The organism is Anabaena sp. PCC 7938, assembly GCF_049315035.1.
Taxonomy (GTDB): Bacteria; Cyanobacteriota; Cyanobacteriia; order Cyanobacteriales; family Nostocaceae; genus Anabaena; species Anabaena cylindrica.
Genome location: NZ_CP186034.1, coordinates 2,022,647 through 2,080,317, shown reverse-complemented (window position 1 = coordinate 2,080,317; position 57,671 = coordinate 2,022,647). Strand labels below are relative to the sequence as shown.

49 protein-coding genes and 5 pseudogenes (2 of these 54 running past the window's edge) are annotated in these 57,671 nt (G+C 37.5%); 24 read left to right on the top strand and 30 right to left on the bottom strand.

Features of this window, described 5'->3' with window-relative positions:
* A pseudogene (locus ACOWPH_RS09640) lies at positions 1–698 on the bottom strand (SDR family oxidoreductase) (it extends 19 nt beyond the left edge of the window).
* Positions 699–1,113: 415 nt separating this feature from the next.
* A complete protein-coding gene (locus ACOWPH_RS09635) occupies positions 1,114–1,905 on the bottom strand; it encodes an SDR family oxidoreductase (RefSeq protein WP_042465063.1) in 792 nt (263 codons plus the stop codon).
* Positions 1,906–2,040: 135 nt separating this feature from the next.
* On the opposite strand from ACOWPH_RS09635, the gene msrA reads away from it, so the two are divergent.
* Positions 2,041–2,706 (top strand): peptide-methionine (S)-S-oxide reductase MsrA, encoded by a 666-nt coding sequence (gene msrA / locus ACOWPH_RS09630; RefSeq protein WP_015215168.1) that lies wholly within the window; start codon positions 2,041–2,043, stop codon positions 2,704–2,706.
* Between the two features lie 233 nt (positions 2,707–2,939).
* Here msrA and ACOWPH_RS09625 read toward each other — a convergent pair whose 3' ends face one another.
* The 3 genes from ACOWPH_RS09625 to ACOWPH_RS09615 all read right to left on the bottom strand — a co-directional run bounded on the left by ACOWPH_RS09625 (position 2,940) and on the right by ACOWPH_RS09615 (position 8,911).
* Positions 2,940–4,139: a serine/threonine protein kinase gene (locus ACOWPH_RS09625; protein ID WP_015215167.1), complete on the bottom strand. Its 1,200-nt coding sequence runs from the start codon at positions 4,137–4,139 to the stop codon at positions 2,940–2,942.
* Between the two features lie 146 nt (positions 4,140–4,285).
* The gene (locus tag ACOWPH_RS09620) at positions 4,286–6,970 is read right to left on the bottom strand and encodes a hybrid sensor histidine kinase/response regulator (RefSeq protein WP_015215166.1); all 2,685 of its coding nucleotides are present in this window, start codon (positions 6,968–6,970) and stop codon (positions 4,286–4,288) included.
* 633 nt (positions 6,971–7,603) lie between these two features.
* On the bottom strand, positions 7,604–8,911 hold the full coding sequence (locus ACOWPH_RS09615) for an adenylate/guanylate cyclase domain-containing protein (protein WP_015215165.1): 1,308 nt from the start codon (positions 8,909–8,911) through the stop codon (positions 7,604–7,606).
* 53 nt (positions 8,912–8,964) lie between these two features.
* Between ACOWPH_RS09615 and ACOWPH_RS09610 the strand changes: the two genes are divergently transcribed.
* The 3 genes from ACOWPH_RS09610 to ACOWPH_RS09600 all read left to right on the top strand — a co-directional run bounded on the left by ACOWPH_RS09610 (position 8,965) and on the right by ACOWPH_RS09600 (position 12,395).
* Positions 8,965–10,551, top strand: a complete 1,587-nt coding sequence (locus ACOWPH_RS09610; protein ID WP_015215164.1) for a DEAD/DEAH box helicase — start codon at positions 8,965–8,967, stop codon at positions 10,549–10,551.
* Positions 10,481–11,692 carry a DUF790 family protein gene (locus ACOWPH_RS09605; RefSeq protein ID WP_015215163.1) on the top strand — a complete coding sequence of 404 codons (1,212 nt, stop codon included), beginning with the start codon at positions 10,481–10,483 and terminating at the stop codon, positions 11,690–11,692. The genes ACOWPH_RS09610 and ACOWPH_RS09605 overlap by 71 nt, the downstream gene beginning before the upstream one ends.
* Positions 11,693–11,816: 124 nt before the next feature.
* Complete coding sequence (locus ACOWPH_RS09600; protein ID WP_015215162.1) at positions 11,817–12,395, top strand: Uma2 family endonuclease; 579 nt, start codon at positions 11,817–11,819, stop codon at positions 12,393–12,395.
* Positions 12,396–12,422: 27 nt separating this feature from the next.
* Here ACOWPH_RS09600 and ACOWPH_RS09595 read toward each other — a convergent pair whose 3' ends face one another.
* Genes ACOWPH_RS09595 through ACOWPH_RS09585 form a run of 3 tightly spaced genes read right to left on the bottom strand, consistent with a single transcriptional unit; the run spans position 12,423 to position 13,638 of the window.
* Positions 12,423–13,181 carry a hypothetical protein gene (locus tag ACOWPH_RS09595; RefSeq protein ID WP_015215161.1) on the bottom strand — a complete coding sequence of 253 codons (759 nt, stop codon included), beginning with the start codon at positions 13,179–13,181 and terminating at the stop codon, positions 12,423–12,425.
* Positions 13,182–13,183: 2 nt separating this feature from the next.
* Positions 13,184–13,312, bottom strand: coding sequence for a deaminase domain-containing protein (locus ACOWPH_RS09590; protein ID WP_242043044.1), 129 nt, complete (start codon positions 13,310–13,312; stop codon positions 13,184–13,186).
* Positions 13,261–13,638, bottom strand: coding sequence for a hypothetical protein (locus tag ACOWPH_RS09585; RefSeq protein ID WP_015215160.1), 378 nt, complete (start codon positions 13,636–13,638; stop codon positions 13,261–13,263). The genes ACOWPH_RS09590 and ACOWPH_RS09585 overlap by 52 nt, the downstream gene beginning before the upstream one ends.
* Before the next feature lie 30 nt (positions 13,639–13,668).
* Here ACOWPH_RS09585 and ACOWPH_RS09580 point away from each other — a divergent pair.
* Positions 13,669–13,845, top strand: a pseudogene (locus tag ACOWPH_RS09580) (Uma2 family endonuclease); the annotation flags it as partial.
* A 22-nt stretch (positions 13,846–13,867) separates the two neighbouring features.
* Here ACOWPH_RS09580 and ACOWPH_RS09575 read toward each other — a convergent pair.
* On the bottom strand, positions 13,868–15,817 hold the full coding sequence (locus tag ACOWPH_RS09575) for a DUF3137 domain-containing protein (protein WP_015215159.1): 1,950 nt from the start codon (positions 15,815–15,817) through the stop codon (positions 13,868–13,870).
* An 18-nt stretch (positions 15,818–15,835) separates the two neighbouring features.
* A complete protein-coding gene (locus tag ACOWPH_RS09570; protein WP_015215158.1) occupies positions 15,836–16,402 on the bottom strand; it encodes a LemA family protein in 567 nt (188 codons plus the stop codon).
* A 702-nt stretch (positions 16,403–17,104) separates the two neighbouring features.
* Between ACOWPH_RS09570 and ACOWPH_RS09565 the strand changes: the two genes are divergently transcribed.
* Positions 17,105–17,920 (top strand): hypothetical protein, encoded by an 816-nt coding sequence (locus ACOWPH_RS09565; RefSeq protein WP_015215157.1) that lies wholly within the window; start codon positions 17,105–17,107, stop codon positions 17,918–17,920.
* A gap of 248 nt (positions 17,921–18,168) precedes the next feature.
* A complete protein-coding gene (locus ACOWPH_RS09560; RefSeq protein ID WP_042466020.1) occupies positions 18,169–18,510 on the top strand; it encodes a hypothetical protein in 342 nt (113 codons plus the stop codon).
* Positions 18,511–18,694: 184 nt separating this feature from the next.
* On the opposite strand, the gene ACOWPH_RS09555 is transcribed toward ACOWPH_RS09560, so the two are convergent.
* The 3 genes from ACOWPH_RS09555 to ACOWPH_RS09545 form a co-directional block, all read right to left on the bottom strand.
* Positions 18,695–19,318, bottom strand: a complete 624-nt coding sequence (locus ACOWPH_RS09555) for a PIN domain-containing protein (RefSeq protein ID WP_015215155.1) — start codon at positions 19,316–19,318, stop codon at positions 18,695–18,697.
* Positions 19,318–19,662 carry an STAS-like domain-containing protein gene (locus ACOWPH_RS09550; protein WP_015215154.1) on the bottom strand — a complete coding sequence of 115 codons (345 nt, stop codon included), beginning with the start codon at positions 19,660–19,662 and terminating at the stop codon, positions 19,318–19,320. Before ACOWPH_RS09550 ends, ACOWPH_RS09555 begins: the two co-directional genes overlap by 1 nt.
* 65 nt (positions 19,663–19,727) lie before the next feature.
* Positions 19,728–20,351, bottom strand: coding sequence for a hypothetical protein (locus ACOWPH_RS09545; RefSeq protein WP_250855175.1), 624 nt, complete (start codon positions 20,349–20,351; stop codon positions 19,728–19,730).
* 40 nt (positions 20,352–20,391) lie between these two features.
* On the opposite strand from ACOWPH_RS09545, the gene ACOWPH_RS09540 reads away from it, so the two are divergent.
* The 3 genes from ACOWPH_RS09540 to ACOWPH_RS09530 all read left to right on the top strand — a co-directional run bounded on the left by ACOWPH_RS09540 (position 20,392) and on the right by ACOWPH_RS09530 (position 23,660).
* A complete protein-coding gene (locus ACOWPH_RS09540; RefSeq protein ID WP_052334527.1) occupies positions 20,392–20,571 on the top strand; it encodes a hypothetical protein in 180 nt (59 codons plus the stop codon).
* Positions 20,572–20,852: 281 nt separating this feature from the next.
* Positions 20,853–22,196 (top strand): histidine phosphatase family protein, encoded by a 1,344-nt coding sequence (locus ACOWPH_RS09535; protein ID WP_015215153.1) that lies wholly within the window; start codon positions 20,853–20,855, stop codon positions 22,194–22,196.
* Between the two features lie 168 nt (positions 22,197–22,364).
* On the top strand, positions 22,365–23,660 hold the full coding sequence (locus tag ACOWPH_RS09530; protein WP_015215152.1) for a dihydroorotase: 1,296 nt from the start codon (positions 22,365–22,367) through the stop codon (positions 23,658–23,660).
* A gap of 67 nt (positions 23,661–23,727) precedes the next feature.
* On the opposite strand, the gene ACOWPH_RS09525 is transcribed toward ACOWPH_RS09530, so the two are convergent.
* The 3 genes from ACOWPH_RS09525 to ACOWPH_RS09515 form a co-directional block, all read right to left on the bottom strand.
* Positions 23,728–24,351, bottom strand: a complete 624-nt coding sequence (locus ACOWPH_RS09525) for a 4Fe-4S single cluster domain-containing protein (protein WP_015215151.1) — start codon at positions 24,349–24,351, stop codon at positions 23,728–23,730.
* 20 nt (positions 24,352–24,371) lie between these two features.
* On the bottom strand, positions 24,372–25,220 hold the full coding sequence (locus ACOWPH_RS09520) for a radical SAM protein (RefSeq protein ID WP_015215150.1): 849 nt from the start codon (positions 25,218–25,220) through the stop codon (positions 24,372–24,374).
* 67 nt (positions 25,221–25,287) lie between these two features.
* Positions 25,288–27,555 carry a hypothetical protein gene (locus tag ACOWPH_RS09515; protein WP_015215149.1) on the bottom strand — a complete coding sequence of 756 codons (2,268 nt, stop codon included), beginning with the start codon at positions 27,553–27,555 and terminating at the stop codon, positions 25,288–25,290.
* A gap of 87 nt (positions 27,556–27,642) precedes the next feature.
* Between ACOWPH_RS09515 and ACOWPH_RS09510 the strand changes: the two genes are divergently transcribed.
* The 3 genes and pseudogenes from ACOWPH_RS09510 to ACOWPH_RS09500 all read left to right on the top strand — a co-directional run bounded on the left by ACOWPH_RS09510 (position 27,643) and on the right by ACOWPH_RS09500 (position 30,620).
* Positions 27,643–28,956 (top strand): proton extrusion protein PcxA, encoded by a 1,314-nt coding sequence (locus tag ACOWPH_RS09510; protein ID WP_015215148.1) that lies wholly within the window; start codon positions 27,643–27,645, stop codon positions 28,954–28,956.
* 115 nt (positions 28,957–29,071) lie between these two features.
* Positions 29,072–29,185: pseudogene (locus ACOWPH_RS09505) on the top strand (hypothetical protein); the annotation flags it as partial.
* Between the two features lie 169 nt (positions 29,186–29,354).
* On the top strand, positions 29,355–30,620 hold the full coding sequence (locus ACOWPH_RS09500) for a murein transglycosylase A (protein WP_015215147.1): 1,266 nt from the start codon (positions 29,355–29,357) through the stop codon (positions 30,618–30,620).
* Positions 30,621–30,704: 84 nt separating this feature from the next.
* Here ACOWPH_RS09500 and modB read toward each other — a convergent pair whose 3' ends face one another.
* Together modB and ACOWPH_RS09490 are read right to left on the bottom strand one after the other, a co-directional pair.
* Positions 30,705–32,498, bottom strand: a complete 1,794-nt coding sequence (gene modB, locus ACOWPH_RS09495) for a molybdate ABC transporter permease subunit (protein WP_015215146.1) — start codon at positions 32,496–32,498, stop codon at positions 30,705–30,707.
* A 231-nt stretch (positions 32,499–32,729) separates the two neighbouring features.
* A complete protein-coding gene (locus tag ACOWPH_RS09490) occupies positions 32,730–33,434 on the bottom strand; it encodes a glutathione S-transferase family protein (protein WP_015215145.1) in 705 nt (234 codons plus the stop codon).
* 733 nt (positions 33,435–34,167) lie between these two features.
* Between ACOWPH_RS09490 and ACOWPH_RS09485 the strand changes: the two genes are divergently transcribed.
* A complete protein-coding gene (locus ACOWPH_RS09485; protein ID WP_015215144.1) occupies positions 34,168–35,946 on the top strand; it encodes a sensor histidine kinase in 1,779 nt (592 codons plus the stop codon).
* Positions 35,947–35,996: 50 nt separating this feature from the next.
* On the opposite strand, the gene ACOWPH_RS09480 is transcribed toward ACOWPH_RS09485, so the two are convergent.
* Together ACOWPH_RS09480 and ACOWPH_RS09475 are read right to left on the bottom strand one after the other, a co-directional pair.
* Positions 35,997–36,602 (bottom strand): DUF4276 family protein, encoded by a 606-nt coding sequence (locus tag ACOWPH_RS09480; protein ID WP_015215143.1) that lies wholly within the window; start codon positions 36,600–36,602, stop codon positions 35,997–35,999.
* Positions 36,599–37,753: an AAA family ATPase gene (locus ACOWPH_RS09475; RefSeq protein ID WP_015215142.1), complete on the bottom strand. Its 1,155-nt coding sequence runs from the start codon at positions 37,751–37,753 to the stop codon at positions 36,599–36,601. The genes ACOWPH_RS09480 and ACOWPH_RS09475 overlap by 4 nt, the downstream gene beginning before the upstream one ends.
* Before the next feature lie 189 nt (positions 37,754–37,942).
* Between ACOWPH_RS09475 and ggt the strand changes: the two are divergent.
* Positions 37,943–39,319, top strand: a pseudogene (gene ggt, locus ACOWPH_RS09470) (gamma-glutamyltransferase); the annotation flags it as partial.
* A 29-nt stretch (positions 39,320–39,348) separates the two neighbouring features.
* Here ggt and ACOWPH_RS09465 read toward each other — a convergent pair.
* Positions 39,349–40,071, bottom strand: a complete 723-nt coding sequence (locus ACOWPH_RS09465) for an IS1 family transposase (protein ID WP_015213505.1) — start codon at positions 40,069–40,071, stop codon at positions 39,349–39,351.
* A 194-nt stretch (positions 40,072–40,265) separates the two neighbouring features.
* Here ACOWPH_RS09465 and ACOWPH_RS09460 point away from each other — a divergent pair.
* Positions 40,266–40,634, top strand: a pseudogene (locus ACOWPH_RS09460) (gamma-glutamyltransferase); the annotation flags it as partial.
* Here ACOWPH_RS09460 and ACOWPH_RS09455 read toward each other — a convergent pair.
* The 6 genes from ACOWPH_RS09455 to ACOWPH_RS09430 all read right to left on the bottom strand — a co-directional run bounded on the left by ACOWPH_RS09455 (position 40,631) and on the right by ACOWPH_RS09430 (position 46,348).
* Positions 40,631–40,888, bottom strand: coding sequence for a hypothetical protein (locus tag ACOWPH_RS09455; RefSeq protein ID WP_015215141.1), 258 nt, complete (start codon positions 40,886–40,888; stop codon positions 40,631–40,633). The pseudogene ACOWPH_RS09460 and the gene ACOWPH_RS09455 overlap by 4 nt on opposite strands.
* 406 nt (positions 40,889–41,294) lie before the next feature.
* Entirely contained in the window at positions 41,295–42,320 is a 1,026-nt protein-coding gene (locus ACOWPH_RS09450) for a tRNA dihydrouridine synthase (protein ID WP_015215140.1), read from the bottom strand.
* Positions 42,321–42,463: 143 nt separating this feature from the next.
* Positions 42,464–42,787, bottom strand: a complete 324-nt coding sequence (locus ACOWPH_RS09445) for a Txe/YoeB family addiction module toxin (protein WP_015215139.1) — start codon at positions 42,785–42,787, stop codon at positions 42,464–42,466.
* Positions 42,780–43,061, bottom strand: a complete 282-nt coding sequence (locus ACOWPH_RS09440) for a type II toxin-antitoxin system Phd/YefM family antitoxin (RefSeq protein ID WP_015215138.1) — start codon at positions 43,059–43,061, stop codon at positions 42,780–42,782. Before ACOWPH_RS09440 ends, ACOWPH_RS09445 begins: the two co-directional genes overlap by 8 nt.
* Positions 43,062–43,224: 163 nt before the next feature.
* A complete protein-coding gene (locus ACOWPH_RS09435) occupies positions 43,225–45,153 on the bottom strand; it encodes a P-loop NTPase fold protein (protein ID WP_042466017.1) in 1,929 nt (642 codons plus the stop codon).
* 391 nt (positions 45,154–45,544) lie between these two features.
* The gene (locus ACOWPH_RS09430) at positions 45,545–46,348 is read right to left on the bottom strand and encodes a DUF1963 domain-containing protein (protein WP_015215136.1); all 804 of its coding nucleotides are present in this window, start codon (positions 46,346–46,348) and stop codon (positions 45,545–45,547) included.
* A 273-nt stretch (positions 46,349–46,621) separates the two neighbouring features.
* Between ACOWPH_RS09430 and ACOWPH_RS09425 the strand changes: the two genes are divergently transcribed.
* The 4 genes from ACOWPH_RS09425 (at position 46,622) to ACOWPH_RS09410 (ending at position 49,778) form a co-directional block, all read left to right on the top strand.
* Positions 46,622–46,747 (top strand): hypothetical protein, encoded by a 126-nt coding sequence (locus ACOWPH_RS09425; protein ID WP_015215135.1) that lies wholly within the window; start codon positions 46,622–46,624, stop codon positions 46,745–46,747.
* Positions 46,748–46,768: 21 nt separating this feature from the next.
* Positions 46,769–46,963 (top strand): heavy-metal-associated domain-containing protein, encoded by a 195-nt coding sequence (locus tag ACOWPH_RS09420; protein ID WP_015215134.1) that lies wholly within the window; start codon positions 46,769–46,771, stop codon positions 46,961–46,963.
* A 307-nt stretch (positions 46,964–47,270) separates the two neighbouring features.
* Positions 47,271–49,550, top strand: coding sequence for a heavy metal translocating P-type ATPase (locus ACOWPH_RS09415; RefSeq protein ID WP_015215133.1), 2,280 nt, complete (start codon positions 47,271–47,273; stop codon positions 49,548–49,550).
* Complete coding sequence (locus ACOWPH_RS09410; RefSeq protein ID WP_015215132.1) at positions 49,551–49,778, top strand: hypothetical protein; 228 nt, start codon at positions 49,551–49,553, stop codon at positions 49,776–49,778.
* Positions 49,779–49,876: 98 nt separating this feature from the next.
* Here ACOWPH_RS09410 and ACOWPH_RS09405 read toward each other — a convergent pair whose 3' ends face one another.
* The gene (locus tag ACOWPH_RS09405; RefSeq protein WP_250855248.1) at positions 49,877–50,536 is read right to left on the bottom strand and encodes a hypothetical protein; all 660 of its coding nucleotides are present in this window, start codon (positions 50,534–50,536) and stop codon (positions 49,877–49,879) included.
* An 885-nt stretch (positions 50,537–51,421) separates the two neighbouring features.
* Positions 51,422–51,853, bottom strand: coding sequence for a heavy metal-responsive transcriptional regulator (locus ACOWPH_RS09400; RefSeq protein ID WP_015215131.1), 432 nt, complete (start codon positions 51,851–51,853; stop codon positions 51,422–51,424).
* 177 nt (positions 51,854–52,030) lie between these two features.
* Here ACOWPH_RS09400 and ACOWPH_RS09395 point away from each other — a divergent pair, with 177 nt between their 5' ends.
* Together ACOWPH_RS09395 and ACOWPH_RS09390 are read left to right on the top strand one after the other, a co-directional pair.
* Positions 52,031–53,155, top strand: a complete 1,125-nt coding sequence (locus ACOWPH_RS09395; RefSeq protein ID WP_015215130.1) for an aromatic ring-hydroxylating oxygenase subunit alpha — start codon at positions 52,031–52,033, stop codon at positions 53,153–53,155.
* A gap of 688 nt (positions 53,156–53,843) precedes the next feature.
* Complete coding sequence (locus ACOWPH_RS09390; RefSeq protein ID WP_015215129.1) at positions 53,844–54,215, top strand: hypothetical protein; 372 nt, start codon at positions 53,844–53,846, stop codon at positions 54,213–54,215.
* Positions 54,216–54,396: 181 nt separating this feature from the next.
* Here ACOWPH_RS09390 and ACOWPH_RS09385 read toward each other — a convergent pair whose 3' ends face one another.
* A complete protein-coding gene (locus tag ACOWPH_RS09385) occupies positions 54,397–57,069 on the bottom strand; it encodes a DEAD/DEAH box helicase (RefSeq protein WP_015215128.1) in 2,673 nt (890 codons plus the stop codon).
* Between the two features lie 177 nt (positions 57,070–57,246).
* Here ACOWPH_RS09385 and ACOWPH_RS09380 point away from each other — a divergent pair, with 177 nt between their 5' ends.
* Together ACOWPH_RS09380 and ACOWPH_RS09375 are read left to right on the top strand one after the other, a co-directional pair.
* Positions 57,247–57,498 carry a hypothetical protein gene (locus ACOWPH_RS09380; RefSeq protein WP_015215127.1) on the top strand — a complete coding sequence of 84 codons (252 nt, stop codon included), beginning with the start codon at positions 57,247–57,249 and terminating at the stop codon, positions 57,496–57,498.
* Positions 57,499–57,671, top strand: the 5' portion of a protein-coding gene (locus ACOWPH_RS09375; RefSeq protein ID WP_015215126.1) for a type II toxin-antitoxin system VapC family toxin. 220 nt of this gene lie beyond the right edge of the window; 173 of the gene's 393 nt are visible here — the first part of the coding sequence; it begins with the start codon at positions 57,499–57,501; the stop codon falls past the right edge of the window. It begins immediately after the preceding gene.

Genomic DNA, 57,671 nt, shown 5'->3' with positions numbered 1-57,671 from the left:
CGATCTCGGAAAAATCCACCCGTAGCACTGTTATCTGGGAGAGTCGCTAACTAAACAATCGTATCAACTCCTTGTTCTAGGGTACGTGGTGCTTCTGAGCCTCCCATATCTGTTTTTACCCAACCAGGACAAACGGAATTGATCAAAATATTTGTACCTGCCAATTCACTAGCAAAAATCCGTGTTACTGCATTTAAAGCAGTCTTAGAAATACGATATCCTGGAGAACCACCTTCCATATCAATTAATTGTCCCATTCCCGAAGAAACGTTCACAATACGTCCATAATTCTGTTTTTGCATCAAGGGAATTAACACTTGAGTTACTCTTAAAGCACCAAATAAATTTGTATCTAATGTTTGTTGCAAAATTTCTACTTTAACATTGACAATGGTATTTTCTTCACCTTTTCCATCAATATATATACCCGCATTATTGATTAAAATATCGACTTTGCCAAATTGATGATTGAGAAATTCAGCCAATTTATCAACATTTTTTCCACTAGTCACATCTAGAGGATAAAAACTGACATTTAATCCTTCATTTTGTAACTGAAGTGCAGCTTTTTCTCCTTTGACTACATCTCGACTAGTGAGAATTACCTGATATCCTTGCTTTGCTAATTGTCGAGAAGTTTCAAAACCTAAACCACGGTTTCCACCTGTAACTACAGCAACTTTATTTGTAGTATTCATTTGTATTTGCTCCTGTTTTCAATTATTTTGATGTTGATATGTTCAAAGCACATAAAATTCCTATTCTTCTTATAGCAATTTCCATTCAAGTGAGATATGAGCAGTAATAATTAAACGCAGATGGATGCAGATAAACGCCGATAATTTTGTACTTCATCAGACTGGGAATTGCTATATACCTTTTGTTAGCCTTTTTAGCTAAATATTTATCTATCTTAGAGATGAGATTTGCTCATAAAACTATTTTTTGCTGCTTACCTGAATTAATCATACTCAAAATGACTATGATTTAACTGGATTTTCCATAAAAAATCGCAGACTTTTAGACCTGCGAATGACCATTATAAATATTACTTTTAGTCTACCTATGTCATTAATTATTCTAACTCTTGACCCCAGAAATCTTACCTTTTGTTTAGGTGCGTCGATTGACTAATGTGGCACTAGCTTGGTCAACAGGCATCAATATCACTTCGTTAATATTGACATGAGTAGGTCTAGTAGCACAGAAAAATATGGCATCAGCTACATCATCAGGAGTCAGGGGAGTCAGACCTGCATAAACCTTTTTAGCTCGTTCTGTATCACCATGAAACCGGACTTGACTAAATTCTGTGTCTACCATGCCAGGATCAACAGAAGTCACCCGCACTGGAGTTCCTAACAAGTCTTGTTTTAAACCTTCAGAAATGGCTTTAACAGCGGCTTTTGTAGCACAATAGACATTACCACCGGGGTAAGTTTGATGTCCTGCTATAGAACCTAGATTGATGACATGACCCCGACCACGGGCAACCATTCCCGGTACAACATAGCGGGTGAGATAAAGCAAACCCTTAATATTAGTATCAATCATTTCTTCCCAGTCTTGGATATCGCCTTCATGCAGCTTATCTAAACCGCGACTTAAACCAGCGTTGTTGATTAAGATGTCGATATTTGACCAATCTGGGGGTAAATTAGAGATAACTGACTCAACTGAAGAGCGATGCCCTTGGCTGGCTACGCCTACGCACACATCAAGTTGCAATAAATGGATTTTGTCAGCAGCCAGATTTAAAGTCTCACCTAACTCTTGCAAACGTTCCCAGCGTCGTGCTGCTAAAATGAGTTTTGCACCTGTGGGGGCAAAGACTTGAGCGCAAGCTGCACCAATTCCGCTACTAGCACCTGTAATTAAGATAATTTGATTTGCAAGGGAAAGCATTTTTAGACTCTGCTCGTTATTTTGATACTTTAGCAGAGAAATTTCCTGAATCCCAAGGGTGTTGACTGACATCGTGCCGCCAGATTATTTAGAATAAATAAGAAAAGCAAACATTTATAACAGTCATCAAAATCAATGGGAATATTCGGATTTGGTAAAAAGTCAGGGATGCCTACACCTGAGCAAGCTTTGCCAGGAAGAACAGAAACTATGCCTGTACCCGCAAAGCACTACGTCAACAGCAATCCTCTTAAGCCTCCTTTTCCTGAAGGTTTAGAAACAGCAATGTTTGGCTTAGGCTGTTTTTGGGGTGCTGAAAGGAAGTTTTGGCAACTAGAAGGAGTTTACAGCACTGCGGTAGGTTATGCGGCTGGTTACACACCCAATCCTACCTATCAAGAAGTATGCAGCGGTATGACTGGTCATAATGAAGTCGTGTTGGTTGTCTTTGACCCTCAAGTAGTTAGTTATTCTCAACTGCTGAAAGTATTTTGGGAAAGCCACAACCCTACCCAAGGGATGCGTCAAGGTAATGACTCTGGCACTCAGTACCGTTCGGGAATTTATGCTTATTCTAAAGCTCAAAAACAACTAGCTGAAGCATCACGGCACGCTTATCAACTAGCGCTCAATGGTGCAGGTTATGGGGAGATTACCACGGAAATTTTAGATGCACCTGAGTTTTATTATGCTGAAAACTACCATCAGCAATATTTAGCTAAAAACCCAGGTGGTTATTGTGGTTTAGGTGGTACTAATGTTGCTTGTCCTGTGGGTATTGCTGAAGCTCCTGTAAGTTAGATATAGCAACGGTTAGGGGTCAAAAGAGGCAAGGGAGCAGGGGGCAGGGGGAAAGACTGAGACTGAGCTTGTACTCTGCCCCATATAAGCGTCCTAAAAGGACGGGGCTTGTACCCATGTTCCGCTCCGCTCCACGCAGGGAGAAAAGGCTTGCTCCCCCTGCTCCCTGCTCCTTTTCCCCCTGCCTCTTCCGGTCAGAAGGGGCGTATGACCATACGCCCTGCAATTGGGAATCAAATCCCCAACATTGATTTGAGAATTACGATCGCACTACCCCAAAATAGAATACTCATAGGCACACCAATCATCATCCCAGCGATCGCCCAACCTCGTTGATGTTCTTTAAATTGTTTAATGCTACGCCAACGTCTACTCTTCCAAGCCCAAGTATTACCATTTGCTCCGAGTGCGATCGCCATTATCCACCCAAGGTAGGGTATAAAAGAAACTAATCCATACAACCAAACATAATTAGGCCAAATCCAAAACCAAGGCATCAGAAATGCGCCCCAATTCCAACCTAAAATTTCCTCTGGAACTGCCTCTGAGCTATTAAATACACCACATCCTGAATTATTGATAAATTCTTCTTCTAAAACTTGATTCTTTGGCGCTGATTTAACAATCTGGCCGGATTTGAGAGCATCTAGTGCTTGACGAGCATCAGAAAAACGCTGTTCTGGTGATGGTTCTGTCAGTTTTTGTAACCAACTGGCAAAACTAGGACTAATATTAACTCGGTCAACAAATTGCAAACGTAAATCTTTTTGCGGTAAATCTGCGGGTGCAAGACCAGTTAACAAATGAATTAAAGTTGCTCCCAAAGCATACAAATCTGATGCAGGAATCGCCCGACCCCCGAATTGTTCTATAGGTGCATAACCATAAGTACCCACTACAGTAAAAGTCACACCTTCCTTAGCAGCTTTATCTTGAACTGCACCAAAATCAACTAAATAAATTTGATTATCTTCACCCCAAATTAAATTACTCGGTTTAATATCCCGATGTAAAACTCCTGGATTTAAATCGTGTAAATAAATAAGAATTTTCAGGATTTGATTGGCAATTTTCAAGGTTTGTTTTTCGCTAAACCTGTTACCGTCTACAAGTTTTTCTTTGAGTGATTTTCCAGGAATATATTCTTGGACTAAGCCAAACCAAAGATTTCGGTCATCAATGCAAAAATAATCAATATACTGAGGAATGCGGTCATGATTTAGCTGTTTGAGAATCTGTGCTTCCCGTTCAAATAATTTCAAGTCATCCCACTGAACACCACCACCAAAAGCTAAGAGTTTGACTACCACTAACGAATTTTTTTCATCCGCAGCTTGTAAATCCTTAGCTAACCAAGTTTGACGAATCCCATTATTACCAAGTTGGCGTTCAATTTGATAGCGGTCTTGTAATATGTGGTCTACTTGCAGCATCTAGCACCTGCTGGCCATTTACATTCAGTTTATTTTCTTACTATTTCAGGATAATCAATTTAATCAGAAAATGGTAAAGGAAGATAAGAGAACAACATTCTTCCTTCTTTCTCCTGACTCCGAACTCCGAACTCCGAACTCCTGAATTATCTAGTTCTCTGAGCCAAATTAGCAACTACCGCTGCTAACTCCGTCGGATTGACTGGTTTGGGGATATGTAACTGAAATCCAGCTAACAAAGCTTGAGTCCGGTCTTCTGCTCTAGCATAAGCTGTCAGCGCGGCTGCGGGAATTTTTCCACCTTCATCACTAGGAAGAGTTCTAATTTTCCGAATTAGTGTATAGCCATCTTCTTGGGGCATACCAATATCACTAACTAATATATCTGGGTGAAATTCTGGTAAAGCTGTGATTGCTTCGGGAGCAGAACTAACAGCCATAACTTTAGCGCCATATTGTCCTAAAATTGTGGTCAGCAAATGCCGAGCGTCTGCTTCATCATCAACAATAAGTACTCGCAAACCTTCCAGAATGGATAATTGATGATTCACATAATCACTATTCTTTATCGGTGAAAACTGTTCGGGTTTATCGGATATAGCAACGGCTTTCATGGGTAAATTGACGATGAAAGTTGCTCCTTGTTCAATTCCTGGACTTGTTGCAGAAACTGTACCGCCGTGTAATTCTACCAAATGACGGACGATCGCTAATCCTAATCCTAAACCACCATGCGATCGCGTAGTTGAGCTATCAGCTTGGCGAAAACGCTCAAATACATGAGGTAAAAAATCGGCAGAAATTCCAGCACCAGTATCAGTAACTCGAATTTGCACGCGGGAATTAATGCGCTCTATTTGTACCTTAACTCTTCCCCCCTTGGGGGTGAACTTAACAGCATTGGTAAGCAAATTCCATACTATTTGTTGCAAGCGGTTGGCATCACCCGTCACAATGCCCGCTGCTGGATCAAATTCAGACTCAATCACAATTTCTTTAGCATCTGCGGCCGGACGCAAAGTCTCAATAGCAGTTTCCACCACTGGAATAAGTTCAACTGCGTGCAGATTTAATTGTAGTTTGCCACGAATAATCCTTGATACATCCAAAACATCTTCAATTAATTGCGCTAAAGCATGGCTATTACGGTCAATTGTTTCCAATCCTATCACAGTAGTGTTTTCATCAAACTTACGGCTTCTGAGTAGCTGTATCCACCCCAATATGGCATTGAGAGGAGTACGGAGTTCGTGGGAGAGTGTGGCTAAAAACTCATCTTTAATGCGGTTAGCGGTTTCAGCTTCAGCCCTAGCGGCTTTTTCTCGCTCTAGTAATTGTTCCCGTTCTTGTTCTACTTGCTTGCGTTCAGTCATGTCAATCATTAACCCATGCAGTTGCTTTGGCCTATCTTCACCCTGCACCACACTCACAATGTCATACAACCAGACAACGCTGCCATCTGCGGCTAACATTCTATATTCAAATTCGTAATTATTTAGTGAATGCGAACATTCAAGGCAATATTTTATTACCCATTCTTGATCTTCTGGATGTATATGTTGTGTCCAAAAATTGTCACTGTACCAATCATTCAAGGGATAACCAAGAATATCTTCAGTTTGTGGACCAATATAGGTAAAATTTCCCGTTGCAGCATCTGCTTCCCAAGGAATTACTCGGACTTTTTCTGTCAGTTTCCTAAATTTTTCTTCACTTTGTTTGAGGGCAGCTTGTGCTTGTTTTTGCTCTGTAATATCTCTAATTAAAGCAACAAATCCTTCAACTTTACCTTGCTGATTGAATTGGGGAATATAAGTAATACTGACATCATGCTGTTTACCATCTTGATGAAATAATTTGCTTTCATAGCTGACTTGCTCTCCTGACAATACTGTTTCCACATAGGGATAAATTGATTGATAAACTGATTCTCCTAAAAATTCTTGCAGGTGCTGCCCATAAATTTCTGATGTGGGTACACCGAACCATTCTTCATATCCTTTATTATTAAAACGATAGCGCTGTTGAGCATCAATATAAGAAATATTCACTGGCAAAGTATTTGTAATCAAGCGTAATTCTTCTTCTTTTTGACGTAGGTTATCCTCAACCTGTTTGCGTTTACTTAAATCTACAGCAAATCCAATTACTTGTTCTGAATTTTTTTCTAATAAAGCTAACCCCATGAGAATACTAATGCGATTACCATCTTTACGGATGTATTCTTTTTCAAAAGGTTGATGAAATCCTATCTTTTTTAGTTCTATTATTATATTTTTGCTTTGTTCTAGATATTCTGGAGGTGTTATTTCTCTCCAATTTATCCTTCCTGATAATAGATCTTCTCTGGTATAACCAATTATATTTAAAAAAGCATCATTTGCTTCTAAAATGCTACCATTTATTTCAGATATAATCACCCCAATAATATTAGAATTTCTCAACCGTCTAAATTTTAATTCACTGAATGCAAGCTGCTGATTACTTATTTTTAAATTCTGTTTAGCAGTACGTAATTCTGAATTTAACCAGCTAAGAAATATTGTAACTAGCAAAAATAAAACTAACTTAATAACACTATTTTGATTACCAATATAAAATGAAAATTTGGGATCTATAAAATAGTAGCCAACAGCTATAATAGACAAAATAGTAGCTAGTATCCCTGGCTTGATGCCACCATACCAGGTACTTATGGCTACAGCAGCGTAAAACATCAGAAAAACATCAGATTGTAGTACTGTATGTAACACTGCTGTTAGTAGCAAAGCAATACTAACAGATACAATAGCTACAATATACTCTAATATTAGAGAAACTCTTACTTTCAATATGGTATCTCCTTTGCAGTTAACGAACTATGGGAAGTTATCCCTAAATTAATTAAACACGATTCTATAGCTCCACACTTATTATGCAACAGAGGAATACACAGCGTACATTTGCTGCTTAGGAATCTATCTAAAGTAGTAAAATTAAATGCAAAAAACTTTACATAGTAATATAAGTTGCTAGTTGATAATTAGAGAACTCCACAAAAAAGATGATCCAATCTTGTGGGATGGGCATCTTGCCCATCCTTATATTATTAGCGGGCAAGATGCCCGCACCACAAGAAATTTTGGGATATTTTTTTAATTGGAGAACTCTTAGGGGTATAGCTGAAAACTTGTATGTAAAGTATCAAGTCATATTCATACTCACCTTACCCCCTAAATAAGGGATAAATAACTCAAATTTCTCGATTTTCAAGGACAATTTAGGGGCATTTACAAATATTTGGGAATGCACACAAAAGGTTGTCAGATATCCTGATAACGCTATGCTACGATATCAGAAGAAAGAAATAAATAATCTTCATCCCATCTCCATATTTATCCATCATGGTAATAACCACCAACTTGGGTTAGTGATAGATACCTTCAATCATATAATTTCTTTATAGTCTTGATAAAGAAAGCTGATTAATTTTTAATTGTTTTTGTGCCTAAGAGTAAATAAGTATTCATTTCCCCTTTACCTTTGACTTTAATTAATCCGCGTTTTTCCAGGTAATACTTTCCTTTTAACAGATCATAACTAGCTTCACAAACTTGGATACTACCTGCAATACCATGAGATTCCATTCTACTAGCAGTATTAACTGTGTCTCCCCACAGGTCATAGGCAAATTTCTTTAACCCAATTACCCCTGCGACCACTGGGCCTGTACTAATACCAATGCGGATACGAAACGATTGGTTTTGTTCTTGGCTAAACTGAGCTAAAGCCAGTTGCATATCCAATGCCATATCGGCTATAGCTATGGCATGATCACTACGGTGATTAGGTAAACCAGCAACAGCCATATAGGCATCACCAATGGTTTTGATTTTCTCTACTCCATGACGTTCTGCTAATTCGTCAAATAGGCAGAATATTTCGTTTAAAAATTCGACTAGTTGGGGTGGAGAGGTCTGGCTAGAAAGTTCTGTAAATCCCACAATATCAGCGAATAAAACTGTAACTTCTAAAAAGCTATCAGCAATTGTAGTAGTATGTTCCTGTTTGAGTTGTTCAGCAATTACTGCTGGTAAAATATTTAAAATTAGTTTTTCTGATTTCTGCTGGGCTATTTCTAATTCTTGTCTAGCTCTAAACTCTTGTTTTTTTAATTTTTCATATAAATAAACAGAAAACACACAAATTATTCCTGTCCAAAATAAATAAATTCCATTTTCTACATAGAAATATAATGGGTTCCTAAATTGTGGACGATAGATCAGATATAATCCTAAATAAAAGACAACTGTACCAAGTTGCGATATCAGATGACTTCGCCATAATACAGGAATAAGTGTTGCTTGACTGATAAACATCAAGCTCCAAATATTAGTAAATGGTTCTACAAAATTAAAAAGAATTGCCGTATAAATTTGGACAACGCAAGTTACAGACCAAGATAAACTTAAAAAAAATATATGTGGATAACGACGACCGAGAGGGGTTTTGCATAACAACCAACAAACTAAAATGAAAAATTCAATTAAGAAACCAATTTTAAAGGCGTTGATTTTTTCCTGTGGTTGCTGATTTACCCAGATAAAAAAAGCAGTCAGTGTTAATCCTGCAATCAGCATGATTTTAGTTTGCAGTTGTAGGCGTTTAAGCAGGAACTGCCGTCGCTGTTCTCTGTAGGATGTGACAAAGCTTTCATCTATTTGCCAGTCGGCTATCCTTGGGGTAAATAGCGCTTCTATTTGAGTTCTGCCAAAATCTCTTTTGGGAATCATGCACTTTTTAAGTTATTAGTAGTTAAATGTGAACAAGCTGGGAGAAAACCTAAATGGGTCGCAACCCCACCTTAACTTTTGATCGTGGCACGTTAATTTTACACCCACCACCACGCAGCAAAGCTTGGATAGATTATGCGACATGGGATGATAGAATCGAAAAATTTCGGATTCCGGCAATTAGATATCGGTCTTTAGTCGAGGCAATGCAAGAGTCCGAAACGGACTTTATTGATGAGGCTAAGGGATTTTATCCTCTAGATTTGGTTGCCAGTTTAGAGATGACTCCCTATCCCCACCAAACTGAGGCTTTAGCCGCTTGGAAATTGGCAGGAAGGCAGGGGGTTGTGGTGCTACCCACGGCTGCGGGTAAGACTTATTTGGCACAAATGGCGATGCAAGCGACACCACGGACAACGTTGATTGTTGTCCCCACTTTGGATTTGATGCATCAATGGTATGCACACCTAACGGCGGCGTTTCCTGATGCGGAGTTGGGGTTGCTGGGTGGTGGTTCACGAGATAGAACACCGATTTTGGTGGCTACTTATGATAGTGCGGCTATTCATGTGGAAAGTTTGGGTAATAAATATGCCTTAATTATCTTTGATGAATGCCATCATTTACCGACAGATTTTAATCGAGTAATTGCTGAATATGCGATCGCACCGTATCGACTAGGATTATCTGCCACACCGGAACGCACAGATGGCAAACACGCTGATTTAAACATTCTCATTGGCAGAGAAGTTTATCGCAAGCGAGCTGAAGACTTAGCAGGTAAGGCTTTAGCAGAACATCAAATTGTGCAGATTAAGGTGAAGTTATCTCAACTTGAGCGAGAAAGGTATAACAATTTAATTCAAACTCGCAATGATTTTTTGAAACAATCACGGATTTCTCTAGGCAGTCTGCAAGGTTGGCAGATGTTTGTGCAAATGAGTGCGCGATCGCAAATCGGACGCAGAGCGATGTTAGCACATCGGCAAGCAAAAGAAATCGCCCTGGGGACTGATGGTAAAATCAGAATTTTGATGGATTTATTGGCTGAACATTATCCCGCTAGGGTGTTGATTTTTACGGCAGATAATGCCACGGTTTATCGCATTTCTCAAGATTTGTTAATTCCGGCTATTACTCATCAAACTCCTGTGAAGGAAAGGCATCAAATTTTAACTAAGTTTAAGGAAGGTGAATATAATACTTTAGTCGCTTCTCATGTGTTAAATGAGGGGGTTGATGTTCCTGCGGCTTCCATAGCAATTATTTTGTCTGGGACTGGTTCAGCAAGGGAATATATTCAGCGTTTGGGAAGGGTTTTACGGAAGGGTAATATTGAAAATAAACAGGCGATTTTATATGAAGTCGTGGCTGAGGATACTAGTGAGGAAGGAACTTCGGCTCGGAGGAGGGGGGAGAATAAAAGCAGAGGAGCAGAGGAGCAGGGGAGCAGAGGGGAGAAGAAGAAAGGAAGAAAGGAAAATTTACAGGTTGTTTATGGGGGTGGGAAGGAAAGAGATTTGAAGGCGGCAGAACAGTTAGAGATTAATTATTCAACTAATAAGAAAGATGTTACCAACGGAGTTACTGATTCATCGTCAAAACGGGGAGGAAATTATCCCGAAGAGACTGAAACTTGATGATAAACATTTAAAATTAACTACTGATTTAATTAATTTTTTTCAGGAAGCTGTGGGGAAAACTCAAGGTGTTCTTGAAGGTCAATTATCAGATTTTGAAGGTGATACTACAGATTATAGAATGAAGCGGGGTTTGGCTTATATTCTCAAAAGTAGTTTCTGTACTTTTGAAGTTGTTAGTCCTCTGGAACCACCAATGTTAAGGGAACGGGTTTTTGCTTTAGCTGCAAAATCTGTTCCTAGTCGGGAAGCAACGGAAGTAACTTTAACCCAGGTTGCTGATGAGTTAAGTCAGGAATTACAGCAGGAAGTTCTCCCCATTCAAGTGCGTCATGGACTTTATGCTGATTTATCTGAAAATAAAATTTTAACTGCTTTTGATGCCCCAAAACCAGAGAATGTATTACATAGATATAATTTGTCTCAGGTGCAAGGTGTATTTTATAAAGCCAGTCAATTGATATTAAATGCTCACCGTAATGTCCCAGGAGAATATAAGCTGTTATTTCGTTATTTGAAGTTGTTTCAATTAATGGCTTATATTGAAGGTGATGCTGACCACGGTTTTACAATTAGCATTGATGGACCGACAAGTTTATTTACTCCTAGTACTCGTTATGGCTTATCAATAGCAAAAATGATTCCCGCTTTACTTCACGTCACAAAATGGAGTTTAGCCGCAACTTTACAAACACGAGACTTTTATACAAATGAGTGGAAAACAGGAAGATTTACCCTCAATTCAGAATGTGGTTTAGTCTCTCACTATCCACCTGGTAAACCTTATGATAGTATGTTAGAACAATCATTTGCTGATAAATGGGATGGGTTAAAAAGTGGCTGGATATTAGAACGAGAAGTTGATTTAATTCCCATTCCTGGCAGTGTGATGATTCCCGACTTTCGTTTAGTACATCCTGATGGCCGTAGTTTTTTATTAGAAATTGTTGGTTATTGGCGACCAGAATATTTACAAAAAAAGTTTTCTCAGGTTAGACGTGCAAATTGTGATAATTTGATTCTAGCAATTTCCGAAAGATTAAATTTAGAAAAAGCCGGTATAAAATTAAATGACGTACCTGCAAGAATAGTTTGGTTTAAAGAAAAGTTATTACCAAAAGCAGTTTTAGCTGTAATGTAATTAAGGTAATTAGTGAGACAGAATTAATTACACAATTGTCAAACTAACTTAAGTTGTGATGAAAAAACCTGCAACTTATTTTATAATTTAGTTAAGGTTGATATCATCCTCAAGTAGATTCATCATGACAGCTATTACCGTCAACTTAAACCCCATTATCCAACTTACCGACAACCAATTTTATCAACTCTGTCGGGAAAATCCTGAAGTAAAATTTGAACGCAATGCAGACGGAAAATTATTGATAATATCACTAACGGGAGGAATAACAGGAAATCAAAATGCTGAAATTTCAACAGATTTTGCTATTTGGAATCGTCAAACTAAACTAGGAGTTTGTTTTGATTCTTCTACCTGTTTTAAACTTCCCAATGGTGCAAATCGTTCTCCTGATGTCGCTTGGATAAAAAAGGAGAGATGGGATACACTGACAACAGAAGAACAAGAAAAGTTTTCACCAATTGCCCCAGATTTTGTTTTAGAATTAATGTCACCTAGTGATAGTTTGCAAGAAACGCGAGCAAAAATGCAGGAATATATTAATAATGGAGTTAAATTAGGTTGGTTAATTAATCGGAAAATGCGTCAAGTAGAAATCTATCGTCTTGATAAACCAGTGGAAATATTAGAATTTCCTCAAGAATTATCAGGTGAAGATATTTTACCAGGGTTTATTTTAAATATGGAAATTGTTTGGGGATAAATATTAATATTATTTATTTATCAAAAACTAATTAGCCAAAAATTTCAACAACAAATCTTGTTTTTCCAAATCTGTATTTCCTTGAGACTGATTATTCTCCACTACTTTTACTTTCCAAAAATAGTTTCGTATTTTAGAAATATGTTTAGTTGTTTTATCAACTTCCTTTAAAGTATGAATATTTTCAGGTAAACGTCCACAAAAAACAGATGGAACAACATCTAATAACCACCAATCAAAAAGTTCCCGTCTACCTTGTGATCCTGGAAAAATAGCATAACCCTGGAAGCAATCATCCAAAATATTTAATATAGCTTCTCTGGTTTTAACAGACTCCAGCACTTGCAGCAAATTTTCAAAAACATCAACAGCTTCATCAAGAGCTTGATATTGTCCCAAATAATTCTGATAATCCCGAAATGAAACGTTTAAATTTGACTGAGAATGATTTTTAGGATATATCCAATGTTGAAAAAGATGCTGAAATACCCTACCAGTTATTGTCTCACGAGGTAAATAAGTTTTAATCGTTGGTTGCACAGCAATTCCCATAACTATAGCCATAAAGAAATAGCAATGACTTATGTCTAAACTATTTTTCTCTTTTTCTATTGCATTAAATACTGTGATCAAAGAATCTTCTAAACTTGTTCCCTGAATATCTTTTTCTTCATATAATTCTGCATAAGAATATGACTGAATTTTTTCTATTACTAAACGTAAAGAATCAGGAATTTTAGCTAAAATTAGAGAAGAATTTTTAACTTCAGACAATACGAATTTCATTTTTAATTGCTACTTGGAGGATAAGGATACGTCCAGGAAATATTTATTGTTACTTCAGGAAATCTTTGCTCAAACTGATTTATAACACGTTGACAACTCTCACAAGGTTTTCTTTCTGTGTAAAGATACAGTTGCCCTCTAACGCGGTTATTATCATTATTGTAGATAAATATTCTAAAGTTTCTGCAATCGCTGACAAAACCTTATACTCCGCATCAGTATCCATAGGAGTAGTACGTCCTGAGTATGAATCTACAGTAGGTTCAAATTGTCCACCCTTTGACTTAGGTTCTGGTTTAGGTGCTGGACTGTTGGCTCTAGATGTTGCACCCATTCCAAAAGCTTTACCATCTTCTAATCTTACCTCGACAATAGCAATATTACCTTTTGGAAATGGTTTGTTAAGATATATCTCTCGGATATTAGCTGCATCTGAGATTAAATTTGGTTCTTCCATATTGGATTTATAATAAAAATGAAATAATTAATGCAGCTTTTTCTAGATTACGGAGTTAAATTAGGTTGGTTAATTAATCGGAAAATGCGTCAAGTAGAAATCTATCGTCTTGATAAACCAGTGGAAATATTAGAATTTCCTCAAGAATTATCAGGTGAAGATATTTTACCAGGATTTATTTTAAATATGGAAATTGTTTGGGGATAAATATTAATATTATTTATCAAAATTAATTTTGCTGCCAGATGCGTCTATTGAGATTTAAGTCTTCAACAATTCCCAACATTAATTGGATATTTTGAAAATATTCACGCATGGGTGTAAAGTTTAACATTGTTGTGAATAGCCGAGGCTCAAAGATATCTCCTGCATACTCAATGCCAATATATATCATGTTGTCTATAAAAGAAACATAAATATTTCTATGGGCTTTTTGTCGAAATTTAACTAACTTTTCCATTAAGGTGGTAGACAAGACGTATCTAGCTTCAACTTGGTCATTAGCATAGACAGTAAAATACTGATTAAAGTTAGGATCTTCTAGTTTAACTAATTGTCTAGTAGTTTGGGGTAAAGCGTTGATATTGATGTTGACAAGATTAGGTACAACTATTGTCTTAGATTTTAGAGTTTTAGGAAAATTAGCTTGAAAAAATAAACCTTTAAAAATTAATTTTCTAGTTACTTCGTTATTTAATACTTCTTCTTTAAAACTTTGATAATCTATTTTTTTTCCTCTGATCATTTTGCTGAATACATAAGGAGTGCCTTTCAGAGTTTGAAATATTAAAATAATTATATAGAAAGGCAACATAAGACCAAATATCATTCTCCTGATAAATTTAGGGATGTTAGATAATGCAAGTACTTTCATATGATATGCAAAATCAAAATATCTGGACCAAGTGTGTTGGATTTCAAATTGGGCAGAAATTTCCGAAAAATAGATTGGTATTTCTCCAACTTTCCCAAAAATACAATCATTTTGAGTAATTTTATTAGCTTTTAATAGAGTTTGAAACATTTGGCTATGGGCAAAACCAGACATTACATATCTATCATCCTCTGCTGAAGGTTGCTCATAATAGCTAAGGGACTGATTATAATTAATAAAATCAAAAATCTTTTGAATAATCTTAGATTTAAAACCACTCGCATATGTTTCTGTACATGATGTATAAAAGGCAATCCAACCCCATAAACATCCCAAAAATATGAAAAGAAACAAAAATATTAATTCTAGAGGAATTATTTTATATATAATTATCATGTCCATGATAATATGTAGCAGCAGAAACTTAATATCAGCCAAAAATATTACTGCTACAATGACACCAACAACCACTATAGATATTAATACTTGTTTTCTAACTGACTCTAAATCTTGTAAATCGGTTAATAAGTTCTGTTGACAAAAACTTTTGAATTCTTCTAAGGTTTTCATTTTTATCTCAACAACAGACCCTTGTCTAGATGTTGAGCTAGATTGAGATTGTACTGAGTTAGTTGCTTGAGTAGTTGATTCTTGTGGAATTTCGCTTTCTGGTACTAAATTAACCAGAAATTTTGTTGCCCAAAGATTGGTTGATGCTTGCTGACTTGTGGTAAGCTGTTTGCACAGTGCGATCGCTTCTTCTAGTTGTTCATTCCCTTTGTAGGCTTTTACTAACCACATCTGCGCCTGATTATAGTGTTTTACTTGATCATCAGCACATTGACAAAATTCTTCTAAAGCTTGAACTGCTTCAGCATAATGCTGAAATTTTAGTGCTTTATTCCCATTGTTTAATAATTCCTCTGCTTTCTCTGGCGTTAAAGTTGGTTTTTTAGTTGTTGCTAATAATGTTGATTCAACAGTGCGAGAGTTAGTTTCTGTTGAGGTTTTGCTAGAAGTTTCCACAGGCAAAGATTCTAAAAATTTCCTTGCCCAAGCTATTATTTGGGGATTTTGAATTGTCAGGAGTTTTTGAGCTATAGTACGGGCTGCTTCTGAATTTTTTGTATGATGAAAAGCTTGGACTAAACCCACCTGCGCTTGTAGATATTCCTTAGAATTTGTATTCCCACTGACTTCGCAGATTTGGCAGAAATGTTGTAGTGAATTTATCGCTTCTGGGTAGAGTCCTTGCTTTAAAGAATTTAACCCAGTTTGTAAGATTTTCAACTCATTCGTAGACATAGAATTTATTGCAACAATCTATTGATTAAATAGGTTTCTAACATTTACATTTTGTCTTTCTTGGGATGTAGCCTGAAACTGCACTTTTCGCTGATAGTGCATCCCAGAAGCTAAAATATTAGAAGGAAACATTTCCACTCCATTATTGTATTCTGTGACAGCAGAGTTATAAAAACGTCTAGCGGCAGAAATTTGTTCTTCGATTTCGGTGATTGAGTATTGGAGTTGAAGAAAATTCTCGTTACTTTTTAACTCTGGATAAGCTTCTACAGTTACTAAAATGTTACCCAAAGCTTTAGAAATTTGGTCTTCTAATTGAATTCTCGTGCTTTGATTAACTCGCTCAGAAATTACTTGATTTCTCAGTCTGGCAATCTCTGTTAATGTTGTCTGCTCAAATTCCTTATAATTTTGTGCTACTGCTACCAGGTTGGGAATTAAATCCCATCTTTTTTGCAGTAGTACATCTATAGTTGAAAAAGCATTATCGACTTGATTTTTCTTATAAACTAAGCCGTTGTATAGCTTAGTAAGTAGTACACCTAGTACTAGCGAAATGCTAATCATGATGATGATAACTTTCATAGATTTCAGCGATGATGATTACCCTTGTATTGGAATAACTGTAAGAATATACGGATTCTTCAGTATCTAGTTGATGCCAAGTATGAGTTTATTTACCCCATAACCCTTATAAATTAAGGGTTTCATTCTTTTTTGTGCCAACTTACCCAATAAGTTGACCTAAAATTCTTATATAGCTTTTCCTAATCACATGAGGTATGTCATAGCCCCTCCTCGCTTGCGAGTTGGGGGTGGGGTTGTTATACCTCATTTAACCAATAACTGCTATATAATAGGGTTTTTATACCTTAGCATAGTCAGTGCGGAAGAACCAGGGAAATAAGCTAATGAGATTAAAGTATTAAGTTTTAATAATCAAGTGCTTAATACCAAGTTTAAAAAACTTAGGACTTACGCAAAACAGAACGAAAGTAGCGGTAATTCATGAATTACCGCTAGGTAATAATCAGGTTTTCAGCCACATTTTGCGTAAGTCCTAAAACTGATTAAGTTGACAGAATAACAAAGTGATGAATTTCTAAATATTAGATTATCTACTTTTTAGGTATTGAACTTTAATATAAATTCTGTGCAAAAATAAACAGATTACCTAAAAACTAGGATCAATCATGACAAAAACTGAAAAATAAAATTTAGCTTAATTGCTTCTGAAGAATGATTTGGTAATCGGTAATTATCTTGTTTCTGACTCCTATTCTTAACATGAATACAACTATTAGCCGTCCTATTTGGTCAACTGACTTAGAACTAGAAATATTTGATAAAATCATTAATCAACACGCACCCCATATACCAAAAAAGCGTTTATATGAAACCAAACCCCCAGAAACAGCAGCAGAAATTGAAAAATTCTACCGTTTTCGGGTAGCAGGTGCGGCTCATGATTTGTTTATTGTTCAAGTTTGCGCTCAGATAATTGGTCAAATTCCTGACCCAGAACTCCAGCTATTTTTAAGCCGCCAAATTGGTGATGATGGCGCACACGCTAATAATACCCGTCAACGAGCGCAAGTTATATCTGGACGTGATCCCATTCAAGATATACAACAACAAGTACAAAAACATTGGGATTATATGGGAGACTTACCAATTCGTAATTGGCAAGGTTTTTTGGCTTTTGAATTACATTATGAAATGCACATTGTGGCATCTTTATTAGTCAGTAGCCGCACCAGTAAAATTAGTGATCCAGAATCAGCTAAATTTTCAGCGACCAAAATTCAACCAGAAGAAGCTTTTCACCGTTTAGGAGTAGTAAATTGGTGGCAACGCAAGTATGACCAAGCCTCACCAGGGGAAAAAGCAGATTTAGTTGCACAGGTGTTAGAAGTTGATGAAGAAGGGCAAAAAAGACGAAATCCCTACTTAAAAGAGCATTGGCAACTAACTCATGAAGCTATTGGTACAGATATTGATGATTTACCAAAAATTTATGATGCTTGGCGGCGAGAAGTACTCGCTTATTTCTTAAATATTCCTGTATTTCAACTTCCTCAACTTGTGAGTGTTGATGATTGATAATATAGCAGTTATCGGTTGAGAGAGATACAAGAACCCCACCCCCAACCCCCTCATCGCTTGCGGGGAGGGGGCTATGATATACCTCATGTGATGAGGAAACGCTATAAAATAAACTTTCACTATTTAAATAACTTAACTAAAAACGAGCATGATTATTAAATAATGTATTTGCAAATACAAATCTATCTAAAGTCAGATTTATAATTGTCGAATGTAAGAATATGTTTATTAAAAACAGCAAACTAATGAAAGCTAAATTTTCTGCTACCTTAACAATTATAGCTGCTTTTTTTGGCATAAATAGCGCCGTGTATGCTCAATCAATTACACAGCCTCAATCTGGAAACTGGACTTTAAGTGGCGATTCTTTAGTTAATATTAATAATCGCAGTGCCGAAAATGATTTTGGCAAGTTTTTTGATCAAATCTCCCAGAATCAAGCTCAAGAAAACACAATTTCTGAAGAATTACCTCTGAGTGAGTCAATAACAATTCCTTCTACTCCTATATTTTTACAACCCGCATATCAAAATCTGAATGAAAATGACGGGTTACAGTTGCAGTTAGATTTGAGTGATGGTCAATAACTTAGGACTAAAGCTGCGTGTCACACCAAACATCTATTTTATGGTGTGGTTCGACAAGCTCACCAACCAATTCAGATATCAAATATCCGTTTATTTGCAGGATTTATGAAGTCTGATGCACCCTACGAAGCAAGCCAGTTGCGTAAGTCCTGTAACTTTCTCGAATTGGGTAGATAAAAACTAATCATCTTGTTATTAGCTTACCCTGATTATTAGCTGCTGCGATCGCTCTAGGATTAGCAGTAAAGACCTGAATACCTGGTACTGTAACAAAATCACCATCATCGGTGATAATTTTATCAATTGATTCCTGACGCATAGATTCCAGGATAAACAGGTCATAGCCATCTAAACACTGATTACTAAACTGGGTGAGAGCAGCATTTAAAGTTGCTTGGTTTAATGTTAAGTTCATTAGAACTGCATAGGTATTTTGTACCTGATTCCAAGCCTTTTGTACTTGAGAAACTACTCTAGACCTTTCGGAAGGGTAATTATGACGGTATTCCTTCTTGTTTATAGACCGATAGGTTGACAGTTTCTGCTCTTCCCTTTCAATAATATGAGATAACTCAGCCAGAGATAAGCTAGAACAGCACAGAGTACCACCGACAGCATCAGTATCTGTAACGTAGTTTGAATAATTTAGCCGATAGTTTAACTGATCTGTTGGAATTGCAGGTGAACTGGCCGGAGGATATGTCAACCAATACCAAACATTGGTATCCACTAAAAAAATATCCCCTTTTTGGGGGGAATCGACCGTGATGTCAATGACATCTGCTTTTACAATGTAGTTAACTGCCATTACGATAGAGAGTATTCCAGAATCATTTCATCTACCGCTTGGCGATAGCTATCATTTGAGTAATATTGCTTCGCATGATCAATTACATTATCATAGGTCTGCTGACCAAAAGAATTGAGACCATTAACAATCAGCAATTTTTCAAACTCTTCAACTTTCATGTCACGTAGCAGTTGACCAATAGCAAGGTTGAAAAACACAGACAAAAACTTCCTTACACCAGTAAAGTCTAACTCTACTGAGTCACCTGCTTGGAGTTGGGGATGAATTAAATTATATAACTGCTGTCCAGACCGCTGGCTCATGCAGTTTTCACCGATAATTTCATAGACTTTATATTTCATGGCCCTAACCTCTCTTTGTGTATTAGAACCTTTGTACTATCATTGTAACTCATATCCGGTAAAATTTAGTAGTAGTTCGCATCACATTTAATTGTGATGTTGATCAAGGTTCCTTCAAAAAAAGTGGGTGCGCTTTGATAGAGTTCCTGGCTGGAGTCAATTAAAGCATAACCATCGCGGCTATAGATTTCTATCTTACCCTGTTTAGCCTTTACAAAATTCTTCAATAAATCAAGACCTGCGCCTCCAGGAACTCTACCATGTCGTGTTGTTGTGCCAGGTTGAAATGCCCAACGTAAAGCTCCTTCAGCCAAGATGCTAGTTTTTCCGAGAAATTGGCGCACGTTTGCAGGAATGCCAACACCAAAATCAATCACGGTGAGATTTAGAGAATTCAGAGTAGGATAATGTTGTCCACAAGTAAATACGCCAATATCGGATAGCCCGTGTTCAAAAGCATTACTATAGATTTCTAAAACGGTAGATATAACTTCATCTTTGATGGCTTGACTAACTGTTACCCAGCCACGACCAAGCCACATATAATCCAGGTAATTCATAATACCATCAATATCTTCATCAACATCTTCTCTGTAGTGTATAGAATTACCCATCCACCCTTGTTGATCCTCCCCAAATAGATATAGAAAGTTGTTTTGGCGTAAGTTGCCTTTAATATCATCTTTCAAGGTATCGCAAGCAAAAATAACTTGACCACCACGAAATTGAATGAGGCGAGCTAAACCACCTAAAAAGGCTACTGCATTTTGGCGAAGAAACCTACATCCTGAAAAATCAAAGATAACTTCTGGTATGTGGGTTTCTCTGAATCTGTTGCCAAAGTCTAAACATACGAATGAAGTCGCCTTTATCGTCGTTGAGGGTTGGGACTTTGAGCGTGATAGTTAGTGGAGTTTGAGCAACTAAGGACACTGGATAATCCTAAATCTCACTATATTAGATTAAGGATACACGAATGCTTTAATTCTCGCTTAAACTTCTTACTAAACCGCGCTGTAACTTCCATCAGCTTCACGCTGTTTTGCAAACTAGTCCATAGCCATTCCCTAACAGCAACGGAGTATCAACAAAACAACATGATTCTTAACTCCAACGCTCAACCAATCTAAACGATTATTCTGCCAACGTTTTGCAGTAAAATTAGTCCTTTAGAGAGAAGAGGTTTTTTAATGACTCGTGTCATCATTGTGCGTCATGGTCAAAGTACATATAACATTGAGAGACGTATTCAAGGACGCACTGATGCGTCAACTTTAACGGATCAAGGTCGGATTGATGCTGGTAAAACTGGTGAAGCCCTGAGTAATATAGCATTTACAGCAATATACAGCAGTCCCCTTAACCGAGCGAAGACAACAGCGGAAATTATTCACGGTCATTTGCGTGAAAAGTCTGCTGTAATTCAGATTTCTGAAAATCTGGTAGAAGTGGATTTACCTTTGTGGGCAGGAATGCTGAGTAGTGATGTTAAAGATAAGTTTGCTGATGACTATAGCATCTGGAAAAAACGCCCCCACGAATTGCGGATGATTGTTAATGATGGACAGGGGACACGAGAACTTTTTCCGGTTCTGGCTTTATATGAACAAGCAAAGCAGTTTTGGCAAGAAATTTTATCCCGTCATCAAGGGGAAACTATTCTCATTGTTGGACATAATGGTATTAACCGCGCTCTGATTAGTACGGCTTTGGGTATTCCTCCCAGTGGTTATCACGGACTACAACAATCTAATTGCGGGATTAGCGTTTTAAATTTTGCCGGTGGTTTGGGTGAATCGGTGCAATTAGAATCAATGAATCAGACGCAACATTTGGGTGAGGCTTTACCCACTTTGAGGCCGAGTCATCAAGGATTTCGATTGTTATTAGTACGTCATGGTGAAACAGAATGGAATCGTCAAGGCAAGTTTCAAGGTCAAATTGATGTTCCTCTCAATGATAATGGTAGAAACCAGGCGGGAAAAGCTGGGGAATTTCTCAAAGATGTAGCAATTGATTTTGCTTTTAGCAGCACCATGGCGCGTCCAAAAGAGACAGCAGAAATTATTCTCAACCAGCATCCTCATATCAAGTTGGAATTACTGGATGGTTTGAGGGAAATTAGTCATGGAACTTGGGAAGGCAAGTTTGAGGCAGAAATAGAACAGGAGTTTCCTGGAGAGTTGGAACGCTGGCGCAATGTACCGGCTGAAGTGCAAATGCCGGCAGGAGAAAATTTACAACAGGTACGGGAACGTAGTGTAGTGGCTTGGCAGTCAATATTACAAGCTGCTGAGGTAAACCAATTCCAAATCGGTTTAGTGGTGGCTCATGATGCGACTAATAAAACCTTGCTCTGTCATATCCTGGGTTTATCATCAGAAAATTTCTGGAATTTCCGTCAAGGAAATGGCGCAGTTAGTGTGATTGATTATCCTTCAGGTGCAAATGGTTTACCAATATTGCAAGCAATGAATATCACTAGTCATTTAAGTGGTGGTGTGTTAGATAAAACGGCAGCGGGGGCATTGTAGGGATAAGGTGCAGGCTTGCTCTGAGCGTAGTCGAAGGGGTGCAGGAAGAAAAAAATAAATATATGTTTGGTTTGCTCTCTGTTATGGATTTTAAAGCCGTTATTATTTATGACAGGGGTAAAAAATCTGAAGCACTTTCAGCACTGAATAGGTAATAGCTAATAGCTCATGGCAACTGAACTTCTGCAACAAGTAAGGGTAATCGATCCGGTTTCGGAAACTGATCAAGTAAGTGATGTTTTGATTGTTGATGGTGATATCCAAGCTATATCACTGCAAATTTCTGATGTTAGTTCTGATACTTCTATTAGAGATTGTCGTGGCTTAGTTCTTGGTACTGGATTGGTGGATTTATATAGCCATTCTGGTGAACCAGGGTTTGAAGAACGGGAGACTCTGGTTTCGTTTTTGGCTGCTGCTGCGGCTGGTGGTTTTACTAGAGTGGCTGTTTTACCAGATACATCTCCGGTTATTGATAATCCTGCTCTAGTTGCACAGTTGCAGAAGCCGATCAAGCTAGAGCAGAATTTAGATTTTCCCTCTCCTCTGCTCCCCTGCTCCCCTGCTCCCCTGCTGCAAATTTGGGGGGCGATGACTCTCGATTTAGCTGGTAAGCAGTTGGCAGAATTTGCTGATTTAGCTACTGCTGGGGTTGTGGGTTTTACTGATGCTAAACCTTGGGAAAATTTGGGAATAGTGCAGCGGATGTTGGAATATCTGCAACCTTTTGGTAAACCTGTGGCGTTTTGTCCATGCGATCGCTCTTTATCATTAAATGGCATGATGCGAGAGGGTGCAGAGGCTTTGCGTGTGGGTTTACCTCCTGTTCCAGCCAGTGCCGAAACTAGTGCGATCGCATCTTTGTTGGAATTAGTCGCCGCTATTGGCACACCTGTACATATTATGAGGGTTTCTACAGCCCGGAGTGTGGAATTAATCGCCACTGCTAAATTTCAAGGTTTACCAGTTACAGCCAGCACGACTTGGATGCACTTGTTACTTGATACGAGAGATGTTAAGAGTTATCACACATCCTTGCATTTAGAGCCGCCGTTAGGGAATCCCAGTGATGTAACTGCCTTGCGTAATGGTTTGCGTGGGGGAGTAATAGATGCGATCGCTATTGATCATGCACCATACACCTATGAAGAAAAAGTCCAAGCATTTGCAGAATCACCTCCAGGCGCAATAGGTTTAGAATTAGCATTACCTCTACTGTGGCAAAATCTGGTGGCAACAGAGGAATTTACCCCTTTGGAATTATGGCGAGTTTTGAGTAATCAACCAGCAGCTTGTTTGCAGCAAAAAATTAACCCGATTAAACCCGGTGAAAAAGCCGAATTAACATTATTTGATCCTCTACAATCCTGGAAAATAAATAGAGCAAATCTGCATACACTCTCTAATAACACACCTTGGTTTGGACAAGAAATTCAAGGGCGCGTTTTACAAACTTGGTGCTAAGGTAATTCGTAATTCGTAATTCGTAATTGGGGAATAGATAAAAAGTTATTATCCCCTGTTCCTTGCCCTAAGTTAGTTCTAACCAACCTTGATAACCGGTGACAATGCGATCGCCATCTTTGAGAATATGCACTTCTATTTGGTCACTGGCCCAGCTAATTTGGTCTTGTAATTCTGGGTTAAACACATGAACCCGTTGGTTTTTAGAAGAAACGGGGGACATAGGAGAATTAACTGCTTGAGACTGGACAAAAGGCCCGTCAATTAAGATATCTAATTGTGATAATAATTCTTGTGAACCAGGAGGTGCAGATTCAGATTGAAGTTGCTTGAGAGTAAACCCAGTAAAGGACATCACATTTAATCCAGCGGCTTTAAGCTGACGTGCTAAATTAGCTAATGCAGATGCTTGCCAAAATGGTTCACCACCAGAGAAAGTTACACCTGTGTTATGGGGATTTTTAAGAATATCTGCGGCGAGAGTATCAATAGCAACTAGTTGGTTAATTTCAAATGTCCACGAGTCAGGATTAAAACAGCCATCACACTCACGAGGACAACCTTGCACCCAAACGACAGCACGACAACCAGGGCCGTTAACTTCTGATTTATCAACATAACCCATAATATTGAGATAGCCAGCGGGGATTTCCTGGAGTGCTAATAATGGTTCTGTTGACTTTGTTTCCATCTCTTTAACTCCTTAAATAATTATTGCCTCTGCTTCCTGCCTTGTGCAGCCAGTCTTCTGGAAGAGTAACGTACAGGAATTTGAGTGACATTTTGGATTGTATCAGCCATCGAACAGAGTTCTTTAGTGCTGATACAGTTAAAATTTTCACAGGTATAAGCGCGAGATTCGACAATCTCATTACTTCTAGATTCTAACTGATGAACCAGGACGCGGGTATGGGTAGGAATGTTAAGTTGAATTTCATCAGGTTGGAGGCGCTTCATCAAGTTTATGTAATTTGCTAGAGTTTCCGCTGTCCAAGAAGATAAAATCATGGTTTGTATTGCCATGTATCCCCGATATTCTTGTCTAAATTTTTCAATTCCCTTGAGAAGATCTGGTAAATTAATTGTCTCTAATGGTTGATTAATCTGCCGTAGTTGATTTGACGAAACAGCATCTAGTTTAACGGCGACAATATCGGCTACTGTTAAAGCATTACGAACTGATTTATCACTTAGCAGTGTGCCATTGGTTAATACCACTAATGGTTTGTTGATGATGTATGTCGTAGCTTGCAAAATTTCCTCTAAATTCAATGCGAGGGTAGGTTCACCACTACCACTAATGGTAACTACATCTATTGGTATTTCCTTTTGTATAAATGCTTGCAAGTCAGAGATGACTTGGGTTGTGGGTACAAAAATTTGCCGTTGAGTTGTTTGGTGCCGGATATTACCCAACTGACAATAGACGCAGTTAAAAGAGCAAGTAGGGCTGATACCAATAGGATCGACACCAAGCGATCGCCCATATCGTAAAGAATTTACCAGTCCATAAACTGAAGAATACTCTATTTTTTCTGCGTATGATGGGGATAAACTCATAATTACCTACCTCTTTTAGCCTATTCTGCAATCTAGATAAATGGAAATCCTGTAACTGGATTTTCACTTACAATTTAGAACTAGTTTGTGAAAAACTTGTGGAGAGAGGTAGGGTTATATCGGATATAATCTCGCAAGAATATACTAAAGGTAACAGTGGCCCTAGTTGTTCTTGTCCATTCACAGCTAAGTCACTGTGACATAAGTAAAGTTTTTCGGATACACGAGCGAGTAAATCAGCTAGGATTCTTTTTAGTCTTTGTTCTTCTGCTAATTGCTCATCTGCTGCTGTCCAAGGTTCGCCTAATCTATCTTGTAGGAATAAGGTAGCACCAAATAAAGTGGCTGCACCGCCTTTTGCCCACAGGGGTGAACCTGCATCTAGCCAAAAATGCCAACGGTGAAATCTGCGACTAGCACGATATTGGAAGATTGTCGCTAAAGTAACGGCTTTTCTGGCGCTACCAAGGGAATGAATAGGGTAGGGGTTAGCGGTAATTGTTCCCCGTCGCAGTAGTTGAATAAATTCTGCAATGCTGCTATGGAGGCTTTGTTGATTATGCAGTGAGAGTAAGTTGGAATCGGTTTGTCTTAATCTTGTATCAACTTCCCAATAGTGTTGAGCAGTTTCTAGCAATTCCCGTAATGCGGCTAGTTGCTCATAGGAGAGATTTTGATCTTTACACAAAAAGTCTTGAATTGCTTTGTATAACAGTAAATTTGGTGTGGGTAGAAAATTAGAATTTTGCTGTGATAGCGTTCGTGTAGCGTCTTGTAGAGAAGTGCGACCTAGGAATCGCTTTTGTTCTTCTATCCACTGTAATATTTCCCCATAAGCTCTACTACCTTCATAGCCGATTCTATCCCAACGTTCAAAGGCTGTCACTGGTAGCAAATGTGGGTGATCTGGATGGGGTACAAAACAGGAATCTGCTATTAACCCTGCTCGGACTGGATCAATTCTGGGTTGATGAGATTCTTGTGTTTCCCCGTCATAGGTGCGACTCTGACTTAAAATTACCAACATCTCTGCAACGGCATCCCTGTCTACTAAACGCCCTAAGCCAGGATAAACTAGAGCTAATAAGGTGAGTAATGCTCTAACAAAAGGTGAACTAACTAAAGGACGTTGATCATTGAGAGATTCTACGGGGATATTCTGTTTAGTTAAGATTTCTGTGAGAGTATAACGTGCGATCGCATCTAAACCCGGTGCAATAATCGCTATTTCTTCCGGTTTTACCTTTCCCGTCTCAATTCCATCAATGATCACCTCTGCTGTTTGACGCAATAGTTGAGCGCGAGAAGCGGTTTGGATTGGTTGTACAGATGCTGGTAAACGGAAAATCGCCATTGGCTCTGTGACTATTTTCACTATCGGTTGAGCCAGTTGAGCCGCTAAACTATCTAAAGCTGGGCCTTTTAATGTTTCTATCTGACAACGCTGTGCTAACCTCGCTAAATATTGGGGATCTGCACCCAGTCCCCAGCGAATTGCACCATCAGGATTATAGCTAAAAGCCCCTACTGCACCGTTATCTAAGAGGAACTCAAACAAATTATGAGCGATCGCTGGATAATCATCCACATCATCTGCTAATATCGCCTGATACCGACCGACTAAACGCTGCTGATAATCAATATTTTTTAACAAATGTTGGCTATATAATTCCGTAATCAGTGCATAAGTTAGCATTCCCCTCTCTAAACACCAATTACGCCAATCTAGCAGCAAAGATGCCAAAAAATTAGGTTCTAAATTATTAACACTTTCCTGAAAACCGCTTTGCAAAATCTCAGTAATATCTTCGCAAGGCGTACCACTATAAGCAGCTAATTGCCATATATCTAATATACGCCTGACTAAGCGATATTCATTTACTCCTGCACTTCTCAATGTCTCTACATCTAACTGAGAACGCCAAAGTTTTGTCGCTAACTCCTGCTCAGTTTCTGGACGCAATTTTACAGGAAATTGTGCTTTAATCTGCAACGATTCAATTAATAACGGCCAAAATAAAATAACTTCATCCTGGAGAAACCCCAAAGTGGTTTTAGCACGAATTGGGTATTTTCCTAAAGTTAAGGATACAATTTTATCACTTAATAAACGGCGATTCTCATCATTAGAGGCTAAAACTAAAACCCCAGGTTCTATTGGTAAAATATTTGACGTTTGTATTGTGCTTTTAGCTTTTTTATTGTTTTGATTTTTCGTATAAAATAATTCTGGATATTGATGCTCAATTTGTATCCAATGACAAAACTGCTCGGCTATGCGAGTAGTCTTACCGCTGCGACTAGTACCAACAATCCAAACAGAATCAGAAACCACAAATATACTCCTTATAGATTCGTTAGTATACCTCGTGCGTTAACTTAAGGTTAATAATCACCAAATTATGTTAGACAATCATCTACGATGAGAAACTCTGTCTTTAGTCAAAAAATATACGGTTTTTTGCTGGCTGCTTACAGATGGTACTTACTGACACCAGAACGATCTTTGGAGGAAGCTTACCAAACAGCCTTAAAAATCAAGGAAATCGAAGATCAGCATTTTCAGGGTAAAAAAATATCTGCTGATTCTGCTATGTACAGTAGTACTGTCATGGATTATTTTGAGGCAGATTTAAAGAAATTATTAAAAAATGCCCGAATGCGACTGACAGAGTTTAAAGCTAGTCGTTGGTTTTCAAACGAATCTAAACAACAAGCAGCTATTAAAACAGGTATAGAATATCCCTCTCTAGCTTTAGTTTTAGAAAAACTAGGTTTTATTGATCAAGTCATTGCTAAATACACAAATGATCAATCAGAAAAAACTCCAGCAAATTTAACTGCTCTATCTACAATTGTAGCAGATAATATAGTTATTTCCCAACCAAACAAACCAAAAATATCAGTTCCAAACAATGGAATTAAACCAAAAAGAAAAGCTGATGCTACAGGAGTTTTACCCCGTTCAATTTTAAGCACTATCACTCGGTTACAAGCAGAATTAGACCCAGAATCTGAACAAGATGTAGTGCAGAACTTTCGCCAAACGCAAAAAACAACAATTATATCTATTCGATTTATTTTACTCTTAATTATAATACCACTGCTCACCCATCAAATAGCTAAGGCTGTAGTAGTAGGTCCTTTAGTAGATCATTTTAGAGGTTCCCAAACAGAGCAAATCTTCCTGAATACAGAAATGGAAGAAGAAGCACTTAGAGAACTACAAAGATTTGAGGAAAGAATCAAGTTTGAAAACATGATTAGTAATGCGGCACCCATATCATCAGAAGATATAGAAATCAAGATGCAAGAGAAAGCGCAGGAAGTAGCTGAACAATTTCAGAGTGAAAGTGCTAATGCCATTAAAAATGTATTTGCAGATATTTGTTCGGTAATTGCTTTTATTTGGCTGTTAATTATCAGCAAATCTTCTATCTCAGTTCTCAAAGATTTCTTTGATCATGTAGTATATGGATTGAGTGATAGCGCCAAAGCATTTATTATTATCTTGTTTACAGATGTATTTGTCGGTTTCCACTCTCCCCATGGTTGGGAAGTGATTTTAGAAGGTATATCACGACACTGGGGATTACCAGCAAATCGTGATTTTATCTTTTTATTCATTGCCACATTTCCCGTAATTTTAGATACGATTTTCAAATATTGGATTTTCCGGTACTTGAATCGCATCTCTCCTTCCGCTGTTGCTACATACCATAATATGAATGAATAAATCCTCTCGTTCCCATACTCTGTGTGGGAATGAATTCTAGAAGGCTCTGCCTTCCATGAAAGTAGAGGCAGAGCCTCTGTCTAGCATTCCCAGTCAGAGACTGGGAACGAGATAATTCATTGCCACATTTCCCGTAATTTTAGATACGATTTTCAAATACTGGATTTTCCGGTACTTAAATCGCATCTCCCCTTCCGCTGTTGCTACGTACCATAATATGAATGAATAAATCCTCTCGTTCCCATACTCTGTATGGGAATGAATTCTAGAAGGCTCTGCCTTCCATGAAAGTAGAGGCAGAGCCTCTGTCTAGCATTCCCAGTCAGAGACTGGGAACGAGATAATAATTATCAAAATTGTCATTTGTTATCTTTCACTTATTACCTTAGATTAATTCCATGCAAAGGATATTGAAAACAACTCTCAGCTTACCTGTGTTTTTAACTATTTTTTTGTTAGAAATGCCAGCAATAAAAAATAAAGATGTAGTTTCTCCAGAATGTCAAGTAACCAAGTGGGATTTACCGGTTGCTTTAAAAACTGAAAATACCAAAAATTTACCTGTACTTGTGCAAAGAGTTCCAGTTACTTGTTGTGAAAATGATGCTTCTTGTTTAGATGAAAGGATTTATGGTGGTGAAAATAATAAAATAGCAGATAAAAAGGCGTTGTTAGCATCTATTGATCAAAGTTTAAAATATTTTAAATCTGGTCGTGCTACCAATGCTTATCAAAGATATAAAATTCCAGGAATTACCCAAGATAGAGTTTATAAAAGCTTGCAAAGATTCCGGCAAATCTTGATTTCAACTAATTCGGCGAAAGAATTACACGCAGCGATTGAAAAAGAATTTGTATTTTATCAATCAGTGGGTAAAGATAATCAGGGTGCGGTTTTATTTACCGCTTATTATGAACCTTTGTATTTAGCTAGTCGCACTCCTACAAAAGAATTTAAATATCCTGCTTATCGCTATCCTGCTGATTTACAATCTTGGACTAAACCTCACCCTACCCGATTAGAATTGGAAGGTGCAGATGGGTTACAAGGTGGAAAAGGTAAATTAAAAGGTTTAGAATTATTTTGGTTTAGAGATAGATTAGAACCATATATAATTCAAATTCAAGGTTCAGCACGTCTTAAACTAACTGACGGCAAACAAACAACAATTGGTTATGCTGGTAATACAGCTTATAATTATAAAAGTTTGGGAAGGTTATTAGTAGATGATGGCAAATTACCTTTAGAAGGTTTAACTATGCCAATTATCCTCGACTATTTTCAAAAGCATCCCCAAGATTTAGATATTTATATTCCACGCGATCGCAGTTTTGTGTTTTTCCAAGAAACGAACGGTAGACCAGCACAAGGTTCTATTAGTGTACAACTCACACCAGAACGTTCCATAGCCACCGATAAATCTTTAATGCCTCCTGGTGCTTTAGCTTTAATTCGCGCACCTTTCCCCTTTGTCAATCCCCAAGGTGAATTAGAACATCGTACAGTTAGCCGTTATGTATTAGATCAAGATACAGGTGGTGCGATTAAAGGTGCTGGTAGAGTGGATTACTTCTTAGGAACTGGTAAAATAGCAGGCGATCGCGCTGGGGTAACAGTTAGCGATGGACAGTTGTTTTATTTATTACTTAAAGCTAATAAGTAGAAGTCAGGAGTTCGGAGTTCGGAGTCAGGAGTCAGGAGTCAGGATTCAGAATATCAAGACAACCTGCACAGCACTCAATACTCGTTACTCTTCCATCAACATCAACCGTAAGGGATCTAAATGTACATACCAAGGAAAAGGTTTGTCTTTAATTGTCACCCACTTTTCCTTATAAACTTCAGCTTGCAAGTGATAATCATGGGGATTATTAGCAGGAGAATGTAACTTTAAAAATAACGTCATCCGGTGAGGTGTTTCGCTGGTTCTGACTAACCAACAGGGAAAAGTATTTGATTGATTAGGGTTATTCGTAAAACTAATTTGATGGGCGCGGATACCAATATGAGATAATTGATTTGGGATTGATTCAACAACTTCGAGATGACAACCCCAATCAGTTGCTTCTACCTGTTGGGATGATACAAAAACAGCACGAGAAAAGTTTTTACAACCAGTTATTTTGGCAACATTCACAGTTGCAGGATGTTGAAAAATCTCATATTTAGAACCATGATGAGCTTCTTTCCCTTGTTCTAATACTAACAAATTCGGACAAAGACGATAAGCTTCTTCCATGTTATGAGTGACAAATAAAGTCACACCAGGATAATCAGCTAGAGTTTCTGTCATTTGTTGTTCTAACTGACTCCGCAGATGTGTATCCAGGGCAGAAAATGGCTCATCTAAAAGTAATGCTTCTGGTTGACTGGCTAACGCCCTAGCTAAAGCTACTCGTTGCTGTTGCCCTCCTGAAAGTTGGTGTGGATAGCGATCGCCCAAACCTTGTAATTGCATCGCTAATAATTGCTGTTCTACCTCCAACCGCATATTTCCCTTTGGTAAGCCAAAAGCGATATTTTGTGCCACAGTCATGTGTGGAAAGAGCGCGTAATTCTGGAATAAAAAACCAATATGGCGATCGCGTATCGGCACGTTAATTCCTTTCTCAGAGTCAAACAACACCTTACCATTCAAAACTATCCGCCCTTTTGTGGGTGTTTCTATCCCCGCAAGACAACGCAGAATCATACTTTTTCCTGCACCAGAACTTCCCAGCAATCCCAAGGGTTGATTATCGGTGTTAAAAGCTACTTGGAGATGAAAACTAGCAAGTCGTTTTTCAATATCCAGAAACAAGCCAGATGTGGGGGATTTGGTGGGTGCAGAAACAGCGTGATTTTCTACTTCTTTTTGTCCCTTTTTATCATTGTGTCTGCGTCGCTGCTTGAGTTCTAGCCAGAAGTTAGTCAGAATAATTCCTGACAGAGAAATTACCATAATAGCGATCGCCCAAAACCAAGCTTCATTCATATCCCCAGCTTCCACAGCAAAATATATCGCCATTGGTATATTCTGCGTTTGTCCAGGAATATTACCTGCTAACATCAACGTTGCACCAAACTCACCCAAAGCACGGGCAAAAGCTAAAGTTGCACCTGCAAAAATGCCAGGAAACGCCAAAGGCAAACTAACCCGCCAAAATATTGTTAATTCCTTAGCGCCTAAAGTTCTCCCTACCCGCAACAGATTCCCATCAATTTGTTCAAAAGCACCTAATGCAGTTTTATACATGAGTGGAAATGAAACCACCGTTGCCGCTACAGCCGCACCATACCAAGTAAACACAATTGTCAAATCAAACGGTTCCAAGAGTTTACCAACCGGGCCATTCTTCCCAAAAAATAGCAGCAACAAAAACCCCACAACCGTCGGTGGTAAAATCAACGGTGCAACAAAAATACCCTCAATTATAGATTTGCCTTTACCCTTATATCCCAACATCCAATAAGCAGCACCGATACCCAAAAAGAAAGTGATAAAGGTCGCTAAAAATGAAGTTTTCAGCGATATCCAGAGGGGTGATAAATCCTGTGGCATAGTTTATGTGTTTCCAACTTAGTTGGTATCGTAACATAAACTAGACCCAGATCCCTGACTTTTTAGAGATATCAGGAATCTATAATTTTTAATTATGTTGCTCTACTTAACTAAATTTAGTTAACTATAGCGGTATGCATTTGAATGAAATACATCATAGCCCCCTAGGGGGTTGGTGCTGGGGTTCTTGTATGTCACTCAACCGAGAACCGCCATAAAAGAAATCACAAATTACCGCTTTCCTAGAGTATTTTTAAATGCGGGTCTTGCTGCTATTCTCTCAAGATATGCAACAACACTAGGATATTGACGATAATCGAGCGATAAAAGCACCTTTGCATAATGCAAGTACGAAGCAACTGCTATATCTCCAACGCTCAGTTTTTCACCTAATAAAAATTGTTTTTGTTGCAAAATTTTATTAAGTGGCGTTAGTAAAATTGGCATTTCCTTTTCGCGTTTATCTGCTGAAAATAAAGCTGGTGCAAGGGTAGCATTAGCAAAAATTACCCACTGTTCAATTTTGGCACGCTCTGCTAATGAATTAGGCATTTGCTGATATTTTTCCGCTAAATATAGTAGAATTGCCCCAGATTCCCATAGTTTTAAATCACCATCTACTATTGCCGGCACTTTACCCATAGGATTAATAGCCAAAAATTCAGGTTGACGCTGTTCATTAGCCCCGATATTTAAAGAAATATAGTCATAAGAAACCCCTAATTCTTCTAAATACCATTGGATAATAGGGGTTCGTGTTTGAGGTCCACCATAGAGTTGTAACTTAGTTGGTTTTGTAGGTTTTTGACTAGATTCAGAAAGTTGTGTAAAATCACTTTGTAGCAGTGGTAAAGCTTGAAGCGGTTGGATTGGCAGAAAAGTGAAAATAACTGCACTAGTAGGCAGAAAAAATTTTCTCAACAAAATTTGACACATTTTTAATATCTCTTGACAATTGTTTACTTTACTTAGGGACTCCCAAGAAATAAATTACCCAAACAAACGCACCACAGAGGCACAGAGAACTCGAAGAAATGGGAGTTTGAGAGATTTTTTTGTTAGGTGGTTGAGTATTTTTTTATTTGGTGATCCCTTACGAGTAATTAACTACTCTAAATTTCCAAGATACACTATATAATATAGGACTCCTATTTGATTTTTGATAGCTTGCGTGGCGTAGCCATACAGGATTAGGTACACACTGAAAAGTTGACTCAAAAAGCCTTTATTTTCCTGACTTGGAGTATTTTCTAGCCTGAATACTTACCATTAATCATCGCATCATCATAAAAGTTTAGAAATACTAAACTCTCAATTAAAAGTTGAGATGTATCAAAAACCGTCATATCCCCTCGCAACCCTTTGACAAAGTAGTTTTTAACACAATATTAAATATCCAATGAAATTTAGATATGCCTCTTCCAAAACCATTGTAGAACCGAGAAATCCTACGGAATATATTCTACATCGCTATAATAATTTACACAAGTTTTTCACATTCTGTTTCTATATTTTGAATATATTTCTCAAAAAAGTGTAAGATGTGGCCATTTCAAAATTTCTTCTTGAAATTCCCCTCCCATGAATCTTTCAACTACTTGAGAAAGGATCTACAAAAGTGGACACCCTTGCTTTATAAATCAGCAAATTTCTCTAGGAGATATCTATCATGCATGACTTAAAACAATTTACTTTAAGAGATATGTCAGAATGTGGTTTAGCTCTGCGTCATTTAGGCAGCAAAGCTAACAGCATGGAAGAGGCAAGTAATTCTATTATCCAATATCTTTATGATCATTTAATTGATAAACAGTCTGGAGAAAGATCCTGTGCGCTTATCCGTTTTTTTAAAACTCAATCCTACGGAGAACTCACACCAGAATTACAAGAATATACACATGAAATATTAGATGATCATTTACCAGAAGATAATCTCAAATGTTTAATATTATTGGCAACTATTGGGCAACTACCAGAATGGAACTCACGACATCAATCTGAGAAACATAAAGTAATTCCCCTCTTCAGCGAAGAGATGATTGCTCGCATACCTATGATTTTTCAACTTATCCAACAACTAGGACTAAATCTTGGCACTGTAATCCGACCAGATCCAAATTTATTAACTGATTTAGAACAGCGAATGTATAACGTCTTTTATGTTCCTGATGCTTTGGATAGTCCTTATATTCCTTCACAAACATCATTTGTAATTCCGTATAATATCAAATCTGTAGTTGGCTTTGGAGGATTATTACCTTCAGGCAACATATTTGTAATTCTCATGTTTTTGAAAGTTGAAGTTCCTCGGATAAGTATCGATTTTTTGCGTCCGTTAGCACTAAATGTCAAAATGGCAATATTACCTTTTGAGAATAACAGAATTTTCATGGGTTATGAGCAATCTCGTGTTAATGAGAAACCGGTCACGACAACAGATAATAAAGCCTTTGAATATCTCAATTCACAAATAGCGACACTAACTCAGTTATTAGATGTATCAGAACAATCTACGATTAGTCAATCAGATCGTCTTGAACAAACAAACACCTACCTTCAGGAAACTTTACAACAACTTCAATCAACTCAAATTCAAATAGTCCATAACGAAAAAATGTCTAGCTTAGGACAACTAGTTGCTGGTATTGCCCATGAAATTAATAACCCTGTTAATTTTCTTCATGGTAATCTTCAATATGCTATGGACTATACTCATTTAATAGTACAAATTATTCAAAAATATCAAGATTATTATCCAGATCCTCCCAAGGAAATTCAAAAATTAATTCAAGATAATGAATTAGACTTTCTGACTAAAGATCTAGCTAAACTTTTAAATTCCATGATGCTAGGAACAAAACGAATTGCTGAGATAGTTAAATCGCTGCGAAATTTCTCTCGTTTGGATGAAGCAGAAATAAAAGAAGTCCATATTCATGAAGGTATTGATAGTACTTTAATGATTTTAGAACATCGCTTACGAGCTAGAGATCATAGATATCCCCAAATTCAAATTATTAAAGAATATAATAAATTACCTTTAATAGAGTGCTGTCCTGGTCGAATTAATCAAGTTTTTATGAATATCATTACTAATGCCATTGATGCATTACAAGATGGTAGTAAATCATGGTTTATAGATAATAATCAACTAGAACAACCCAATCATCTATTACCGGCTATTCGCATTCGCACTGAAGTAATTGATCAAGAATGGGTGGCAATCAGTATTGCTGATAATGGTTGTGGGATGAATGAAAAAGTATGTGCAAGATTATTTGAACCTTTTTTTACTACTAAACCAGTGGGTAAAGGCACAGGCTTAGGTTTATCAATCAGTTATCAAATTATAGTCGAAAAACATAGTGGGCAAATTAGCTGTATTTCTGAACCAGGGGAAGGAACAGAATTTTTGATTAAGATTCCTGTAAAGTCTAAAAAACCCTGAGATTTGATGTCGATAAAAAGTATCAAAACTTAATCTCATGATTTTCTGATTCACGGAATTAACTCAACCTCACATAAAGACAGAATAGTATTGATAAATGCCTTTAATTCAGGACACTGATTAACAGAAACGATCAAATCTTGGTTTTTCAAAATTCTGGCAGCATCACGAATTTTATTATAACTGCATTGACATTTACCTGTTTCAAATATTTCTTTAATTCGATATGATGGTGGATTTCCATGATTTACTTGTTCAGGTAAACCCCCAGGTGCTGACTTATTAGATTTTGCTAAATCCTTAATTCTTGACCAATAAGGTAATAACCAAGCTTCAAAATCATGCTGCGCTACATGGGGATAAAAATTAGGGTGATTCCCTACCCAATCTTTCATTTTAGCTTTAGCATCTGCTGCATCTTGAAAATCATTTGTTCCTGTATAAACATCGGTTAAAGCAATAACAGCATCATAATCATCTTGATTTAGTAAACTTTCAACGACTCTTTTAAGTTTTTCTCCTTTAGGAATACGACCATTGTGAGGCAGAAACTTAAGCTTAGGCATTCGTTGTTGCAAGCGAGATATAAGGAAATTTTGTAAAATTGGCTTAAAAGCTTTTTCTGTTTCACCTTCAACTAAAATAGCTATCTTCATGGACGACCACCGATTAAATTCATTGCCCAAATTTGATCTAAACTATAATCTTCTAACCAATGTTCTAAATTAAAAGTATCACCCCAATTCATAGTAGTTAAGCCATCTTCTGCATCACAAACAAGCACTTCTTTAGGTTCTAAAAATCGGATTAATCTATCTGAATGGGTAGCAATAATTAGCTGAGTTCTCTGGGTAGCTTCTCGCATTAAATGAGCTAGTAGTTGCAATAATTCTGGGTGTAAACTAACTTCTGGTTCATCAATAAGAGTGACGGCAGTTAAATCTGGACTTTGTAACAATGTCACTAACCAAATAAACCGCAAAGTTCCTTCAGAAAGTTGGTGCATATAAAGAGGCTTAGAAAAATTTTTATCTTTCCAAGTCATTGTGATAGTTCCTGCTGCTACTGGAGGAAATGCTAAACGCTCAAAATCTGGAAAAGCAGCAGCAAGGGTATCCTCAATAATCTCAAATAGTTCTGAGTCCGTCTCTCGTAAATAATAAAGACAAGAAACTAAATCTTCTCCATTAGCACCAGGTAATGTTGCGGGACGCATTGATTGTGGTAAACGAACTGGACTTTTAGGCGCAACATTCAATGCACCGTAAAATGTACAGGAAGCTAATCGTTTACGTAGGTTTTCAGGATCTTGATACATTTTAGGAACTTGAGCGAGAGAAGTTTCCAAGGGATTATGATCCCAATTTGGACGTAATAGCTTTTCATCCTCTGTATTAAAATACTTAACATCTGATCCACGCGAATCAATGTGCTTGAAGGGATGAGAAGCGCCCTTATGATTTTGTTGCGTTAGTGTTTCTATAGCAATTTCATATGTTAAACCTTTTAGAGCAACTTCCAAGTGGTAATCAAGTGGTGCATATCCTGGTACACTCATGGACAAAGAAATAGCTATACTATTGCTTTTATCACGAGTAATAATATCAGTTAGTCCACCTAATTCTGAAATTTTGTTTGCTAATTGAGCATTAGCAGATGCTGCTAAAAGTGAAAAAATTTCTAACAAAGAAGTTTTACCTACACCATTAGCACCAATCATGGCTGTCAGAGGACGATCATGCATATCGACTTGTACATTAAACAAGCGACGATAACCTTGAATAGTTATATGCTCAAATGAGTTCATAATCTAACTCTTGCCAATCGTTATTAATAAATACTATTTTATCATTTGACTAGGTTTTCTGCTTTTTCAATGTAATAATCAAATCATTATCTAAATACCTCTATTCAAAATAATTCTGAATTTTTAATAAATCTTTTCAAACTTATCTTTTTGTCACTACTTAGCTGGTTCAAATTACTTACCGAAAAAATGCCCATTATCGCTAAAACCCAACGCCGCATCTTCTCCTTAATCTCCCTTGGTGCTATCCTCACCTGCCAATTTGCATCTGCTACTATCACCGTACCTCTACGCAGCAAAAAAGGGATGGTAGTTTCTGCTAACCCTTTAGCGAGTGAAGCGGGACTTTTAATGTTAAAAAAAGGCGGAAATGCGATTGATGCAGCAGTAGCTACAACTTTTGCTATTTCGGTAGTTGAGCCTTTTTCTGCGGGGATTGGTGGGGGTGGATTTTTACTTTTGCATTCTGAAAAAACAGGGGAAATTAAAGCTTTAGATTTTCGGGAACGCGCACCTATCAAAGCTACAAGAAATATGTATTTAGATGCAAATGGTAAAGTGCGTCCTGGTGCGAGTACAGATGGTTATTTAGCGGTAGCAACACCGGGAACTGTGGCGGGAATGTATGAAGTGCATCGTCGTTATGGTAAGTTACCTTGGCTAGAAGTTGTTAAACCTGCGATCGCACTCGCTCAAAATGGTTTTATCATCAGTGATAGGCTTTCTTGGCGTTCTCTCTCCAATTTGCAGAACCGTAAACAAACAATTCTCGACAACTCAGCAGCAAGTAAAATCTTCACTCGCAACGGTGAATATTACCAACCAGGGGAAAAATTAATCCAGAGTGACTTAGCCAAGACATTAGTAGCCATTTCTCAAAATCCCCAAAGTTTTTACACCGGGAAAATTGCCCAAACCATCGCTGCTGATATGGCGAAAAATGGCGGTTTAATCACCCCCGCAGACTTAAAAGCCTATAAAGCAATTTGGCGAACTCCTGTATGTGGGAACTTTCGCCAAGCTAAAATTTGTTCTATGCCACCACCATCATCAGGAGGTGTGCATCTATTGCAAATGTTGAACATTATCGGTGACACAGACTTAAAATCTTTAGGATGGCATCATCCCGACGTTATACATTTAATTGTAGAGGCAATGAAGATTGCTTACAGCGATCGCTCAAAATATTTAGGAGATCCCGATTTTGTCAAAGTTCCTGTCCAACAACTAATCAGTCCCGCATACGCCCAAAAGCGCCGCCAGGAGATTAACATGGACGTGGCCAAACCCTCAACAGAAGTCAACCCAGGACTCAAAAAATCGAAATCCAAAGAATCAACAGAAACCAGTCATCTTAACGTTGTGGACGCAGACAGAAACGCCGTTAGTTTAACCTTCACCATCAACTTAGGCTTTGGTGCTGGGATTGTCACACCAGGGACAGGAATAGTTTTGAACAACGAAATGGATGATTTTGCAGCCGCACCAGGAGTACCAAACGCCTTTGGTTTAGTGGGTAACGAAGCTAATAGCATTGCACCCCGCAAAACTCCCCTTTCTAGTATGGTAGTGGTAAATATGTAGTGATAATAAAATTAGGCGCTACAACAAGAATTATAATGATGAATAAAATACCAGATAGCACCAATATGATTATCTAACTTTTTAGAGAAGGATAAAGTCTTTCTAACCAAACGAGAAATTCTTTGACGCATTGTATTATTAAAGCGTTCAATATGGTTAGTCTTGCCACTTTCTTTCCCTACTGCCTGATGACGTTTGCTAGGAATAACTTGTGCGTAAGCTGCCCAAAAATCTGTATAGCAAACAGCACATTGACGATAAACTGGTGGTAGAGAATTCCATAATCCCCTAGCGCCATCTTCACTGCGGTCGCCTATGTAAACTCCAACTATTTCTCTAGTTTTTTTATCCAAAGCTAACCAAATCCATTGCTTATTACCCTTATGACCTACAAATGACCAAGCCTCATCACACTCAATAGTCAATTTACCTCTTGGTTTGGCTGAAACATTTACCTGAGTCGGAATCTGGGCATATTTATTATTCACATATTTTTGCAACCAAGTCTCTGAAACACGAGCAGCACGAGCAATACCTGCGAGAGGTATTTTCTCAAGTAAAAGTCTATCAATCAGTTCTATAGTATCTTTGCTAATAACTTTATTAGTGGGATTTTCTATAAACTGTCTTTTGCAGTTTTGACACTGGTATTTTGGTTTTTGATTATGAATCTTCCCATTTTTGACAATGTGTTGAGAACCACAATTGGGGCAAGTAGGTCTGGAGATTGACATCAATACTGAAATAGTTGAATTTAAAAACACTGATACTATACTACATATAACACTTAACACGTTCTCGCTAAATCATATATTTAGAAACTTTATACTTTAGAGGAGTTTCAATTAGTTGGTTAAATGTAATTCAAATTGCAACGGCTACAAATGAATAATTTGAGTTAGAAAATATAAGATTTCACTACATATTTACCACTACCTCTAGTATGACACCCACCATCGTCACCGAAAACAATCGTTTGCGTTTAGCAGTGGGAAGCCCTGGAGGTAGCACCATCATCACCCAAGTATTGCAAATTATCCTGAATGTATTGGCATACAAAATGGATGTGGGTGCAGCCGTTTCTGTGCCACGCATACATCACCAGTGGCTACCAGATGAGTTACGCGTCGAGTCTTGGGGTTTGGATGCTTTAACCTGGCAAGACTTACGCCGTCGCGGACACAAGATTAGAGAAACTGCACCTTGGGGAAATGCCAATGCCATTACAGTTACAGAAGATGGTACTCTCGAAGGAGCAGCTGATCCCCGTGGTGATGGCTACCCTAGAGGATATTAATTTTCCACTGTTGACTCTGTATAGGTGCTGCTGAACTCGTTAGCCCGTGCGCTGTGAATTAAAGTCCAACCTGCTTTTAACAGTTTTTGATAAGTTGCCCAACCTTTAGAACCACCTGGTATTTGATAATCTGGTACTGCAAATTGAGGAAAAGCTGTGTAAGGCCGCCAAGGTTGTCCCAGTGAAGTCTGCAAATGCAATATTTTTTCTCCATCACTACCAGACTTAGATAACCAGCACATTTGTCGATGCATGGTAAACTCCTTTGCGTTTAACTTGTTTCGCATGATGGCAGGTTTTTGGTAATACCTGCCTCAATCGTGTGAGGTAACTTAATGCTTTAAAAGATGAGATTATTCGACTATGTAGTTTTACTACTTACTATTGGTTGCAGAAAAATTACTGTTGAAGATAGACTCCTCTATGCGGTGATCCGCAAGATATGAAGATTAACATTGAACAAAAAGGGTTGTCCTAAATGTTTTCTTCTAGTGCGATATTTTTCTAATGTTAACTACGGTTTATACGATTGTATGTAGCATTAACTACGATTTCTGTAAATAACGATAAATTCAGGTATTTATTTATCTAATCAGTCTGAAAACAACGGCAAATGAATGGATTCTGAAGACATATGACTAACGCTAATACCTTTCAATATCAGCGAACGGACAATAAGAAGGGTTCTAGGGCTAAAGTTTTTGTTGCTTCAGTCAGGAGAATGCGATCGCACAGATCGAACAGTTCTACCTCAGTCTGCACCCGTCTCATCAGCCGCAGGAAATGACCTTCAGCGTCAACACTCAGCGCAATGTAGTTGAGGAACATTTTCAGGTAGCCTACCCGCGCCCGTTCTGGTATGGTTGACACTATGGGAGTTTGCCATAAACGATCAATATATTTGCGTACCTCTACTAAAAGAACAGGTGTGATCTCCTCTCCTCGCAAAGCCTGGCGAATTTGATTAAAAAGCCAAGGATTCCCAATCGCCCAGCGTCCCACCATCACACCCGCCGCACCCGTTTGAGAAAGCACTTCCAAAGCAGTTTTTGCCGAGTTGATATTGCCATTAGCCAACACTGGACAATCAACCCGTCTCACCGCTTCCGCAATCAAATCATATTTAACTTCCCCGTGGTACATATCTTTGACCGTGCGACCATGCAAACTCAACAAATCAATGCTGTGGCGATTGATTATATCTAGAATTTCATAAAAGTTATCTGTATTCTCAAAGCCCACACGCATCTTCACAGTTAAAGGTTTATCATTCACAGCAGCACGCAGTTCTCCCAAAATCTGATCTACTTTTTCCGGTTCTCGCAGCAATCCACCCCCAACATTTTTGCGATAGATTCTCGGCGCTGGACAGCCCATGTTTAAATCTACTCCTGCGATATTATATTTGCAGAGTTCCTTTGCTGTTCTCACTAAATCAGGAATACTTTCACCAATCATTTGAGCAAAAACGGGGCGACCGGTATCGTTTTCGGTGATTGCTGCCAGAATGTTACGATTGAGTCGTGAGGTATCATTGACGCGGAAATACTCGGTAAAGAAGTAGTCAGGACTGCCGTAATGGGCAATGACCTTCATGAACCACAGGTTTGTCACATCCTGCATAGGCGCAAGAGCGGTGAATGGTAGGTCTGACTGAAGCAATGGGGGGAGCGATACCTGGGACATAGAAAAGTTGATAAAAAAATCAGTAATTCATAGGAGTTATGGACAATTCACGGAGTAATTAACCGCAGAGGCGCAGAGAACACAGAGAAATTAGAGTTTGAGAGATATTTTGCGTAAGTGTTGAATAATTTTGTCTTTTGATTTTAATCTAATTCATAATGATAACGAGCCTGTAAAAAATAAACTTTATTCTCTGTGACTTTATAAACTAAACGATGTTCTAAATCTATCCGTCGTGACCAAGTATCAGGAGCAATATATTTAAGAGGTTCAGGTTTACCTAAGCCTGTAAACGGTTGACCATCAAGAATATCCGCTACTAAATCTAGTATTTTATCCCCTTTTTTCTTATCATGATTATACCACCAAGCTAAATCTGCTTTAAAATCAGGACTGAAAACAGGAAAATAACCAGATAATTCTTTTTCTTCATTATGAGTATCTGGCTTTTTTTTCTTACTACTCAATTCCTAATTCCTCTTTTAATTCAGCCACTGTTTGAGGAGTTTCTATTGCTGTTTCACTCCATTCTAAAGCTCGAAATAAACGTTTAGCATTTTCAGGTGATCTTAATAAATAGACACACTCTAATAAGCTGGAAAGTTCATCTTCGGCAATTAACGCCACATTTTTTTCGTTACGACGTTTAATTACTACAATTTCCCGTTGATCACACACCTGATCTAAGATAGTTGCTAAATTCAACCTTGCTTGAGAGTAAGTGGTTTCTTTATTTAACATTCTCTTTTTACAGAAGTTGTACAACTATATTGTACAATATAGTGTAAATATCTGCACCCAAATTCATTTTAAAAGCCTTGTATTAGCAAAATGTTATAAAAATTTAGGTTTTAACTCAGGTTAGACACTAATTTTATTAGTGCTAGAATAGTTAAGCAAAGTTTTAATTTACTGATTTATTAACCTGTTGTATTTGTATATCTTCTAATGTGCTTATGACTTTAGACAGGTTTGTTTCAATAAGTTCTTTAAGTTGATAGCCACTTAGTTTACCTTGTCTTTTATCAACTTCTTTAAGCAGGAGGTCTTGAACCATTTTTAACCACTCTATTTCTTCTATTAATTCTGGATAAGAATGAAGATAAATTGGTTTATATCTTTCTTCTAATGCCCAAAAAACATATTTTTTCTTGTCATATTCCATATATAAAATTGTTTCTATAAAATCCTGGCATCGTATGTATTTTAATACAGGTATTTCATTATATTTGTGTCTGATTTTTTTATTTGCAAAGGATTGAGTACAAATTATACTATCAAATTCTTTAACATCATTTTTCATGATTTCTAGTAGTTCCTGAGCTAAATTGCCCATATATTGAGGATTAGACAATTTTTCATTGAGAACTTCATGAATATAATTATAAAAATCTTTAAATTCTTGGCTATCTTGACTATAAAACATTAGTCTAGAATCATTATTAGATACAGGACTAACGGAACTATCTTGCTTATTTTCATTAATCAATTCTAAAACATCTAATTGATTATTACTATTTAAATTATTAATTAAATCATCAATATAAATTTTTGCATCTTTCAGAATTTCCTCTTTAGTTTTGACATATAATCCATTATTAGAGAAATATAAAAAACATCCAACAATATGTTTTATAATTGATATATCTTTGTATTCTCTGTTACTAAATTCCGATTCTACAATTTTAAGATATTTATCAAATTCATCATCATTAAGTCTATTCCGGTAAACTAATCTTAACCAATTAGGTGTGTTATCATCAGGATAGTATTTATTTGCAATTGCTTCATTTAATTCGTTACTATTAACAATACCTTTATCAAAAAATTCTTCCCACCATATCGCACTAGGAAATGGGGAATATATTTGTAAATAGTAGTATTTATCACTTATTTCCTGAAGATTATTTTTATCTTCTTGTACATCTGAGCTTTTTTCAGACAAAGAACCATTTCTTCTATTTATATTTCTCCTAGCTTGTGCATCTAATAATTTGGTAATATCTTTTGGTTGCAAATTTGCCATTTTAATTTCAATAGAAAAAATTGTTAGCATTTGAAGAATCTCTTGTAGAACTTCCTGCTTATTTTTTCCTTTGTCTAATAATTTTTCATAAATTCGCTCAAAATCAAGAATGATTTGTTTGAGTATTCTTAAATTTGTACATTTTGCTTGTTCGTATAATGTTTTTATAAATTCAGTATTTTTTATAAGAAATTTCTGAATATCTGAATCTTCAATATTTTGAATAAAACCGTTTAATGCACTATCAATGTCAGGAGCAATATTAAATGTTTTACCTATTAATTTTTCTTTGGTGTCTTTGTAGTTGTCAAATATTATATCTTCATTAGCAATAATAATTACTTTCGATCCTTGCTGTTCTACAAAGTAGTTCATATATCCCATGATATTACTAATATCTATTTGACAACGTTCTAGGTCATCAAATATTAAAATTTTCTTGTTATTGACAATATATTTAGAAAAATCTATTTTTAATTTCTCTAAATCAATTTTCTGGCTATTTAAAATAAGTTTAATAAAATTAAATCCCAGCTTAGACCACTTTGAGGATGCTAAAGTAGGGATTGATTGCTCTAAAAATATATATGCTATATCATCTATATTCTTTACTCCATAAAGAGTAATATAAATAATTTGATATTCATCTTTTTTTATTTCTGCTTCTAATTTCTCCCGATATTTATTAATAAACCATGTTTTTCCAGAACCCCATTCCCCTTTGAGTAAAACTGCAAATCCTGGCGAATTTTCTAAACCGCAGTAATAATCTAAATAATCTGTAACATATTGATTAACGTCTGTCATAGTATAAATATTCTTGGTATTTTTTTGATTAAACAAGTATTGGTTAATTATTTTACTACAAGTTCTCAAAATCTTTACTCTAAAATTCATAATCTTTCTCACCTTGTAAATGTCAATTTTGTAACACCCTCAAAGATGGTGCTAGAGCTAAAGTTTTTGTCATATCACTAAGCAGAAAGCGATCGCACAAGAGATCTGAAAGTTAGGTTTTTAAGAAGTGATTAGGGGAGCGAGATCTGGGACATAGAGATAGATGAAGAGTGTTAAATTTTTGGCGTTGGTGAATGAAAGTATGAATTTGTCTCACGCAGAGGCGCAGAGGCGCAAAGAGTAAGAATTTGAGAAATGGAATTTTTGATTTTCATACCTCAAATTCAGAAACGCTCAATTTTCAAGTAAACATGATCCGACATTCAACTTTGCTAAAATCCCGATTTCTTAAATCAGCATCTTCAATAAAAAAGTAAAAGTATTCGCCATTACACGATGTTTGCCCAAGTTCTAGCAACAATCGACCCTTTATGCCTTCCGTGGCTGCTCCAACGTCAAAACAAGACGTGTCTGCAAATCCTCCTAGCTTATCGCCAGAGCAATCTTCGTCACACTCTAGACTAAATTCTTCATAAAGGTCTGTCAGTGCTTCAGGCGGCTGAATCTCCTCATGGCGAGGATACCAAAACAATTCCTGTGCAACTGAAAACTCTAATGCATAAATTTCTGAATAGTCGCGGAGAGTATCTTCATTGTCGATAAAGCTGAAGTCGGTAACTAATTCACTGTCAACTTCCAAAACTTCTGGAAAATAAAGGACACGACATACTTCTGGGCTGAGTTCAGACATTGCCGCATCATAACCCAGGTAAAATTGCAAAATTCCTTGCTGGGGAAAATCAAAGCCAGCAATTTGGGGTACATCTGCACAATTGACTTGCATCAGCAACGGCATAATGTCCCCGGTGATGCGATCGCACGGATGTTCATAGTCTTTCGGCAGATAGGGATTTCCACCAATTTTGCTGTGCCAAAGTTTTAACGGATCTCCGCTGGAATCCTCCTTTAGCTGGCCAACCTCATGGCTACTGATTTTGATATAAGGCAACAACTGTGACTCTATAAACGGCCGCAGTTCCTCAAATTCAGGGGGAAAATCGCGCCAAATTTGGGGAATATGGACTATATTTTCTGCATTCATCATTGTTTTTTGCGATCGCTCTAAAATTTATAAACTCATCTGCATGAACTTTATTTGACTATTCTCTGTCGCGCTTATTTTCATCACTACTCATAGACAGAACCAAAAAGGTAAAGTTTTGTGTTTTTTACAAAAAATATCCAAAAAGCTCTAGACTCTCTAGCCAGCTAGAGGGTTTAGGATGAAGATACAAAGAACTTTGAGCCGAAAATTTTAGTAAGAGGAAAACACAAATTACTAATTTTTGGAAGAAATGCCCTAAACATTTCTGAGCAGATGATAACCGAGAAAGCTTCTGAAAATGCTACTCAGTCACAAATTCGTGACTTATCTCAAGCTATCATCAAAACGCCAATTGACCAAATTGAAAAATTACAGCAATTGTCTTCAGCTAAATCTTAATTTTTTCACTCATTTAAACCTATGACAATCAAACTTACAGTTCCCGGAATGGCTTGTTCCACTTGTGCAACAAATATTACCAATGCAGTTAAAGCTATTGATGCAAATGCCACTGTTGATGCTGATCCAAAAACCAAGCTTGTCAATGTAGATACCCAAGCATCAGAAACAGCAATTAAGGAAGCTTTAGTTACTGCTGGTTATCCTCCTGCTTAAACAGAATACAGGAGTTCGGAGTTCGGAGTTCGGAGTCAGGAGTCAGGAGTCAGGAGTCAGGAGTCAGGAGTCAGGATTAAGAATGTAGAAAGAATTATATGCGATTGACGGATGTAGAAGTGGGTTTAATACCCCCATTAATTAATTCCGACGTAAGGATTCAGGATACAGAATGTTTGATATAGCAGGGAAGAGAGAACCAGGAACAGAAGAGAAAAATATTCTTATCATTCTTTCTTTCTAACTCCTGAATCCTGAATCCTGACTACTGACTCCTTTTCCTTAAGAATTATTTAAAGGTAGTAATATGGATAATCTCACACTTAAACTGCGGGGCATGAGTTGTGCTTCCTGTGCTAACAACGTTGAACAAGCAATTCTTTCTGTTGCTGGTGTTATTGATTGCAATGTTAACTTTGGAGCCGAACAAGCAACTATTAATTACGATTCTAACCGTACTAATTTAGCAGAAGTTCAAGCTGCAATAGCAGATGCTGGTTATTCGTCTTTTTCACTGCAAGAAGAACAAGATGAAGATGATACCCAACAGGCGATTCAGTTAGCAGAACAACGAGAACTGAAGCTGAAACTATGGATAGGAGGTATAGTTAGTATTTTTCTATTTGTGGGTTCTTTACCCATGATGACCGGGTTGAAAATGCCTTTTATTCCCGGTTTTCTCCATCATCCTTGGTTACAATTAGTTTTAACTACACCTGTAGAATTTTGGTGTGGTGGATCTTTTTTCCGTAATGGTTGGAAGTCTCTAAAACACCACACAGCAACGATGGATACATTAATTGCTTTGGGAACAGGTACAGCTTATTTATATTCTTTATTTGTGACGCTTTTTCCTGGCTTTTTTATCGCCCAAGGTTTGCAACCTCATGTTTATTATGAAGTAGCAGCAATGGTGATCACTTTAATTCTTTTGGGACGATTTTTGGAACATCGCGCTAGGGGACAAACTTCGGAAGCTATCCGCAAATTGATGGGACTACAAGCAAGAACTGCCAAAGTTATTCGAGATGGGGTAGAAATGGATGTTCCTATTGGTGAGGTGAGAATTAATGATGAGATTTTAGTGCGTCCTGGAGAAAAGATTCCTGTAGATGGGGAAGTGATTGATGGTGCTTCAACAGTAGATGAGGCAATGGTGACAGGTGAAAGTGTAGCTGTGAAAAAGCAACCAGGTGATGAAGTAATTGGGGCGACGATTAATAAAACTGGTAGTTTTAAGTTTAGAGCTACTAGGGTAGGTAAGGATACTTTTTTGGCGCAAATTGTCAAATTAGTGCAAGAAGCACAAGGTTCAAAAGCGCCTATTCAGCGGTTAGCAGACCAGGTAACAGGGTGGTTTGTGCCGGCTGTAATTGCGATCGCTATTTTTACTTTTGTCATCTGGTTTAATTTTATGGGTAACTTTACCCTGTCTGTGATCACAATGGTGGGTGTGTTAATTATCGCTTGTCCTTGTGCTTTGGGTTTAGCTACTCCCACTTCTGTCATGGTAGGAACTGGTAAAGGTGCAGAAAATGGCATCTTAATTAAAGGTGCTGACAGTTTAGAATTAGCACACAAAATTCAAACTATTGTTCTTGATAAAACGGGAACTTTAACTCAAGGTAAACCCACAGTTACAGATTTTGTCACTGTTAAAGGTACAGCTAATCATCATGAATTGGAATTATTACAGTTAGTCGCAACTGTAGAAAGAAATTCTGAACATCCCCTAGCTGAAGCAGTAGTACAATATGCCAAATCCCAAGAAGTGAACTTAGTAAATGTTCAGGATTTTGCAGCTATAGCTGGTTGTGGAGTCCAGGGAATTGTTAATGATCATCTGGTGCAAATTGGGACAGAACGGTGGTTAACAGAATTGGGGATTAATACAGTTTCTTTACAACAGTATCAAGTTGGTTGGGAATCTGGAGCTAAAACGGTAATTTTAATTGCTGTAGATGGGGAATTACAAGGAATAATGGGTATTGCTGATGCCCTTAAACCTTCTTCAGCCGCTGCTGTGCAAGCATTACAGAAATTAGGCTTAAAAGTGGTAATGTTAACTGGAGACAATCGCTTAACTGCCGAAGCGATCGCACGTCAAGTTGGTATTACCCAAGTTTTTGCCCAAGTTCGTCCAGATCAAAAAGTGGCGATTGTGAAATCATTGCAAAACCGGGGACTGGGGAATAAAAGCCCAAACCCCAAGTCTAAAATCGTGGCTATGGTAGGAGATGGGATTAATGATGCACCAGCGTTAGCCCAAGCAGATGTAGGAATTGCCATTGGGACAGGGACAGATATTGCGATCGCTGCTAGTGATATTACTTTAATTTCTGGAGACCTACAAGGCATTGTCACTGCAATTCAACTCAGTCGTGCCACTATCAACAATATCAAGCAAAATCTCTTTTTTGCTTTTATTTACAATATCATTGGTATTCCTGTTGCCGCCGGAATTCTTTACCCTATTTTTGGTTGGTTACTTAATCCTATTATCGCTGGTGCCGCAATGGCTCTTTCTTCCGTTTCTGTAGTCACAAATGCTTTAAGATTGCGTAACTTTCAACCAGGAATTAAGTAAATGTTGGACAAAAAAACGCTTTGGATCAGTCTTATTTGTTTAGTATTATTGACATCAAGCCCAGCATCAGCAGAAATGGCAAATTCTCACTCAGTGCAAATTAATCAATTTCATCAAATTGAACAACCTTTAAGCGTGAAAGTTGCTGTTACAATTGTAGGTTTAGCTTTAATTAGCATAGAGTTATGGTGGTTTATCTTCAGTAAATCAAAATCACCATCAAATTAAACTAATTAGTAATAAAATTTTTCCTGCCCTCCATTATATTCCTATAGCCGTATTTAGTGAAAATTGAAACTCAAAAAAGGCTAAACCTAGAACTAAAATCAAGAATATCTAATTTGTAGCAATAGCCGATTAGATATTTTGGGTGGTTTAACTTTGTGAATACAGGAGGGATCTTGAACAAAACCAAATCCACTTTTGCCTGTAATCACTAACTCACTTTCTTTACCATAATAACCATACACCTCTTCATCAGATTGGCGATTAGGAGCCAATAACATCCTTAATGGCTTCTGCTTCTGAGAATTCTTAATCATGATATGTGGTCCAGAATCTGCATCTACATCTGTAATGTAGAAATAGATAGTCATAAAGTTATAACCGGCAACATCATAATGAAAATTTGTGGGGGGATAAATTTTTTTAATCTCTGCCACTGGTAACTCTGAAGCAAAACTCCAAGTTAGATGTTGCGTAATCAGCGTTGGCCAATATTTGAGATATTGCCTGACTATATTTAACAGTACAGGATCATGAACAATTTGCTTAATGGCATCACAATTCATCACATTACTTACCAAACCCCGCATCACATACCGTCCATTTTTTAAGCAACCATTTTTTATATCACATTCTAAAAACTCATCATCATGTTTTGGTTCAGTACAAAGTGTATTTGTAGCAAATTTATAAATTTCTTCAACCATATATCGAGGTAGTTGCAATCCCAAAAAAACAGACTGCTTCTCCATATCTGCCACAATTTCATTAACTGAAATATTCTGAAAGATGGAATTTTCTAGTATTTCTAGACGTTTTTTGTACCCATTAGGGTAAAAATTTTGTATTTGGTTTTGAAAAAACTATACACTTTACGAAAACTATAAAATCTTCCCAGACGTTGCCAATAACTTATTCCTACTCTTTTATGAAAGTCATTTGACAAATGAGTATTGGTTACTGCACGTTGTCTTGATAATCCATTGAATAGTTTTGTCATATTCATCAAATGCCAAACTAAGATTGATTAATCTTTTTCTATTCCATGAGATGGCTGTAACTTAATAAATTAGAACACTATATATAGAAGGGAGCATCCCAAATATGTAAGTTTAGTATCACGCTGAACAGAGTGCAGCGCAGAATGACAATTTTCGATGTTTTTGCTTTCATTGGGATGCTCCTGATATAAAAAGGGTAGGTATACAACTTACAAAACTTCATAAATGCCTACACATTTCTTTTGATTTCTATTTCTTATATAAATTAGGACTTACGCTTTGACAAAAATAATGAAAGATGATCTGAATATTTTCTGATACCACGGTTTAATTTTTCCATAATTAGCAATGGATTGCTATCTATCTCAGGGTAGTTGTCAAAAGTTAGAAATGATAAGTAGGTGGACTTGAAATAACCAAAATGTGTAACGATATGTAAATTAATTTTGATCCGTTATTGTGGTTGAGTTTTAGTCATTTCACAAAATGAAATATATTTTAATTTTTCTCCACCCACCTACTTATATTTTCGCATTTACTACCCATATAACTGAATAAAGCGCATCTTTATAAAAGAACAAAACTACGCTCAAAATCTTGCTTTAAGATGATTCAATGCAAGCTAATCCTAAGATTTTTCAAAATTTAAATTGGATTTCTGTAATTATTTTGAATAATAGGACAAATCGTTTCCTGGGGTTGGCTTTCCATACTTTGCCAACCCGAAAGTAACCCAGTTATCTCTGACCGCAAAGTTAGCAATTGTTCAATCTGATGATCAATTTGTAATAGCTTTTCTTGCAACTTATCTTGAATTTCAACACAAGGGGGTTGTCCGTGGTCATAAACTTCTAGAATATCTCGAATTTCTTCCAAACTTAAACCTAGATGTTGCGCTCTTTTAATAAAAGCTAACCGAGTTAGCACATCTGCTGAAAACTGACGAAAGCCCCCTTCAGTACGTCCTGATGGTTTAATTAAACCCACGCTTTCATAATAGCGAATTGTACGAATTGAAATACCACTTAGTTCTGTTACCTGACCAATTAAAAGTTGTTTTTTATCCTGAGTTAACATAACAGATTTCCAAATTATTATTGTTATTATTATTACATAAATAAAAAAATCTGCCTGGAGATTAAACTTTAAAAAATTATTTGCTTCAATGATTCTCCTAGTACTGAAAATAACTGTTTTGATCAGCTTGACATGATATCTCTAAATTAACCGCTTCACCGCAAGTGAAACCCTAAAATGAATGTCAACACTGAGAATGTGAGCTACCCCCGGAAATTTAAAACTTTCAATAACCCAGAGCGTTTTATTGAAGGATGGTATTGGGTAATACCTTCTCGAAAGTTACGGGTTGGTGAAGTAAAACCTGTAACAATTTTGGGGAGAGAACTAGTTATTTATCGTGGTCAAGATAGACGAGCAGTTATATTTGATGCTTACTGTCCACACATGGGCGCTCATCTGGCTGAAGGTAAAGTTGAAGGTAATGAACTACGATGTTTTTTCCATCATTGGCAATATGACTCAGAAGGCTTCTGTGTTCATATTCCCTGTTTAGATGAGCCACTTCCTGTTAAGGCAAAAGCTTGGCCTACCGCCGAAAAATATGGAATGATTTGGGTGTGGACTGGAGAAACACCACAACAACCTTTACCATTTATTCCAGAGTTAGAAATTGATGATTGTGAAAGCACTTTTGGGGCGCGTTTTATAACAAAATGTCACCCTAATGTAGTGATGATTAATGCTATTGATGCTCAACACTTCAATACAGTCCATAAGATGCTATCAGAATTTAATTTTGAAAAACAGGAACTGAATGAAAATGCTATTACCTTCAGTAACACTACACAGGATAGTCCCGATTCTTTTTTGATTAAACTGATCCGTCCCTTCTATAAAAATCCTGTTACTTACAGTCTATGTTATTGGTACGGTTCTACTGGGATGGTAACAGTAGGACCTGAATTCCTTCATTTTTACATTATGTTTACTTTGCGTCTCATTGAAGGTGGAAAAGCTGAAGGACAGGCAATTTTTATTACTAAAAAAAGGCCCAGTATTTTTGGTAGGATATATAATCGCTTTTTGCTGTGGCTGACAAAAATTTTAGCTCAGTACTTCATCAAGAATGACAGCAAAATTTTCGATACAATTCAGTTTAATCTAAAAACCCCTATCCAGGCTGATCAATCAATCACGCAATTTATCAACCACCTGGAAAGACAGAAACCTCTAAAGTGGGGAACTTGGAATTTAGAGCGATACCCCCGCTCAGATGAGTTATCCCGTGATGGTGAGACACGAGATATAGACAAACGGGAAACCCGCGACAAATGGCATGATGAGCTAGTCAATGATTGAAAGATCAACTTTTTGGCAATAAAAATGAAGTGGCTTGGCCACTTCATCAATTCCCAGGTAGAACCTTTGGAATGAGTATAACGACTGTCCAAATTTAAAATTGTATAATTTAACACTAAATCTCTGGTAATATGATACAAGCTAGAAAAATTCCATAAATTAAACCTCGTCCAAGTTGAGAACTGGAGTTTTTCAAAAGGGTACAGGCAACAGTATAGGATTTTAGGAACAAAACCCGATTAAGAAAAAACTATGGGTTTCAAAGTAGACATAATTTAGTTGAACATATCCCAGAAAAAGTTAAATTAATGATGAGGTTTTAAATACCTGTACAAAATTAATTTTGTATTTTTCAACCTGCATTGTTGATTAAATAAAGTAAAAATACAAACAAGATGTGAAAGTAATTTTTATTTACTAAGGACGAGCATAACTTAACCTTAACCTAAAATATACTGAATCCTAAATTTTATGAGATAAAATTGTCTAAGTTCAATAAAACCAAGAAAGCTCTAAAGGTGGCACAATTACGAAAAGTATCAACAGCACCATTAAGTATTCTGGGGCTTTTGTAAAGCTAATAATCATGGTTTAATGCTCATATAGAGATATTATATGTAACTTTTCTGAAATAGTGCCAAAAACAAAAAAAATCTTCGTGCAAACTAAAAAATAGGAGTTATAAATTATGTCTGTAGAACCAACTATCACTGACCTAATCACTCTTAAGCAAGAAATTCAAGGACTGACTTATTGGCTAACTGAAGATTTTTTTCCATATAATCAAGATTTGGAAGTTAGTCTTGGTGAAACTACTTTTATTCTAAACTATGTAGATTATAAAAATAAATTTGAAATTGCTAAAATCATTATTAAAGCTGCGAAGAAGGTAGAAATTACACCCCAAGAGTATTTACAACAATTGAATAATTATGGAAATATTCTCTCTAAACCCTTCTGTTTGTGGAAACAAGATAAATCAGGCAAGTGGCAATATAAACTTACCAATACGTTAACTGAATTTGAAACTTTCATACCTTTTTCTTTAGCGTATAGATAAATTCATATATTCATTTGTCCAAGATTATGCAATTTATTTTACAACTTATTAAGTAGGTGGGCAGAATAAAACCAAACTGTGTACAGCCAACCTACTTACAGCAAATTGCAGATTAATGAGATACAGAATCAAAATTGAAACCTAGACACCAAGCCAGTTGTACTCCTGAATTCTGCTGTAATTATTCCGTTCCTTCATTTACAGGAAACCTATCAATTAGCTGCATAGCCCGTTGAGCGTTGCGCCGTAAAGAGTCTTGTACATAGGGAACATGAGGAATTTGGGATAATAAATCCAATGTGCGGCGTAACAGCCTTACTACATCACCTTCATCCAAAGTGGTGTTTGCACATAGTTCTACCCATTCTTTTCCTAATGCCCATTGTTCGACAATGGCAATTAATTCAAACTCTAACCAAATAGGTAGGGCAACATTATAGCGTCGTTGTATTTGGAATAATTGGCGACGAATTCCGCGCAATTTTGCTAAAGCATCTGCGACTTCATTACTGAGGTCAAAGCGGACTTTGCTATCTGGGCGTGGGGTTTCTGTGACTAAAGCCGCAGCAGCAGCAGCTAAATGATGGGGATCTAAATTATCTAGTTCGCCACTAGCGATGACTAAACCTAACCATAATTCATTTTCTCCCCGAATAGCGGCTGCCATTTGTCCCAATTGTGTGGGTATTAAGTTCTCTAACCCGCCAAACTGCTGCAAGATGTGAATTAAATTGAGAAATTCTTCCCAATGTCTTTGGGACTGTTGTTCTACTTGCCCTTGTACCTCTTCTAATTCTGCTTCTAATTCCACACAACGCGCTCTGCGTTTAAAGATAGTGGCAACATTGCCTGATTGATGTAGGGGGTGATTTTCTAATTGTGCTTGAACGGCGTTAACGCGGCTGAGTTGTTCAGCTACTTCTGGAGGCATATACATAAATTCGCCGGGATCGGGTATGCTTTGGGCGATCGCTAATGTTTCTTCGCTACCACTAACACACTGTCCCCGTTTTATAGCCAATTCTGACGGTGGTAAGATATCCGGCGACACCTCGACCTTTGGTAATTCAGCATATAAATCAACTACATCGGCAGTTGTGGCCACATACCAGCGGTTATCTTTCCCTAAACAAACGAAATAAGAAGTTTGACCAGGACTGGTTGCTTTCCCCACTAATATCGCTGTTATGGGTAAAGTTGCTGTCATGTTTTTGTCATTAAGACTCAACATTGTCCCAGATATAGCAAAATCCAACATCATCGACAGTTGTTCTTGTCTGTCTGCCTGTGCTTGTTCTTGCAGGGTTTTGAATATATGGCGTTCTACTTTCAGGCGTTGCCGTAATTTTTCATATAGTGCCAATTCATTTTCATCAATGTCCGCTAATTCTGCTTGGAGTTTAGCTAACTCTGCCTCTATTTCCCCAATTTCGTCGTACTCAGGTCTTAAATGCAAAGTCGCCATGTACTGTCCAAAACTGCGTTCTATCAGTTCTCTGGCTCGTTCTAAGGTGTGGGTTTGCAGTAGATTCAGCACCATCCCATAGCTAGGTGTGAACTGACTGACGAGGGGATCTGCTGGTGATGTAGCCAAATAGGCTGCTTCTTTTGCCCCTTCAAAGGGTGTTTGTACTGTCACCACATAACCTTGTAAATCCATGCCCCGGCGACCAGCCCGGCCAGACATTTGCAGAAATTCGGAAGCTTTCAACAGGCGGTGTCCGTTATCGGTACGCTTAGAAAGGGTGGAAATAACTGTTGTCCGGGCGGGCATATTAATTCCCGCTGCGAGGGTTTCGGTAGCAAAGACGACTTTAATTAATCCCTGTTGAAATAGTTCTTCGACTAACCCTTTCCATGCTGGTAAAATTCCGGCATGGTGGGCAGCAACACCCCGGTACAGGGGAGCAATTTGTCCAGAACGTCCAGCGTCAGGGTTGCGGTTGAGAAAATCGTCAATTTGCCGTCGTAATATTTGGGATTCGTCATTATTTACTAGCCATAAATCACCTACTTCAGCTACGGCTTTATCACATCCCCGACGGCTGAAGATGAAATAAATAGCTGGCAGCATATCCCGCTGCTCTAGTTGACTGAGGGTATATATGATACTTGGAGCTTCTGGTCTACCACCTCGTCCCTTTTCTGGTTTGCCTTTTTTACCACGTTTAATGAGGCGGGGGTTAATTTTTGTATTGCTGTCATTGAGTAGGGGAAACAGCCCTTTGGGATTGCAATAGTGAAATTCTAAGGGGACTGGGCGAAAATCGGAGTAAATGAGGTCTGTAGGGCCATGAACACGATTTAGCCAGTCGGTAAGTTGGTCACTGTTGGCAACTGTGGCAGAAAGGGCGACTAGTTGCACTTCACGGGGACAGTAGATAATGGATTCTTCCCAAACTGTACCTCGTTGGCGATCGTTCATGTAGTGGCACTCATCTAGCACTACTGCCTCAACATCTACTAAGGAAATACCGATTTGCCCAATGGGTGTGCCATAGAGCATATTGCGAAAAATTTCGGTGGTCATGACCAAAATAGGTGCATCCCTGTTGATGGAAGCATCACCTGTTAACAGTCCGACCTGTTCAAACCCGAATTTTTCTCGAAAGTCACGTAATTTTTGATTCGATAACGCTTTGAGGGGGGTGGTGTAAAACACACGTTTCCCCCGCGCTAGGGCGCGATAAATGGCGTATTCCCCAATTAATGTTTTACCTGAACCCGTGGGCGCACAGACGACTACGGAGCGTCCAGCATTCAAGGAGGCGATCGCATCTAGCTGGAATTGATCCAGTTCAAAGGGAAATATTGACCCTAAGTCAATTTCTGAAGATGGGACAGGATAGTTCACTCAATCATCATTAGCAACCAGACTATCTACTATCATAACCTGATTAGTGATTTGCTACGTTGACAGCTAAAGCACAAGTTCTGGGGGCGGAGCTATCGGTTTTTCGATCAGAACATCTACAATAGAATAATTTCACCGATCTCATTCAATGGCCGTCAATTTACCTAGAACTCTATTATGACCATTGCTGAACAGATTTATGCGATCGTCAAAACCCTTCCCCAAGATCAGGCTGATGAGATTCTAACTTTTGCTGAGTTGATCCGTGCCAAACATCTCAATGCTAACCAAACTGTCAACCAATCTGCAAACCAGCTTTCTTGGGTAGAACTCGTTTATTCACTTGCTGGAACTTGGAAAGAGGACTTTCCTACTTTAGAAGAGATACGCGCTGAATCAGAACAAGACATCTTGCGGGAGAGCCTATAGATGTACGTTTTGGATACCAACACCTTGATTTACTATTTCAAAGGTCAAGGACAGGTTGCTCAAAACCTTGCCAATGTCTCTGCTGAGGAAATTAGTATTCCTACGATTGTTCTCTTTGAATTACAAGTCGGCATTGCTAAGTCCACTTCACCTGCAAAACGCACTCAACAACT

Bases quoted from the DNA above. Each gene is read 5' to 3' on its own strand.
- ACOWPH_RS09635 (WP_042465063.1), bottom strand. From the start codon at position 1,905: ATGCTTTCCCTTGCAAATCAAATTATCTTAATTACAGGTGCTAGTAGC.
- msrA (WP_015215168.1), top strand. From the start codon at position 2,041: ATGGGAATATTCGGATTTGGTAAAAAGTCAGGGATGCCTACACCTGAG.
- ACOWPH_RS09625 (WP_015215167.1), bottom strand. From the start codon at position 4,139: ATGCTGCAAGTAGACCACATATTACAAGACCGCTATCAAATTGAACGC.
- ACOWPH_RS09615 (WP_015215165.1), bottom strand. From the start codon at position 8,911: ATGATTCCCAAAAGAGATTTTGGCAGAACTCAAATAGAAGCGCTATTT.
- ACOWPH_RS09610 (WP_015215164.1), top strand. From the start codon at position 8,965: ATGGGTCGCAACCCCACCTTAACTTTTGATCGTGGCACGTTAATTTTA.
- ACOWPH_RS09605 (WP_015215163.1), top strand. From the start codon at position 10,481: ATGTTACCAACGGAGTTACTGATTCATCGTCAAAACGGGGAGGAAATT.
- ACOWPH_RS09600 (WP_015215162.1), top strand. From the start codon at position 11,817: ATGACAGCTATTACCGTCAACTTAAACCCCATTATCCAACTTACCGAC.
- ACOWPH_RS09595 (WP_015215161.1), bottom strand. From the start codon at position 13,181: ATGAAATTCGTATTGTCTGAAGTTAAAAATTCTTCTCTAATTTTAGCT.
- ACOWPH_RS09585 (WP_015215160.1), bottom strand. From the start codon at position 13,638: ATGGAAGAACCAAATTTAATCTCAGATGCAGCTAATATCCGAGAGATA.
- ACOWPH_RS09575 (WP_015215159.1), bottom strand. From the start codon at position 15,817: ATGTCTACGAATGAGTTGAAAATCTTACAAACTGGGTTAAATTCTTTA.
- ACOWPH_RS09570 (WP_015215158.1), bottom strand. From the start codon at position 16,402: ATGAAAGTTATCATCATCATGATTAGCATTTCGCTAGTACTAGGTGTA.
- ACOWPH_RS09565 (WP_015215157.1), top strand. From the start codon at position 17,105: ATGAATACAACTATTAGCCGTCCTATTTGGTCAACTGACTTAGAACTA.
- ACOWPH_RS09560 (WP_042466020.1), top strand. From the start codon at position 18,169: ATGAAAGCTAAATTTTCTGCTACCTTAACAATTATAGCTGCTTTTTTT.
- ACOWPH_RS09555 (WP_015215155.1), bottom strand. From the start codon at position 19,318: ATGGCAGTTAACTACATTGTAAAAGCAGATGTCATTGACATCACGGTC.
- ACOWPH_RS09550 (WP_015215154.1), bottom strand. From the start codon at position 19,662: ATGAAATATAAAGTCTATGAAATTATCGGTGAAAACTGCATGAGCCAG.
- ACOWPH_RS09540 (WP_052334527.1), top strand. From the start codon at position 20,392: ATGAGGCGAGCTAAACCACCTAAAAAGGCTACTGCATTTTGGCGAAGA.
- ACOWPH_RS09535 (WP_015215153.1), top strand. From the start codon at position 20,853: ATGACTCGTGTCATCATTGTGCGTCATGGTCAAAGTACATATAACATT.
- ACOWPH_RS09530 (WP_015215152.1), top strand. From the start codon at position 22,365: ATGGCAACTGAACTTCTGCAACAAGTAAGGGTAATCGATCCGGTTTCG.
- ACOWPH_RS09525 (WP_015215151.1), bottom strand. From the start codon at position 24,351: ATGGAAACAAAGTCAACAGAACCATTATTAGCACTCCAGGAAATCCCC.
- ACOWPH_RS09520 (WP_015215150.1), bottom strand. From the start codon at position 25,220: ATGAGTTTATCCCCATCATACGCAGAAAAAATAGAGTATTCTTCAGTT.
- ACOWPH_RS09510 (WP_015215148.1), top strand. From the start codon at position 27,643: ATGAGAAACTCTGTCTTTAGTCAAAAAATATACGGTTTTTTGCTGGCT.
- ACOWPH_RS09500 (WP_015215147.1), top strand. From the start codon at position 29,355: ATGCAAAGGATATTGAAAACAACTCTCAGCTTACCTGTGTTTTTAACT.
- modB (WP_015215146.1), bottom strand. From the start codon at position 32,498: ATGCCACAGGATTTATCACCCCTCTGGATATCGCTGAAAACTTCATTT.
- ACOWPH_RS09490 (WP_015215145.1), bottom strand. From the start codon at position 33,434: ATGTGTCAAATTTTGTTGAGAAAATTTTTTCTGCCTACTAGTGCAGTT.
- ACOWPH_RS09485 (WP_015215144.1), top strand. From the start codon at position 34,168: ATGCATGACTTAAAACAATTTACTTTAAGAGATATGTCAGAATGTGGT.
- ACOWPH_RS09480 (WP_015215143.1), bottom strand. From the start codon at position 36,602: ATGAAGATAGCTATTTTAGTTGAAGGTGAAACAGAAAAAGCTTTTAAG.
- ACOWPH_RS09475 (WP_015215142.1), bottom strand. From the start codon at position 37,753: ATGAACTCATTTGAGCATATAACTATTCAAGGTTATCGTCGCTTGTTT.
- ACOWPH_RS09465 (WP_015213505.1), bottom strand. From the start codon at position 40,071: ATGTCAATCTCCAGACCTACTTGCCCCAATTGTGGTTCTCAACACATT.
- ACOWPH_RS09455 (WP_015215141.1), bottom strand. From the start codon at position 40,888: ATGCATCGACAAATGTGCTGGTTATCTAAGTCTGGTAGTGATGGAGAA.
- ACOWPH_RS09450 (WP_015215140.1), bottom strand. From the start codon at position 42,320: ATGTCCCAGGTATCGCTCCCCCCATTGCTTCAGTCAGACCTACCATTC.
- ACOWPH_RS09440 (WP_015215138.1), bottom strand. From the start codon at position 43,061: ATGTTAAATAAAGAAACCACTTACTCTCAAGCAAGGTTGAATTTAGCA.
- ACOWPH_RS09435 (WP_042466017.1), bottom strand. From the start codon at position 45,153: ATGACAGACGTTAATCAATATGTTACAGATTATTTAGATTATTACTGC.
- ACOWPH_RS09430 (WP_015215136.1), bottom strand. From the start codon at position 46,348: ATGATGAATGCAGAAAATATAGTCCATATTCCCCAAATTTGGCGCGAT.
- ACOWPH_RS09425 (WP_015215135.1), top strand. From the start codon at position 46,622: ATGATAACCGAGAAAGCTTCTGAAAATGCTACTCAGTCACAAATTCGT.
- ACOWPH_RS09420 (WP_015215134.1), top strand. From the start codon at position 46,769: ATGACAATCAAACTTACAGTTCCCGGAATGGCTTGTTCCACTTGTGCA.
- ACOWPH_RS09415 (WP_015215133.1), top strand. From the start codon at position 47,271: ATGGATAATCTCACACTTAAACTGCGGGGCATGAGTTGTGCTTCCTGT.
- ACOWPH_RS09410 (WP_015215132.1), top strand. From the start codon at position 49,551: ATGTTGGACAAAAAAACGCTTTGGATCAGTCTTATTTGTTTAGTATTA.
- ACOWPH_RS09400 (WP_015215131.1), bottom strand. From the start codon at position 51,853: ATGTTAACTCAGGATAAAAAACAACTTTTAATTGGTCAGGTAACAGAA.
- ACOWPH_RS09395 (WP_015215130.1), top strand. From the start codon at position 52,031: ATGAATGTCAACACTGAGAATGTGAGCTACCCCCGGAAATTTAAAACT.
- ACOWPH_RS09390 (WP_015215129.1), top strand. From the start codon at position 53,844: ATGTCTGTAGAACCAACTATCACTGACCTAATCACTCTTAAGCAAGAA.
- ACOWPH_RS09380 (WP_015215127.1), top strand. From the start codon at position 57,247: ATGACCATTGCTGAACAGATTTATGCGATCGTCAAAACCCTTCCCCAA.